Here is a 57,671-nt window from a genome sequence, read left to right on the forward strand (position 1 = left end):
GAATACGGATCGTGCGGGCCTGATCCGCGATCGAGCGCGTTATTGCCTGACGAATCCACCAGGTCGCATAAGTCGAGAACTTATAGCCGCGGCGGTATTCAAACTTGTCCACCGCCTTCATCAGGCCGATATTACCTTCCTGAATAAGATCAAGGAATTGCAAGCCACGGTTCGTGTATTTTTTGGCGATCGAGATCACCAGACGCAAGTTGGCTTCGACCATTTCTTTCTTGGCCTGCCGCGCCTCTTTCTCGCCCTTCTGAACCTGCTGCACGATGCGGCGGAATTCAGGGATATCCAGACCGACATACTGGCCGACTTGAGCCATATCGTTGCGCAGCTCCTCAACCTTCGCGGTCGAGCGTTCGATGAACATCTGCCAACCCCGACCCGGTTTCTCGGCCATCTCGGTCAGCCAGTTCGGATCCAGTTCGCGGCCACGGTAGGCATCGATGAACTCACGACGGTTAATGCGGGCCTGGTCGGCCAGTTTTACCATCGAGCTGTCCAGAGACATGACACGGCGGTTGATGCCGTAAAGCTGGTCGATCAGAGCTTCGATCCGGTTATTGTGCAGGTGCAAACCATTCACCAGCTCAACAATCTCGGCACGCAGTTTCTGATAGGTTTCTTCATCTTTTTCGCTGAACGTACCGTCTTCGTTCAAAGTGGCCGAAATCCGGCTGTCCTGCATTTCCGACAGCATCGAGAAGTCGGTCGAGATGCGCTCCAGCGTGGTCAGAACCTGATCTTTCAGCGCGGCTTCCATCGCGGCCAGCGACATGTTGGCCTGATCGTCATCGTCATCATCGTCGTCGCTGGCGATCGGGTTGCCGTCTGCGTCCAGTTCCGGCCCGGTGTCCTTGGCAGGCTTCGCCGCCTGAACCGCCGATGTGTCCACGACAGGCTCTTCTACATCTCCGTCTTCATCCATCTGGTTGCCGAACGTGGCCTCCAGATCGATAACGTCACGTAGCAGAATGTCTTCTGACAGCAATTCGTCATGCCAGATGGTGATCGCCTGGAAGGTCAGCGGACTTTCGCATAGCCCGGCGATCATGGTGTTGCGACCGGCCTCGATCCGCTTGGCGATGGCAATCTCGCCCTCACGGCTCAGCAACTCTACCGACCCCATCTCGCGCAGGTACATCCGGACGGGGTCATCGGTGCGATCCAGCTTTTCGGTCGCACCACTCGACAGCGCGACCTCACGGTTGCTTTCGGTCGTGGTCAGCTCGGTTGAGCCTTTGTTTTCTTCTTCTTCGGCCTCTTCATCTTCGATGATGTTGATGCCCATTTCGGACAGCATCGACATTACATCTTCGATCTGTTCCGAACTGACCTGATCAGGCGGCAGAACCTGATTTAGCTGGTCATAAGTGATGTAGCCCTTCTCGCGGGCCTCAGCGATCATTTTCTTGACCGCTGCCTGGCTCATGTCCAGCGAGATTTCCTGTTCCTGCTCGTCTGATTTGCGATCTTCGGACGTGTCTTTGGCGGCCATTCAATGCTCCTGCAGGGATGGGTGATTCGTTTGAACCGAATCATTAGCGCGTAGAAGTGATTCGGCCACCCGTTTACCTGTTTTTCTTTTCCAGTGCCTTACGAAAACACCAATTTACCGGCGTTTTCGTTCAAAATTGATACCTGACATGATTGCCTGAAACGCGTCTTTCTCGTCGCGGTTGATTCGCGCGCCGTTATCGGCGACGTCGAAAACGGCCCTGTCTTCATTCTGGCTACGGCTTGTGCGGTTACGCTCTTCGGCGGCCTGAGCCAGCCGATATGTCAGCGCCTCATCGGCCAGATCGGACAGTTCCTCCGCAGCTTCAGCAATCTCGGCATCCAACCCCCGGAGCGCTTTGATCTTTGCGAGTTCCTCGGCCAGTGTCATCTCGGCCTTTTCGACGTCGCCCGGTTTATACACACAGGGGATGACTGCGACATGGCGAAGGGCTAGCAGGTTTTCAAGGGCTGTCGGCCCCAAACTTTCAGCAATGTGGTCTTTTAGGTTGTCGGGATCATCAATCGCGTGGCGCAAGATGGCTTGGCGCAGGGCTGCATGATCGGGATCGCGGCACTCCATTTCTTCCAACTGGTGTTCGAATTGGATAACCACTTGGGGGTTCAGCGCTGCGATGGCCAGAATGGCCGCTTCACGCAACTGAATCTCGGCATTTTCGGATGAGGCCAAAAACGAAGACCGCGCGCCTACCGTCGCCGGTTGCTTCTGCGGCTGCCATTTCCCACGAGGTTGCCACGGTCGATTTTGCGGCTGTCGCTGCGGACGGAACAACTGCCAACGCAGATCCTTGATTTCCTGCCCGTAATGCGAACGGATCGAGGGGTCACGGATAAGCTTGATCTTGTCCCGCAGCACCTTGTCGAGCGCTGCCTTACGTTCGGGACTGTCGAACACCTTGCCTTCGGTCTCACGCTGCCACAGCAGTTTGACCATCGGAATGGCACCATCCAACACAGCCTGAACGGCGCCTGCCCCTTCGGCGCGCAGCAGATCGTCCGGATCCTTGCCTTCTGGCATGAGCGCAAAACGCAATGACTTTCCGGCCTCCAACAATGGCAAAGCCAGATCAACGGCCCGCATGGCTGCTCGCAACCCCGCTGTGTCACCATCCAGAGCTATGATTGGCTCGTCCGAGATGCGCCACAACAGTTGCAACTGGTTTTCGGTGATCGCTGTTCCCAAGGGTGCAACGGACGCGCCAAATCCAGCCTCAGCCAGCGCGATCACGTCCATATAGCCTTCGGCCACGATTAGAGGCCGCCCCTTCCCTGCCGCCTGACGTGCAGGGCCGTGATTATAAAGACTGCGTCCCTTGTCGAACAATTCAGTCTCAGGAGAGTTCAGGTATTTGGCATTGTCATTTGGGTCCATCGCCCGACCGCCAAAGGCTATACAGCGGCCACGCGGATCTCGGATCGGGTACATGATCCGGTTACGGAATGTATCATAGGGCTTTTTGCCCTTGTTCGAGGGCTTGGCCAGCCCTGCCCCGAGGATCAGGTCCTCGGCTACGTTCTTGCCACGCAAATGATCCCACAGCGCCTGCCAGCCATCAGGGGCAAAACCGATTTCCCACCGCTCCAGCGCCTGCGCATCCAGTCCCCGCCGCGCCAGATAATCACGCGCCGCCGCTCCTGCCCCAGTCTTGAGCTGCAGCCGAAAGAACTGCGCTGCCTGCTCCATTACCTCGGCCAGTTGCGAGCGGCGATCTTGTTTTTCTTGCGCCTTGGGGTCGCGCGCAGGCATCGGCATACCAGCCTCGCGCGCCAGAATCTCAACAGCTTCGATGAACGAGACATTCTCGGTTTCTTTCACAAAGCTGATCGCGTCGCCTTTGGCATGGCAGCCGAAACAGTAATAGAACCCCTTCTGGTCATCTACGTGGAATGAGGCCGTCTTTTCATGATGAAACGGGCACGGAGCCCACATGTCACCTTTGCCTTGGTTGGACTTCCGCTGATCCCACATGACCTTGCGACCGACGACCTGAGACAGACTCAGCCGGGTGCGCAGCTCATCAAGGAAACCGGGGGGCAGTGACATTGGTTAAACCTGCCAGAAATGAAAACGCGCGCCAAGGGGAAGGCGCGCGGTTGTCCACAGAGAAATGCTGACCTGTGGATTATTGCTGTAAGCACAGCTCCAACCAGGCCGCTCCCAAATCCTTTTTGCGCACGTCGCGCATCTTTTGCTCGTACACCCACGGTGTGATCAAAGGGATGGCAGCGTTGTAGTTTTCAGGCCATGCCGGGCTTGTATCAGCAACCGCCTGCGGTACGTCTCGCTCCTTGACCCGGTCCAAACGTGCTTTTTGGATCGCCGCAACAACTTCGGCCTGATACTGGCAACTTTGTTCTTTGGTTTCTTCAGCAGCCAGTGGTGTGGCTAGCAGAAGAATGGCCGCAAAGGCGGTACGTAACATGGGGGACTCCCGGAATCATTTCTTTCGCAGAAGATTAGCGGGCAAAAGCGACGCCTGCTATCACCCTTTTCGACCAACACGACCAACAATTGTCGCATGGCAAAAGGGGCGATCAGAAATTGGTCCGACCGCCCCTAGAGGATCAAAGCCCCTTGGCGCGATAACTTTTCGAGACGCGATCAATGGCGACGATATAGGCTGCGGTTCGCAAGTCCTCGACATCTTCGCGGCTGTGCCATACCTCGCGCATTGACTGGTAAGCGATGCGCATCGTGTCATCGAGGCCAGATCGAACCAGTTCCAGCTCATCCGCCCCCTTGAGGTACTTGGCCTTAAAGTCAGGTGACATCGACCAAGCATCGCCCAAATAACGGTCCAGCCGCTCAAGTTCGCTGACGATCAGCTCGTGCCGGGATTCTTCCTGACGTCGCTGCATCCGGCCAAAGCGGATATGGCTGAGGTTCTTGACCCACTCAAAGTAAGACACCGTCACACCACCAGCATTCGCATACATGTCCGGGATGATCACAGTGCCTTTCTTGCGCAAGATTTGATCCGCACCCGCCGTCACCGGACCGTTCGCGGCCTCAATGATCAAAGGTGCCTTAATCCGCTCTGCGTTGGTCAGGTTGATGACACCTTCAAGCGCCGCCGGAACCAGAATATCGCACTCGGCCTCAAGAACTTCCGCCCCTTCTACCGAATGCGTGGCATCCGGATAGCCTTTGACGCCGCCATGTTTCACGATCCATTGGCGAACCGATTCAACGTCGATCCCGTCAGGGTTATAAAGCGCGCCATCCCATTCGATGATGCCGACAATCTTGGAGCCATCCTCTTCGCTCAGGAACTTCGCGGCATGATAGCCAACGTTGCCGAGGCCCTGAACGACGACCCGCTTACCGTCCAGCTTGCCCGACAAGCCCGCCTTCTGCACGTCCTCGGGGTGACGGAAAAACTCACGCAGAGCGTATTGAATACCGCGCCCGGTTGCCTCAACCCGCCCGGCGATCCCGCCCGCATTCAGCGGCTTACCAGTCACACACGCGCGCGAGTTGATATCCGTCGTATTCATCCGCGCGTATTGATCCGCAATCCAGGCCATCTCACGCTCACCTGTGCCCATATCCGGCGCGGGTACGTTCTGAGATGGGTTGATCAGGTCTCGCTTGGCCAATTCATATGCAAAGCGGCGGGTAATCTGTTCCAGCTCATGCTCTTCATATTTCCGGGGATCAATGCACAACCCACCCTTGGAACCGCCAAATGGTGTTTCAACCAGCGCACACTTGTAAGTCATCAGCGCTGCCAGCGCCTCGACCTCATCCTGGTTCACAGCCAGAGCGTAGCGGATACCGCCCTTTACCGGCTCCATATGCTCAGAGTGAACCGAACGATACCCGGTGAAGGTGTGGATCTCTCCTCTCAGACGCACGCCAAATCTCACTGTGTACGTGGCGTTACAAACACGGATTTTCTCCTCCAGCCCCGGAGGCAAGTCCATCAGGGATGCCGCCCTGTTGAACATGAGGTCTACACTCTCGCGAAAGCTGGGTTCTTTAATGGCCGTCATTTAATCCTCCGTACCAACGAACGACATGCGTTCCGACAGTTTGTCGCACCCAATGGCTAGACGATCAATAATTAAGCAGAAATAAAACCAAAAAATGCTGAGAATTTTTCCACAACATTCCCCGAGTCGCCAAATCCAAGCTGCCTGTCCAAATTGTCCGGCATGCAATGACAGAAGCAATCAAAGCCCACGAATTATCACGCAATTGACAGCAAACCAGTCAACTCGGTGACATTTTCGCCCAATTCCCGCCACGTTTCGGCGTTAATTTCTGATAGTTCATTTTTTCCTTGGCGGTTTCGCTAACTGCCCAGAGAGGTCCGCAAGATGATTAAGCGCGCAATTCGCGGTGGCGTTGGAGTTTTTCGTCAAAAGACGCCATTTGCGCGCCGGTTCGCAAAGGACGAGGACGGCGCCGTATTCACACTTTTTGTGCTGCTTGGTTTCATCGTAATCCTCGCGACCACCGGCATTGGCGTCGACATGATGAATCATGAACGCGACCGTGCCAGTCTGCAAGCTGCGCTGGATCGCGCAGTCCTTGCGGCTGCGGACCTTGAACAGGAGCTTCCACCGGCTCAGGTGGTTGCGGATTATCTGGAAAAATCAAACGTGAGGGGCTCGCTCGTCGCTGACCCTGTTGTTGAAATTGGGCTTGGCTCCAGAAGAGTAACAGCAGAGGCCTTAGTGGTTGTCCCAACCCACTTCATGCGGTTTTCCGGTGTGGATACGCTAAACGCCATCGCAACCAGTTCGGCGGAAGAATCCGTCGAATCCGTTGAGATTTCGATGATCCTGGACATGTCAGGTTCGATGAGGTGGCCATCCGCAGAGGACGGGAAAACCAAGATTCAAGTTCTCAGAGACGCCGCCAAACGGTTTGTGACCTTGATGTACGAACAGAATGACGCAAGTGACGTTTCGATCTCGATCGTTCCATATGCAACGCAGGTAAACGCTGGCGCAGCGATCCTGGATCAGTTCCCCAACGTCTCATCTGAGCACCACTATTCTCATTGTGTCAATTTCCCAGCGAGCCAATTTTCAAAGGCAGCTTTGAGCCCCGATGATACTCTCGACAGAACTGCGCATTTTGATATTTGGTCAGTAAGCAGAAACCCGATCCGTTTTCCTGTCTGCCCCACCCGCGCAGGCAGTGAGATTACTGCAGTCACCGACAATGTGGCACAGCTGCAAGACGCGATTGACGCATTAACCCCCGATGGAAACACTTCGATTGATACAGGGGTAAAGTGGGGTGCTGCTTTGCTGGACCCGCAATTCCGGCCAATTATTGAGACATTGGCAACCGACGACACAGTACCAGCCGATAAGGTCGTGCCTGCAAAATTCAAAGAACGCCCACTGAACTATGACGGCGACGTACTGAAGGTCATGATCGTCATGACTGACGGTCAAAACACCGAGCAGTTCAGGCTGAGGGACAGGTACCGCTCTGGTAATTCGGGCGTTTGGTACAATCCGGACTTCAACTCGACAGGTGAATTCAGCGCTCTGAGGTCCACTGATCCAGACGAGTTCTCGTGGACCTTTCAAAACACAGACGGCAATTCACACCCGTATGGAGAGCTACGCTCAGAACCGGGAACGGCAACCCAACTGACCTTCCCCGAATTGTTCAATTTGACGTCGCTTAGATGGAACGCCCGTTTCAATTATGATTTGCCTCGCGACCGTGAGAACCAGTGGGTATCAAGTACTTACAATACAATTGACAGAAGTGTGAAAAACGAACGGACGCAAAGTATTTGCAGCGCCGTCAAAGATAGCGGTGTTGTTGTCTTTGGTATCGCCTTCGAAGCGCCGGTTGTAGGACTTGAAACCATCCGAGGCTGCGCAAGCACGCCGCAAAGCCACGTTTACGCGGTTAATTCCGATGGATCTCTGGGGGGAAATAACTTGTCTCTGGAAGAGGCATTTGAATCGATCGCGGCGTCGATCAAGACTCTGAGGCTGACACAATGACCTTGAAAAATCTGAAAAAACTGTTTCGGTTCAAGAAGTCCGAGGAAGGATCACTGACGGTTGAATTCGTCATCATCTTCCCTCTGTTTTTGTTCTTGATCCTCAGCGCGGTTGAATATTCGCTGGTCACGATCAAGCAGGCGATGCTGGAGCGTGCCGTGGACATCACCGTTCGAGATATTCGCCTTAGCACTGGCGAAACCATGACCCATGACAGCATTAAAGACGCGATTTGTGCGAATGCGACGATCATTGACGATTGCAGCAATAACCTGCTTTTGGAGATGATCGAGCAAAGCGCATATACTGGTGTGAACCTTCCCATCGAGCCAACCTGCGTAGATAGGTCAGAAGAAGTTCAGCCCGTCACCACATTCGAAAACGGCCCACCAAATGCGCTTATGATCCTTCGCGCCTGCGCAAAGGTAGATCCCATCTTTCCATCATCGAACATGGGTCGCGCGCTAGTCGGTGACGATGAGTTGATCGCCTTGACCGCAACGACTGCCTTCGTTCAGGAGCCTTAAAATGTCTCTACTCACTAATATCCGCCAATTTCTTGGGTCAACAGCACGGGGCGAAAAAGGGGCTCTTTCCCTCGAAGCTATTCTGGTGCTTCCCTTTTTCATATGGACGATCACCCTAGCCTATACGTACTTTGACGGGTTCCGCCAAAGTGCGGCCAATGTGAAAGCGGCCTACACAGTAAGCGACTTGATCTCGCGGGAAGCTGTAGGGATCACCGATACATATGTTGCTTCGATGCACCTGTTGATGCAACGGATGGCAAATAATAACTCAGAAATGAGAATGCGTATCTCTTTGGTCAAGTACCACGAGGAAGATGAAAAACACACGCTTGAGTGGACATCGGACTGTGGGTTCGGTAGCAGCTGGTCCAACGGTACCGTTGGGCAATTGGCGGAACGCTTACCACCAATGGCTGACCAGAACACACTGATTATTGTCGAAACATCAAATGACTACGATCCAGTGTTGAAAACCGGTTGGATTGAAGACAACTTCACTTTTGACAACTTCGTCTTCACACGACCACGTTTCGTCACCGACCTTGCCGGCCCGGATTCCTCTACCCCCTGTCAGGAAACGTTAGCGCAGACAGCACCTCTGACATAAGTTTGGTTTCGGCGGCTGTGGTCATGCCGCCGACGCCCACCCGGCGGCCAAGCCGCCACCACAGCCCCGGTGCCCAACTGTTTTCACCACTTTCCTTGGTCTTCAGCAGAAATCCATTTGATGGCTTGAATGCAAAGACCCCGCGATCAACAGCCTCGATATCCTCAACCTTCGCAATAAGCAGCCCTGCCCCCGTTCTGAGCTCGGTCTGGGTCAGCTCAATCGAGTCACTCGTTGCCTTCCACATTCGCTGCGCAAGCCAGAAGGCCGCGCCACCGACCGCCAGTAAAAAGACCTGCCACATGGGTTCAGGAGGTTGCGCGAAGGCAACAAACAATACCAGCATGCCAACGATGCTCAGCATCCCCACGCCCAGCCAACGTCTGGCAGGTGATGGCCGAATAGTGGCCAGTACATCTTGTTGCATGTGATCCCCTGATGTTTTCCATTGGGTTTAACGGCTTTAGTCTACAAATGACAGAGGGGCATATTTCCGCACATTCAGCGTTCTTTTCTGCTGATTGACGCAACCTGCACCATGCATACATGCTGCCTGTAGCTTCAGGAGATCAACATGTCTTTGCGACCGACCTTAGAGACGCGAAAAGCCGTACCTACAATGGAAGGCGCAGGCGTTAAACTGCACCGCGCATTCGGGTTTCAAGACCCGTCGGAACTCGATCCGTTCCTGTTGTTTGACGATTTCCGCAATGATCGCCCACAGGATTATCGAGCCGGGTTCCCCTGGCACCCCCATCGCGGGATCGAAACGATCACCTATGTGCTGGCAGGCACCGTCGAGCATTCAGATTCTCTGGGCAATAGCGGAACTTTGGGCGCTGGCGATGTACAATGGATGACCGCCGGGTCCGGCATTTTGCACCAAGAGATGCCGACCGGAAATCAACTGGGCCAAATGCATGGCTTCCAACTGTGGGGCAACCTGCCCTCGGCTCAGAAGATGACCGCGCCACGCTATCAGGATGTGAAAAGCACCGAAATCCCAGAAATAACTGATGATGACGGCACCACCGTTCGCGTGATAGTAGGTGAGTTCTGGGGCAAAACCGGCCCCGTCGACGGTATTGCCGCCGACCCACAATATCTGGACATCCAAATCCCGGCAGGCGTCAGAAAAACCTTTCGGATCGACACCTACCGCCGCGCCTTTGCCTATGTTTTTGAAGGTCAGGCTGCTTTTGCGGACGCTTCGCAACCCACTGGTGTTTTACTGGAAAAGGAAGTGGCCGGAGAGGAGGTCAATATCCGCGATTTGTCGGGCAATCGGACGCTCATCCGATTTGGTACCGGGGATGAGGTCACGGTTCAGGCAGGCCCCGAAGGCGTACGCTTTCTATTGATCTCGGGCGCACCGATTGCCGAACCTGTAGCTTGGCACGGTCCCATCGTCATGAACACCCAGGCTGAGCTAGAGCAGGCCTTTCGTGAACTGCGCAATGGCACCTTCATCAACCCGGCGCATTAGGCGGACACCGATTTGCGTACCATGTCCCAATAGATCCGCTCGACCTCATCCAGCGATAAACGCCCGCCCGCACGATACCAAGTCATCACGCCGTTCAGCATAGCAATGACTGCCAGGGTGGCGATCTTGGTATCCGTGATATCAAACAGACCAGCCTCCTGCCCTTGGCGCAGAATGGCCTCCAGCGCGTTTTCGTAGCTGCGGCGCAAGCCTTCGATGTCAGCGAAATTCTCGGGTGTCAGATTGCGCAGTTCCATATAGGCAATGAACACTTCGTCCGGGCGTTCCAAATGGAAGCGAATATGGAACCCAACAAACTGGCGCAAAGCCTCTGACGCGTCCGCATGTCGGCCCAATTCGCCATAAGCCGACAAGAGATCCTGCATATGTTCATTCATCAAACGAAACAGCAGACTCTGCTTATCTGGCGTGTAGTTGTACAGCGCCCCGGCCTGCACCCCGACCTCAGCCGCGATCTGGCGCATCGACACCGCCGCATAACCATGGCGGGCAAACAAGCCCAGCGCCGCCTTACGGATACGTGGACCAGTGATATCGGAATGTGAACCTTGAGTACGTGCCATCCTCCAACAGTATCTGAACGCATGTTCAAATAGAACCCCGCTTGAACCAAAGCTTCAAAATGTGCATCACAGATACAGTCGACCTTGAAAGTGTTTCGCATGAAATCCCTGCCTTTGCTGATCCTGATACTCGCCTGTGCCGGGTGCGCCGATTTTCCGGAACTGGAAGGGCGCGAGCTGCCGGAGCTCAAATCAGCCCGCTACCCCACCCTTATCCCCCTGCAGGAAAATCTGGGCCCACCGGCCGATCCGCTGAACGAGGCCGCCGAGGTCGAAGAAGAACTGCTCGCGCGGCGTGAAGAGCTGGAGAAAAGGTCACAAGAGTTGCAGAACGCTGAAATCAACTGAGTGACCGCGATTCCCGGCACGTCTCCGACCGCGACGCATTGCACCCTAGCGCCGAACCCGCTAAGGCAGCGCTGAACGGGCGGTAGGCCCGATACCACGGAAATTTCGAGCAGAAAGGAACCCACGGGATGACACAGGCGCTGCGGCTGGGAATTGCGGGCTTGGGAACAGTTGGCGTGGGTGTCGTGAAGATCATCCGCCGCCATGGTGATATGTTGGAAGCACGCACTGGACGACCGGTTGAAATCGTCGCTGTCTCGGCACGGGATGCGAACAAGGACCGTGGCGTGAACCTGTCGGGCTATGCTTGGGAAGCTGACCCTGTCGAGCTGGCCAAACGCGATGATATCGACGTATTTGTCGAGCTGGTCGGGGGCGAAAATGGCCCGGCGAAAGCCTCTGTCGAGGCGGCGCTTGCCACCGGCAAGGATGTCGTCACCGCAAACAAGGCCCTTCTGGCGATCCACGGTCAAGAGCTGGCAGAAAAGGCCGAAGCCGCAGGCCGGGTGATCCGGTTCGAAGCCGCTGTCGCTGGCGGTATCCCGGTCATCAAGTCCCTGACCGAAGGGTTGGCCGGGAACGAAATCACCCGTGTCATGGGCGTGATGAACGGCACCTGCAACTATATCCTCACCCGCATGCAATCGCAGCAAAAGGGCTATAACGCTCTTTTCGAAGAGTGCGCCCAACTGGGATACCTAGAGGCCGACCCGAACCTTGACGTGGGCGGGATCGACGCGGCGCATAAACTGGCGCTGCTTTCCTCAATCGCGTTTGGCACCAAGCCGAATTTTGATGGCATTCAGATCGAAGGTATCCAACAGATCAGCCTGGATGACATTCATCAGGCCGACGACATGGGATACCGCATCAAGCTGCTGGGTGTTGCACAACGGTCGGCCCGCGGTTTGGAACAGCGCATGCAGCCATGCCTGGTGCCCAGCAGCTCGCCTTTGGGCCAGCTAGAGGGCGGCACCAACATGGTCGTTATCGAGGGCGACGCGGTCGAGCAGGTTGTTCTGCGTGGCCCCGGTGCCGGTGAAGGCCCGACCGCCAGCGCCGTGATGGGCGACGTTTGCGATCTGGCACGTGGCTTGCAAATCCCGACCTTCGGCCGCCCGGCGACCTCATTGCAGGATGCGAAACCGGCTGTGACTGGCTTGCCTGCCCCGTACTATTTGCGTCTCGCACTGTTCGACAAACCCGGCGCGCTGGCCAAAGTGGCCGCCATTCTGGGCGATGCAGGTGTTTCGATCGACCGCATGCGTCAATATGGTCACACCGAAAGCACCGCGCCAGTTCTGATCGTCACTCACAAGACCACGCGCGCCACGCTGGACGTTGCCCTGAACAAATTTAGGGAAACCGACGTAGTGGCTGGTGAACCCGTCGCATTGCGGATTGAAGAGGTTTGACCCTTGCGGCCTGCATGAAACGCAGGCTATGCCGATTAGAACGCCGATACTGACCTGAGGATAGTGAAAATGAGTGCTGCCAAAGTAGATTTCAACGACCGACTACTGTCTCTGGGCCTTGCACGGGTCGCAGAACAGGCCGCACTGGCTTCGGCCTCTCTGGTCGGACGCGGAGATGAGAAAGCCGCAGACCAGGCGGCGGTAAACGCGATGCGCGAACAATTGAACCTGCTGGACATTGCGGGCGTCGTGGTCATCGGTGAAGGTGAGCGTGATGAAGCCCCAATGCTGTATATCGGCGAGGAGGTCGGTACTGGCCAAGGCCCCGGTGTAGACATCGCGCTGGACCCGCTGGAAGGCACCACGCTGACCGCCAAGGACATGCCCAATGCGCTGACCGTGATCGCCATGGGCCCTCGTGGCTCGATGCTGCATGCGCCTGATGTTTACATGGACAAATTGGCTATCGGTCCGGGCTTCCCCGAAGGTGTTGTCAATCTGGACATGAGCCCGCGTGAGCGCGTCGAAGCGCTGGCCAAGGCCAAGGGGTGTGAACCCGCCGACATCACCGTCTGCATTCTGGAACGCCCGCGTCACGAAGCAATGATTGCCGAAGTGCGCGAAACCGGTGCCTCGATCCGCCTGATCACCGACGGTGACGTGGCCGGCGTCATGCACTGCGCCGAAAGCGAAGAAACCGGCATCGACATGTATATGGGTCAAGGCGGCGCGCCCGAGGGTGTTCTGGCCGCTGCTGCGCTGAAGTGCATGGGTGGTCAGATCTTTGGTCGCCTGCTGTTCCGCAACGATGACGAACGTGGCCGTGCCGCCAAGGCAGGCATCACCGATCTGGACCGCGTGTATGCACGCGACGAGATGGTCACCGCTGACGTGATCTTTGCCGCAACCGGTGTGACCGGTGGTTCGCTGCTGCCGCGTATCAAGCGCGAGCCGGGTTGGGTAGAGACCACCACACTGCTGATGCGATCAAAGACCGGTTCGGTGCGCCGTATGTCGTACCGCACGCCGATGTGGCCGCATAACGAAGCATAGCGGCTTGCGCCACTGCCTTCGGCGAGAGTATTTATCAAAAGATGAAGAGGCCGGGTCCGAGGGGGTCCGGCCTTGGCATATGAGAGGCACGGTATGAGTTTTTTAGAGGTTGAGCAGTCACTTACAGGACGCCGTTGGGTCGGGCCAACTGCCGAGATTGAGCGTGCAACCGAAATGCTGGTGCAGCAAGCCGGCCTGCCCCGTGCAGTATGTCAGGTGTTGGCTCGGCGCGGTGTGTCACCGATGGAAGCATCAAGTTTTCTGGACCCCAAGCTAAAAGAGCTGCTGCCTGACCCGCGAACATTGAAAGACATGGAAAAAGCTGCAGTGCGGTTTCTGATGGCCGTTCGAAACAGGCAGCGCATTGCCGTGTTTGCCGATTATGATGTCGATGGCGGCAGTTCGGCGGCCCTGCTGCTGGTTTGGCTGCGTCAGATGGGGCTGCAGGCAACGCTGTATGTGCCGGACAGGATTGACGAGGGCTACGGCCCCAACGTCCCCGCAATGCAGGAACTGGCCGCCAAGCATGACCTGATCATCTGCGTCGATTGTGGCACGTTGAGTCACGAGGCTATCGCGGCCGCCAAGGGTGCGGATGTTATCGTGCTGGATCACCACTTGGGCAGTGAGGCCCTGCCCGCCTGCGCTGCGGTTGTGAACCCGAACCGGCAGGATGAAAGTGGCGATTTGGGCTATCTCTGTGCTGCCGGAGTGGTTTTCCTGATGCTTGTCGAAGCTGGTCGCCAATTGCGTGAGGCGGGCGCGAAGGGGCCGGATTTGGTTAGCCTGTTGGATCTGGTGGCGCTTGCGACGGTTGCGGATGTGGCCCCCTTGATCGGCGCGAACCGAGCTTTGGTACGTCAGGGTTTGAAGGTCATGGCGCAGCGGCAAAGGCCGGGTCTCGTGGCATTGTCGGATGTGGCACGCATGGATTCGGCGCCGAACAGCTATCATCTCGGGTTCCTTCTCGGTCCACGGGTGAATGCCGGCGGGCGAATTGGTCAGGCCGATCTGGGCGCGCGTTTGCTTAGCACGGATTCGATAACCGAGGCCGAAGCCTTATCGCAACGACTGGATGAATTGAACACCGAGCGCCGCGATATCGAGAATGCGGTGCGTGCTGCTGCTCTGGAACAGGCCGAGGAGCGTGGTTTGGATGCGCCCTTGGTCTGGGCTGCGGGCGATGGCTGGCATCCTGGTGTGGTTGGCATTGTTGCTTCGCGCCTGAAGGAAAGCGCGAACCGTCCGGCGATTGTCATCGGTTTCGATGGCGAGGAAGGCAAAGGCTCGGGCCGGTCGATTTCCGGCGTCGATCTAGGTGCGTCGATCCAACGGCTTGCCGCCGAAGGGCTTCTTGTCAAAGGCGGGGGGCACAAGATGGCAGCGGGCCTGACCGTGATGCGTGACAAATTGGAACCGGCGATGATGCGGCTCAGCGAGTTGCTGGCAAAACAGGGCGCGGGCAAAGGTGGACCGGCCGACCTGAAACTGGACGGGGCCCTGATGCCAGGGGCGGCCACGATTGATTTGATCGAACAGATCGAAAAGGCAGGCCCGTTCGGAGCCAGCGCCCCTGCCCCGCGATACGCACTGCCTGACCTGCAGGTCCGATTTGCCAAGCGTGTTGGTGAATCCCATTTGAAACTGTCTCTGGCCGACGGCGTTGGTGGTGGCCTCGACGCTATTGCCTTTGGTGCATTTGATAGCCCCATGGGTGAAAAGCTGTCCAATCACGGTGGCGCGCGCTTCCATTTCGCGGGGCGGCTAGAAGTCAATACTTGGGGTGGACGGCAGAGCGTGCAGCTCAGGCTTGAGGATGCGGCAGACGCCAATTGAAGCCAACTTCCGGCTTGGGAAAAAACTTTCACATCCTTGCATTTTTCGGCTTGCGGGGGTCCCGGTGAAACCGTAAAAGGCCCCCCACAAGCCAGCGTGGCCCGTTCGTCTATCGGTTAGGACGCCAGGTTTTCAACCTGGAAAGAGGGGTTCGATTCCCCTACGGGCTACCAATTGTGCTTGTTTGGACTAAATGGCCCGTTCGTCTATCGGTTAGGACGCCAGGTTTTCAACCTGGAAAGAGGGGTTCGATTCCCCTACGGGCTGCCACAGTCTAATTCCAGCGAAACTTTAGCCTGATTGTATAGCGAAGATTTCCAACACTTGGACATCTTTTTCAGCTCCTAAAACACTTGATTTAAGAACGTCTACGCTCAATACCCCCTTAGAAACAATAAAGTCTCTTCTAGGGGTACACGCAATGGAACACAGATCCCTTGCAGAGATGCTGTCCAGGGCCAAGTCGGCAAAAAGTGATTTCGATAGACTAACCGTTTTCGACGTGGGCGCAAACGTTGGTCAGTCATTTCGGCTTTTTCGAAAATTTCTGCCTGACGCCACTATCCATTGTTTCGAACCGGTGCCAAAAACATTCTCACGGTTGCAAGAGGCCGTGAGTGACGACGAGTTGGCTTTTGCACATCAACTGGGTCTGGCCTCGAATGTCGGGCATGTAAGGTTCACTTCCAACCTCAACACCGGAAACCACCAGGTGTTGGAAGGGGAGCAACTGTCAAAGGATGAGATCGAAGTCGAAGTTGCGACTGGCGATAGCATCTGCGGGGATCTGGGCATCGAATTCATCGACTATTTGAAGATTGACGCCGAGGGCTACGACTTAGACGTTCTACTAGGTTTTTCAGACATGTTGCGAAAAGGCCGGGTCGCCTATCTGCAGGTGGAGTGTTCGACAAATCTGGACAACCGTTTTCATGTTCATCTGGAACGGTTCATACATTTTTTGCACCCGTTCAATTATCGGCTGTCTGATCTTATCGAGCCAGTCCGCAGGGTTAACAGCACCAATCAAGCTCTGAATGGTATTTGGTATTGTAACGCAGTTTTCGCACGAGAGGTTGAGAATCCTGCGCTGCGACGCGACGGTGTAAATTAACTGTAACTCCGATTGCCAAATCGAAAGCTGCGACCTTGTTAGAAACCGAACCCGTCACGGCAAAGCAAACAACTCTACCCCCACGTTGAATTGAACCATGGCATAACTTCTGCGGCACAATGCATGTCATTCATCGCTCTGGTCGGGCACCTCCCGAACCTTATTTTCAAGGCATCTATTCGCGTGCTGCACCCAGATTGAAGTTTAAATTAAGTGGACCTTCGAACAAAACGACAAAGCCACATAGAAAAATGTTTACTGTTTTCAGCATCCACTGATGCGAAATGGACCGCTGCACCACCCTGTTAAACACTTATGCAGAAGTAGAACGGGTTGCGGTTGGTATCTTGACGCGGCAGTGCAAACCACCAAGGGACGCTGACTTCCCCAATTCAAGACTTGCGCCGTAGGCGTTCAACAAATCGACAGCAATTGCCAATCCCAACCCACTGCCGCTGACTGAAGTATCCAAGCGACCACCAGAGCGGAGTGCTTCGCGCTGAGCATCTTCTGGAATTCCGGGGCCGTCATCTTCGACACTAACCTCGATACAGTCTTTCTTACGGGATAAGCTTAAACGTACAGTTCTGCGGCACCATTTGACCGCGTTATCCAGCAGATTCCCAAGAACCTCTTCAACATCCTGCGCATCCATACGCACCCAAATCTCGGGGCTTTCGATAACTTCCAGATGTTTGCCCTGCTCCTCGGTCATTGCCTTGAACAGACGCGCCAACCTTCTGACAGAGTTGGACAAGTTCGTGCGAGAGTGCGTCAATTCCGCAGTGTTCATAGCCCTCATGCGTGCAAGCGAGCGCCCGAGCTGAGCGTCAATCCGACCCAATGCCTCCTGCGCGATTTCAGTTTTCGCACCATCTTCTGAAAGTGTTCTTAACTCGTTTCTAAGAATAGCCGTAGGCGTCTTTAGGGCATGCGCTAGATCAGCCGCCTGTCGGCGTGAACCGGACACAATATCCCGATTGCGGCTCAAAAGCTGATTCAAGTCACCGACCAGCGGCGCCACTTCATCCGGATAATCATCCGGCTTTAGATCATCGTCAGTGTCCCAGCGATGCGCTACATCCGACCGCAGTTTTCTAAGTGGCCTAAGAATAACAGAGGTAAGCAACAAAGCACTTGCGACACAGATCAAGCCAACAACCGCAAATACCGGCAAAAGACTGCGCTGAGCTGCCCGCCTCTCATTAATCAACTGAGCTCGGCTTTCGGCGACACTAACGCCCCAAACGGTTCCGTCTTCATAAGATATTTCTTGGTAAACACTGCGCAGAACCTCACCCTCGGGTCCGGATGTGTTCCATATTTCTGCGCCTTCGCGCACGCCGAGCGGCTCATCTAAAGTTTCGTCGAACAGTGAAGCCGAGGTGAATACTTCTCCGTCGGCATTGGTAACTTGCCAATATCGGCCGGAATACGGAGTGCTGTAATTGGGGTCGAACATGAGATCGCGCAAAGCTTCGGGGTTTTGCGTCGTGACACTCAGCCCGACCACGAGCTGAGTATGCCGATCTCTAAGTGCAGTGTCGAACCGCTGTGACACCCGGGCATCGATGTACGAAAATACTGCCAATGTACCAACACCAACTGACAGGGCCCCGGCGGCAATCCCTCCGACCAAAGCCCGTTGTCGAAGTGATAACATCAGACAGTATCAATCATATATCCACGACCACGAACCGTAGTAATGAGGTCGTGCCTGAGTTTCTTGCGCAACCGGTTTATAAACACCGCAATGGTATTGGAATCCCGATCACCATCGTACTCATAGATATGCTCGGAAAGTTCGGTTCTTGGGATCATACGACCGGCGTTGTGCGCAAGATAGGTGAGCACAGCAATTTCCTGAGCGGTCAGGTTGACCGGAACCCCGTCTGCGGTCACACGCCCGTTGCGCGTATCGAGAACTACGTTGCCCATTTCGATTACCGGGTTCAACTGCCCGCTCTGACGGCGCAAGATTGCGCGGACACGTGCAGCCAATTCGGGCAAATGGAATGGCTTGGTCATATAGTCATCCGCCCCAGCATCCAAACCATCGACCCGTTCGCTCCAACCATCCCGAGCGGTCAGGATCAGCACAGGGGTTTTAATTCCCGCATTGCGCCACTCGCGCAATACGGAAGTGCCATCGCGTTGCGGTAGGCCGAGATCCAATATGATCATGTCGTAGGATTCGGTCGTTCCCATATGCAGGGCGTCGACACCGTTGTTGACAATATCAACCACACGGCCTTCGGCGTTTAACAGTTTTTTAACCTGGCCGCATAGGTGCGGTTCATCTTCTGCGAGTAAAATTCTCATATCTTATGTCTATAGGTACCCGAATGATATTTTAACAATTATTTTTTGCCGCCACCTTTTCCGTTGCCATTTCCACCACCGCCGTTGCCATTTCCACCACCGCCGTTGCCGTTTCCACCGCCACCGTTGCCGTTTCCACCGCCACCGTTGCCGTTTCCACCGCCACCGTTGCCGTTGCCGCCGCCGCTGTTGCCGTTGCCGTTGCCGCCGCTGTTGCCGTTGCCGTTGCCGCCTTTATTGCCTCCGCCTCTACCGTTGTTACCGCGATTTCCGTTTGTGCCCTGATTGTTACTGTTATTGGCTTTCGCTTGTGATGCAGCATTGGCAGAGTTACCCGGCGAAGCCTTCGCTGCATTGGATATCTGACGTCCTATATTCGAGCGGTTAGATACAACAACCCCAGTTTGTGCATTCACAATGACACTTATTATCTTTCCGTTAGGTTTCTTGACCAAGATTCGATAATAAACTGTGTCAGTCTGAAACGCGCGCGCATCTACTGGAGTACCGCCAAAATACTTTTTGACACCCTCGATAACTCTATTGAGTCGAATAGCGTTCCCCGAGGTCGTCGCCTTGCGCAACTCGGCCTGCTTCATTTCACGCACAACAGCATGCCCTTCTTCAGCCTGAAGAAGAGAGACGAGAACAACTAGGCATGTGATGACTAAGAGTTTCTTCATCAGCAGCACTCATTATCGCGTAAGAGTCCTTTAAATCTAGCAAATTCCGCATTAACCCAAGATGAACATTAGATCGGTTCTACTCCGGAAACAATGACCTAAAAATGGGGTCGACACCCTCTATTTTCGACACAACATAGCGCCCCGAAATTCCACCGAAACAATCCGGCAGATGCTGTATGCAGTGATCGATTAGAATCGGCCTCGCAAACCGAATCGGTTAGCCTTTTGAAGGGCCTTAGCATTGCCGCCGAAAACCGACATCTTCGCGGCACTCACATTCTCCGCCACAGCGGCGCGAAAGACGACGAGCAGACGTCATTGACAACGCCGCGCCCGGATCCCGTTCTGGTAGAAACGAAATGTTCGCAACTCGGCGCTTCCCCTTGGAAAATTGCTTCGTGAAATTTGGAAGACATAAGAACCCAACGGTCAGCCCGACACAGTCAACCCACCCAACCACAGAGATCGAAGACACATGTTAGCAAGTGCCTTTCCGCGACTCTGACATTCAAATGTTCAAAACAATACAGCTGTTGTCCAACAAGCCTACTTCCAAGGGGTAAACAACTGCGGTTTTTCGGGATAGAACGTCGTGCTGCAGTGCGGCAGGTGACAAACTTACCGTCAGCCGCCCTTCTTCGCCTCTACAAATCGTTTATCTCTTACAATGTTTAACAAAGCGGTTTCGACAGGAGGGAAGCGGTCAGAACTGGATTTAGGGGCACACGACACTTCACTGGAGCAAGAAGCCTCGGAGGGCTTCAAAACCTCGCGTACTCGCTGTGCAAGAACATACGTGCCAGTGGTCTGCTTCACCACGCTACTCCCCTTCATCGGATCAGAACGCTCAAACACTCACACAACACCATAGGTTGAGTATGCGTCAAGGCCCATGAACGCCCGAGGAACGGTATGTTCACTTAAAATTTATCCTGACCCGCTTGTACCAGGGACAATTGCGCAATTTTCTTCCAGTGCAATTTAACCCGCACGCACCACTTTAGAGCGAACGAAGTCGTCCTCGGCATCCGCCTTACGGTTCAGCTGATGCAGCAGCTCCACTTGATTGGATACACTTGTCTTGGCAAAGATCGAACTAAGGTGCGAGCGCACTGTGGTTGGGCAGACAGAAAGCGACTGGGCTATTTTCTTCACTGTCATCCCTTCCTTTAACATAGCGCATATCCGGAACTCGGACCGGCTTAGTTCCGCCGGGTTTTGCGGATCAAGGATCGGTACAAATTGTTCGCTCTGGACCATTCTCAGACGTTGGTTCCGTCCCTGCTCCAACCTGGCCGAGATGATACCAGGGACACGCCTGCTCCAAGCGGACGCCAATGTAGAAGCCATTAGCTCCAGCAAGTCCAGTTCGTATTCTCTGGGTTTCTTCAGATAGTGCAACTCAAGATAATCGATGTGATCTGGCTTAACCTCAAGGGGTACAACAACCACCTCTCCTATGGCGTCCAGCTTGGACCGCGGGAAAAGGGAAATTGGTGCCGTATCATCTTTTGAATCTGACGTCTTCCAGATGGACCCTGACTTTGCCGTTGCCGTCCAGTTTCCCAACACTAAATCCGCTTGTGTTTGAGGCTGGGTAGGAAATGCCTTTCCCACTTGCCGACAGCAACGTGCAATATAATTAAATCTTTTTTCGAGCTTTGAAGTTCGAACAATTATTGCAGCATCGGCAAATGCCAATTGAATCAGCTGATCAACAACTTTGGAAATGGAATTATTACCACTTAAGGCATGAGACCACTCAAGAACGAAATTCAAGCTATCTCGCGCGCCAGCGCTGTTTGTAAAACTAACACTCATTACTCTGTTCACCGACCCGACCTAAACAACACAGTCGGGCTCCTTACTGTAGCCCCCACCACAGACACAAACCTGCTTGGTTTATGTCGCATCAGCAACTGGTTTTGCGACCGCCACTATAAGCGCACAAACAAATCGAGAAAATTTTTACCCGATTATCTTGCTGTTTTTCCTGGCTTTTCTTGGCCCGCTGAGCATCCAAGCCCCCCAATGTCGCGTTCCAATCACTGATTCCGTTTCCTCAGGATACACCATCGAACCATACACAATTCAACATAATTTTGCCCGATTGTTTCTTAATGTGTTGATTCGGCACAAAATAAACACGCCGTTAATCTAAGGTTTAATTTTATACCTTAAAGCGGGATTGGTATCTTATGAATACATTCTTAAGTTGTATTTCTCCTAGCTTTATCGGAAGGCGACTGGAATTTCTTCATCTAATTTGATTCGGGAGCTGACGACGAATGCGTGGCTCACGTTGCGATAGTTCGTAACGTCGGTGTAAATTTAACCTTTCGGGGGAAACATGACAAAATTCCTGAACAAATTCCTAAAAGAAGAAAGCGGTGCGGCAATTGTTGAATACGGCCTCGCCCTGCTGGTTGTTGGTTCGATCGCCGTTGGCGCATTCTCGTTCCTTGGCACTACAACAGCTAACAACGTGCTAAACGCTTGTAACGCTCTGGATGCGAACAACCCCTGTGATCCCGCTGAATGATACCTAAGCGGCAGCGTTTAACGTCGGTGTTAGTTTAACCTTTAGGGGGAAATATGGCTAAGTTCGTGAAAATGTTCGTAAAGGAAGAAAGCGGTGCGGCAATCGTTGAATATGGCCTTGCCTTACTGGTTGTGGCGTCGATTGCCATTACTGCATTCACGTTCCTTGGCGATGAAACCGACGAAAACGTGACCCAAGCTTGTTCAGCTTTCGGTAGCGCCAACTGCTAACTGACTTGCTGAAAAAGAACTGGGTTTTTTCATACAAACACAATTCTGCGCCGTCACACCAGTTTGGTGGTGGCGCAGAATACACCGCCGGGATTTTCGAAAAACGGCAACACCGATATTTCGAATTTTTTGTGCGTAACTTTTGGAGACAGCGATGCGTATTAGACCAATTATAACCACGTTTTTCGGGATCGCGATTGCTTCTGGTTCCGTGTTCCTGGCGAAGGACTACATTCAAATTAACCCATCTGAGCCTGCACCAACAGCATCAAATGCTGATTTGGTCGAGATCTACATCGCGCAGTCGGAAATCCAATTTGGCCAGGTCATAGAAAAGCATCATGTCACAGTTCATCCGTGGCCTCGTGAGGCGCTGCCTCCGGGTGCATTCACGCAGTTGGATGTGCTTGTTCCTTCAGAGCGGCGGCAGTTGCGTCGCGCCAAAGCAAGTTTCTATCCCGGCGAACCCATGCTGCAAACGAAGGTTTCAAACTACGGCGAAAAAGTAACGCTGGTTCAGAAGCTGGGTGAAAACACTCGCGCTATGGCTATCAAAGTTAACGCGGTTACTGCGGTTGGTGGTTTTGTGACCCCTGGTGACTGGGTGGACATTGTCCTGACGCAAGGCTCAGGTGGTGAATTAAGTGCTGTGACAGTCTTGCAAAAAATCCGTGTGATTGGTGTAGACCAACAGTCCGCAGAAAACAGCGACCAACCGGGTGTTGCCCGCACGATTACGGTAGAAGTTACCCCCCAGCAGGGCCAACGACTGGCTCTGGCACAAAAAGCAGGTACGCTCAGCCTGACCCTCAGAACACTGGAAGGTGTCGAAGACGAGCCGATGGAAATGGTTCGCCTGCGCGACCTGTTGCAAGAGGAAGGACCGGCCGAGAAGGTCGAGGCACAACCTACTGTCAGAGTGACTCGCGGCACCTCATCCACGGTTCAGGTCATACGGAGAGACCGCCGTGACATCGAAGAAGACGCTGATGCTGAACCTGCCGCCGAGGCAGAGTCGAGCAACCAGTCGGATGCTGAGGTTACCCCTGCAATCGTGACACCAGAAACCCAAGCCAACACACGTGAGATCGACGTCAGCCAAAGCGCCAACCAGTAGGACAAAGCCATGTTTCCGAAAGCAATCATATCACGCATTGCAAAGGATGAACGCGGCACAATAGTGGTCCTTTGGGGAACAGCGTTTGTCGCATTCCTTGGCTTCTTTGCAATCACAATGGATGTCGGCCGGTTAAGCTCGACCCATGCAGAACTTCAATCCTTCGCGGACAATGTCGCCATGGCTGCCGCTGCAGAGTTGGACGGGCAACCCGATGCGCTTACCCGCTCGGCTAATGCGGCCGCAAACTTGATCAGCCGCAAGCAAACCTTTGCCGACGGATCTAAAACGCTTTCCGGATCAACAGACTTCACGCTGACCTTTTACTCCGCCTTGCCGGATTCAGACCTGGATCCGCTTGTGGATGACACGACTGACCCGCGCCAAGCCAAGTTTGCGCATGTGTCTCTGACCCCAAAATCGTTGAGCATGAATCTGGCATCCGCTGTAAACAAAATGGTTGGCGGCAACGGAATTTCACCGATCGATGTCACTGCCGAAGCCGTAGCTGGATATGCGAAAGCGGCTTGCGACATCACGCCGCTGATGTTCTGCCTGCCTAACGACTGGGAGAACAAGTTGAACGTCGGCGATCAAATCCTGCTTCGCAGCGGCGGCGGTGGCAGCGGCGGCACTGGCGCTGCCTGGGGGCCAGGGAATTTCGGCTTTGTCGACTTGGCAGAGTATGAAGATGCCGAGGGCGCGTGTGAGAATGAAGGTGGCAACCAACTTGCATGCCTGATTGCAGCGCAAGAGGCCATTACACAGTGCGTCCTTACCAACGGCTTTACGACTGAACCCGGACAGAAGGAAGGCATCACCAGCGCCGCATTCAATACGCGCTTTGATATCTTCCAATCCGTCCTTAATGGAGACCGCAACAAAGAAATTTATGCACCTGCTCCCAACGTCATCAAAGGGAAAAAGGGTACGGGCGGCAACGCTTGTATCCAAGGTGGTACAGAGGACACGGGCGCCATAGCTCTTGGCCAGGACCTGTGCATGGCTGCGGGCACTTGCGACACAGGCAACGACCGTTTCGGTGACGGTGTATGGGATCGCCAAGCATATCTGGACGCAAATCACGGAGGTGTAGACACACATCTAAACGCGATGACCGTGCCGGCAGGCGTCAAGCCCAATTCTCGCTACGAGATGTACTTGCAGGAAATCGAGTATGCAACATCCGCGAGCAACCCACTTGCTCCTTCCATTCTGGATCCGGTCAATTTGGACCCCAATTTTCCACCGGAAACCGGTCGCCCAATTTGCTCTAACAAAATGTCAAGCAAACCCGAACGACGCGTGGTAAACGCTGCGGGTGTCGATTGCTCGAAAACCGTAATTAAGGGCAAAACTGAGAACGTACCCGTAACAAAGTTCGTCTCTGTCTTTCTGACCGAACCTGTTGGCGAGGATGGTTCATCGCCCCCCAACTTTAACATTTATGGCGAGGTCGTAGGCTTTCCGGATGTCGAAGGCGTCGGCAGCGGTGGTGCTGGGTTCGGCGGCATCTTCCGCGACGTTGTTCAACTGTATCGGTAAGGGAGGAGCTTGATCATGACTATACGCCTTCCCTCCCCTCTCAAACGCTTAGCAAAGAGTGATGACGGTGCGATCCTGGTGGAATTTGGTCTGATCCTGCCGCTCATGCTGCTCATGTTGGCGATGACGTTGGAAACCGCGCGCATTATGTGGTCTTACCAAGCGGTCATTGCAGGTGTCCGGGATGCCAGCCGCTATATGTCCCGCGTAACACCATCGGATATCTGCAGCTCTGGTGGGTCTGTCACCGGCCTCACAACGACTTTGAAAGGCATTGTCGAGAACGACCGGGATGACAACGGGCTTTTCCCGCCCAGCATAACTGTCAATTCGGTAACACCCAGCCTGACCTGCGTTACTGGCACCTACCGTGTCAGCCCCGCCCCCGTCGGGCAAGTCAACGCCAATATCACTATTCAATTACCGATGGGCCGAGTTCTAGCTTTATTCGGTGATGAAATATCTTCGATCACGACGAACGTTTCTGACACAACTCGGATTATCGGACAATGAAACGTGCACAACATATCCGCGCGCAATTACGCCATCTAAGAGTGAAACTGATGCGGAGTGAGGACGCCGGAGTTCTTGTCGAGTTCGGCATCGTCGTTTCCTTGTTTTTGTTCCTTTTCATGTCATTGCTGGATTTCGGACGCCTTTCATTCAGTGTGGTAAACGCGCAAAAAGCCGCACAGATGGCTGCCCGTATTGCCGTCGTTCGTCCAGCTGCATGTAACTATGCAGACAAAACCCCCCTTCCGCTAATTCATCAGCGCGGTAGTGACACATCACTCCGTTTTGGCGCGGCATGCGACGCCGCAACCGGCGTATGCGATGATCCAGGCGATCTCGTTTGTGTAGGCGGTGTGGAGAACCTCGCTACTGATCAAGATCCCATCGGAACTTCAGATGAGATCTGGGGTCGTATCAGCCCACTTTTGCCACCGGGCGCGACGATAGCCAACCTGCAGATCACTTACGAATTTGATGAAGAACTGGGTTTTCTGGGCGGCCCTTACACCCCGATGGTCACAGTCGAACTGGATCTTGCCGATTTTGAGTTCGTGTCACCGCTGGGTGCTTTGGCAAACGCTGCGGGCGCGACGAACAGCACACTTCCAAATGCAGGAGAGACGTTGGGCTATTCCAGTTTCAGTGTCTCGCTGCCTGCTGAAGACCTTGCATTAGGAGAATCAGGATGACGGAAAAGAACGTTTCCACATTGAAATCACACTCGGTCATGCTTGTTTCCGAGAACGAGGACATAGCCCAGATTGTGGCTGACGTCTTTCCTGCCGGTGAAGACAATTTGATCACCGAGAATGCTAGTTCATTTCAAGCCTTGAATGGCACCGCCCTTCAACTGGCCTTCAAGCATGACTTGGTGATATTTGAAATCGACCCGGATGATGCGGGCGAAGTAGCAGCCATCAAAGACGTGTTAGAGCATCGCGATGACTCAACGCTGTTCGTGGCCCTGACGCAGAACGACCTTACGATTACCAAGGCGCGTGAGTTGCGCAAGATCGGCATTGACGAAGTTCTGCCTCTATCAATCGATAGCGAAGGATTGAAAGCTGCCGTCAGTGAAAAAATCAGCGCCCGCAATACGCCACAGACGGCATTTCAGAATACGGCGGCCACGCTGGGTAAGGTCATACCAATTGCCAAAGCACGCGGCGGTGCCGGTGCATCAACCGTTGCCGTGAACCTTGCGTGTTCGCTTGCTGGCGGCAAAGGTTCGATGTTCCGAAAAGCCAAAAAAAGCCGCGTCGCACTTTTGGATTTTGATCTTCAGTTCGGAAACTCGAATGTGTTTCTGGATCTGGAAGACAACGGTGGGTTTATGCAGCTCATTGAAAACGCTGAAAAACCTGATGATCGCTTCCTCTCGTCGATCCTGCAAGAACATGCCATGGGTGTAGATGTTCTGTGTGCGCCGGCCCCGATGGTACCACTTCATTCGATGCGCCCTGAAATCGTTGAAGGCATGCTCGACCTGCTTCAACAGCGGTACGACTATATTGTGATCGACCTGCCCTGCGCAATTGTCGAATGGGTCGAGCCCATTTTCAAGCGCGCCGCGCAGCTGGCGCTGGTCACCGACACTACAGTGCCCAGCGTGCGCCAGGCGCGGCGTTTGATTGATTTCTATCGGGAAGCAAACATGACCCTGCCGGTCGAGATTGTCGTCAGCCGTGAACGCAACACACTGATGCGCCCCTCTCATGTCCGTGAAGCCGAAAAGGTTTTGGAAACAAAGCTGAGACATTGGCTGCCGGACAATCCGAAAGTCGCCCGTAATTCTGTGGATCTTGGTCGACCGATCGTGGACATAAAACCGCAATCGGATCTTGGCAAAGCCTTGGGAAAACTGGCCGCTGCTGTTTCGGCTGAAGTTCAGCCTGTCGCCGTAAAGAGTACATAAAAGGAGATCACCGTGTTCAACGAATTCAGATCACGCAAGGCTACTTCCAAGTCAAATGTGCTGACATTGGAACGGCCAATCGAAACGCCCAAAAAGGCGAAGGTGACTTCCGAACCTGTGGACGTTGACCTGCAAGCCCATTTGGAACTGAAAAGCCGCTTGCACAGTGAACTTCTTGACCGCCTGAACTTGTCCGTAATCGACAAGGTTGAGCGATCGGAACTGAAGCGGCAGATTGCATCCTTGGTCACCGGAATGGTCGAGGCTGAACGCCTGCATATGCGGGCCGAGGATTTTACCGCGCTTGTAGACGAACTCATTCACGAAGTTCTTGGCCTGGGGCCGTTAGAGCCGCTGCTGGAAGATCCAACCATCAACGATATTCTGGTAAACTCCTATGATCAGATTTACGTCGAACGATTTGGCCTGCTTGAGGAAACGACAGCCCGTTTTCGTGATGAGCGCCATCTGCTTCGTATCATCGACAAAATCGTCAGCAAAGTCGGCAGACGCATCGACGAATCCCAGCCTTGGGTTGATGCCCGACTGGAAGACGGCAGCCGTGTAAACGCGATTATCCGGCCTTGTTCTGTAGATGGACCCGCTCTGTCGATCCGGAAATTCTCTCGTAATCCTTTGACAATAAAGAGACTTGTTGAACAAGAGAGTATGAATGAACAAGCCGCACAGCTTCTCGAGGCACTCGTCGAAGCGCGTTTGAACATTCTTATCTCGGGTGGTACCGGCTCGGGCAAAACGACGATGCTGAATGCCGTTTCATCATATATCGATGGCAAGCAGCGCATTGTCACCATCGAAGACGCCGCCGAACTTCAACTTCAGCAAAGACACGTTGTTCGCCTTGAAACCCGCCCGCCGAACGCTGAGGGACAAGGTACCATCACTCAACGCGATCTGGTACGCAACGCCCTGAGGATGCGCCCGGACCGTATCATCGTCGGCGAAGTTCGTGGCTCTGAGTGCTTTGACATGCTTCAGGCAATGAACACCGGTCACGATGGATCAATGACCACTGTTCACGCGAATTCGGCCCGCGACGCGCTAAGCCGGGTTGAACAGATGGTCACGATGCTTGGTGCCGATTTGCCGGTCAGAACCATTCGGTCACAGATCGCTTCGGCCATTCATATTGTGCTGCAACTGAGCCGCCTCAGCGATGGTACCCGTCGCGTCATCAGCATTTCCGAAATTACCGGAATGGAAGACGAAACGATAACCATGCAGGACATCTTTGTATTCAAGCGCCGGGGCAAGTCCGAAAGCGGAGAAATTCTTGGCGAGTTCATACCTACTGGCATTCGTCCGAAATGCTTTGACCAATTGGTTGCAGCAGGTGTGGATGTCGATACCAATATGTTTATACGTGGGGCGATGTAATCATGATTGACTTGCAGCCAAACACCATAAACATCTTAATCTATATCTCTCTATTCATCGGCATTCTGCTGGCCTACGAAGGCTTGCAGCAGCTGTTCCTGCGCCGGGAAAGCCTGACTGAAACACGAAACCGGCGTATGAAAATGATGCAAGGCGGTGCATCGACTGAAGAAGTTCTTCAATTGTTGCGTGACCCCGCAATGACGAATCCAGGAGAGAACCCTGGCCCATCCGCTCGCTTGCGGCGTCTGATCATTCAGGCCGGTTTGACGATAAGCCCGGTTTGGATCGTGTTTGCAGCCGTGTTGCTGGCGTTTGGCAGCTTTGTCTTCGCGACACGCTATGTTTCACCGGAGATTGCTTTGGCAATTGGTGCCGTGTGCGGCATCGTCGTGCCGATATTCACATTGATCGCTCTGAAGCAGGACCGAACGCAAAAGCTGACCAAGCAGTTGCCGGACGCTCTGGATTTAATGGCGCGAGGGCTAAAAGTTGGGCATCCCGTCGCAGTGACCGTCGGCAATGTTGCTAGGGACATGCCTGATCCCATTGGTTCGGAATTTGGCATCATTCAGGACCAGATCAACTATGGTGATGACGTGGCAACTGCCTTTCAGGATTTTGCAAAGCGCGTTGGCACCGAAGATGCATACTATCTGGCGGTGAGCATTGGTATTCAGCACGGTACCGGCGGCAATCTGGCCCGAGTTCTGAATATTCTGTCGCAGGTCATAAGAGACCGTCACACCATGCAGAAGAAAATCAAGGCCGTTTCTGCCGAAGGTAGGTTGAGCGGGCTTATTCTCACGTGCCTGCCAATATTGATCTTTCTCTCGATCCATCTTTCCACTCCAAGATTTTATGGCGAAGTCCAGGACGATCCAACGTTTCCGTATTTTGTGGGCGCCATTGTCGGCTTGACGGTCCTTCAAGGGCTAATTCTTAGACGACTTGTTAATTTCAAGTTCTAACAGGGAGAAGAGACATGGAAGCTATACAAGATATCCTGAACGACCCGAACCTTCCCCTGCAGTATCTCTTGATGGGCGGCATAGCCATAAGTGTATTCTTCGTGGTGGTTGGAGTGTCAGGCATGGCCACCAGCGACGATACGGCCGCGCGCCGTATGCGTGTTGGAGCAGTCTCAGGCGGGCATGGAGCGGACTTTGACCTCCTGCAAGGAGATAACAGTGACCCGCACGGGCTTCTAAAAGCCTTTGTTCCATCATCCAAGCGTGAGAGGTCTCGCGTTGGTCGGCTTTTGAAACAGGCCGGTGTTCAGCGAAAAAATGCTGTTCGCACCTTTTATTTATTCCGCATTATCATGGGATTAGTGCTTCCTACTGCGTTTGTAATAGCCATGGCGTTGCCTCTTGAACTACAGATTCAATTGGGCGTAGCTAGCGCGCTGCAAGGCGTCACGTGGATCAATGCGCTGCAAATTGTGACTGCATTGATGGTTATTGGTTTTTATGGCCCAGCGCTCTGGTTGCGGCGACGGGTAAGAAAACGTCGCGTGGCTATTGAACATAGCCTCCCGAACGCACTTGATCTGATGCAAGTAGCGATCGAAGCAGGATTGGGCTTTGATGCCGCAATGGTTCGCGTATCTCATGAATTGGCGCAAGCTGCGCCGGCATTGTCGCAAGAGTTCACCATTCTGCAGTTGGAACTGCAGGCAGGTAAGGAACGTCAGGCTGCTTTTCTGGATATGGCCGATCGCGTCGGCGTAGAAGAAATGCATTCATTTGTTAACGCGCTGCTGCAATCCAACCAGTACGGAACCAGCGTTTCCACCGCGCTGCGCAGATTTGCGACTGATATGCGTATAGATCGCGAACTTCGCGCGCAAGAAAAGGCCAACCGCCTGCCCGTACAAATGTCCGCTGTTATGGCTTTGTGCATGATGCCTGTGTTGTTGCTAATTTGCCTGACGCCAATGGTGATCCGCTGGATCAACATATTTGGATGACACCTGACAAAGCGATCGCAATAATCGGCATAATGACATAGGAACACTTGCAACCCTAAAGGGTCAATTTTTGTGATCTTGGAAGCTTAGAACAGAGCCGCTTTCATCTGTTGCATTGGCATCGGCTGCACAGCGGCGGTTAGGCTACACCCAAACGCTGACCGGTCCCCTGCCCCCAGGCAAGCTAAGTTCGTCTGACGAAGGACATTGGCATGGTGTTCGCGTCTAAAACCGTTAGAATATGGGCTTAAGAATTGATGGCGCTTCAGCGCTGGTTTCTACTCTAAGCAAGTGTAAGGGATCTTTTAGGTTTCGAAGTACCAGCGACAACCCTAAACGCGATTCCGCCGCTAATCAGGTGAACCTAGTAGCGCTCTTGAACAACAGACAAGCCTACCGAAAAGTATGCGCGTCGGTTCCGAAAATCTCCGCTCAAGTCACATCGCCCCGCGATGATCCTCAACCAAATTTTGCCGCTTGGCTGCGCTGCAAGTCGGCTAATTCGACCGCCTTGTCTATCAAAAACAGCGCTTCCATTTTGGTGGTGGCTTCCAGAGCAACTTCTTCTCCAACATGGAAAATCAATGTGCTACCCAACAAAACGCCGTCCGTAATTTCCGGCCCCTGCGTCAGTAACCGCTCTGCACTGACCCCATCTTCGTTGTCGAAGACGAACAGGAACACGCCATTCCCCCAATACGTCGCGACCTTGCGCCCTTGCTTAGTGGCACGGAGGAGCGCAGCACCTGCTGACGCCATGGATTCCCGAAACTCACTGGTCGAACTGGATTTGTAGATCTGCTCTACGTCGATCACTTTGACCGCCAATATTTTTGCCGCTGCTGCGTGCATAGTTGAAAGCTGAATGACGTAATTCTCAAATTCAGCCAAGCCAATGCATCCAGGCAAGTCACCGAAATATTGAGGTTCGGTTAGGCGAACATCCGGATACACTTCCGACTCGGGCCAATCATCCTCATCCGCCTCAAGCACCTCGATTGCAGCTCTTCGTTCTGCTGCCATCCGGTACGCATCTGAAAGCCTTTGCTTTAAATCGGAGAATTCGAACGGCTTTGTAACATAATCCGTGGCACCGGCTTCGAAAGCCTCGTCAATATACTGTTTCTGCACCATGGCAGTTACCATGATAATAGGCGTGTACATATATCCAGGAATCTTACGGGCTTCCTCGCAAAGAGTTATCCCGTTCATATTCGGCATCTGCACATCCAACAGCAGACAGTCGAAAACCTCCGAAGGGTTTGACAGGATTTCAAGTGCGTCACTTCCACTACGGGCGGTGACAACATCTTTGTACCCAAATGCAGCAAGAACGCTATTCAGCAGTTCCAGGATGCTGGGATCGTCGTCTACGGCAAGAATACGCATAACTATTCACCAACCTTTTTATACCGAACCAATCGCTGGGCATTGCAGACCATAGGCAACGACTGGCTGGTACATAAAACTCTCAGGACTGCACCATGATGCCGGAGAAACGCGGCAAAAGCTTGACCCAAGATGGGCCTCGTTATGTCTGCGCATCATTATTTATTTGCGCAGCACAGCCTCAGCAACTGCACTCCCAACTCTAGTGGTTACTCAATCATGAGATGCAAAATCGCTTCGCTAGATGCTGCACCGAGTTGCACAGTTGATTGCAAGCTCTCGACGGCAAGATCGCTTTCAGGTCCTTAAGCAGGCTCGACATTGAAACTGAACCTTAACAGCATCTTGGCGGAAATCAGTAGAGTGAAAGCCCAGTATTGATGAAATCAGGGGCACAACAAGATTAAGGGCGAGTTTCCTTGTTGCAGTCAATTGATCCGAGGGATGTGAATTAGACACACTCGCCCGATAATTCCATTTTGCACTTCATTAGGTTGTAGACTTCCGGTACTGAATCTTGTCATAAGTGTGCCGAAATTATGGGCAGAATATGGACCGACCACTCAGGTATGAGCAGGCATACCCAGCGCCGGATATTTTTCCGGACCTGAGTCCTGCCAACGATACACAGGCCGCGCCAAATACTTCGGCGCAACGCAAACTTTTTGCGATCAAGCGCGGTTTGCCAACGCCAAGAGGCGAACTTGGTGGCGTTCGTGCAACCACAATGAGTTTTCGCAACATCCACGAGCACGGTACGTTGCTTGCAAAGTACCTGGAAACGCGCAAATCCATCTTTATTGACAGGCTCAAATGGCAAGTCGGTGAAACTGATGGCATGGAGTTCGACCAATACGATACTCCGGCGTGTCAATGGGTTGTTCTTCATGAATTCGGTGAAGTGCTCGGCGGGGTTCGCCTCCTCCCCAGTACGGCGCAATGTGGTATTTACAGTTACATGTTGCGGGATGCGCAAAAAGGTATCCTGACCGGATTGCCAACTGATATTCTGTTTTTCGAAGCGCCGGTAAAACCGACCGTATGGGAAGCGACCCGTTTTTTTGTGACCGAAGGTGTCTCATCGTCACGCAGGCTCTTGGTTCAACAGGAACTGTTTCACCAAATGACCATTGCAGCAAAAAATGGTGGGGCGTCCACCATACTGGGAATTGTCCCCGCTGTCTGGGCACGGTGGTCGAGACGGCTCGGTGTTTATGCCACACCGGTCGGAGCCAAATTTTCTATAGATGGTACCGCAAGTCAGTCAGTCCTGTTCAACATTGACAGGTAACACTGGTAAAATACGCGCCGCTTGATTGCTCGAAAGCAACGGGCGCTTTTGAGGTTACCAAAACGGTTTTATCCAAGATACCTGGTCTCCAAAAGTTTTCGGGTAAGTTCAGCCCCCCCCTAGAACGCTCAGGCCATAAACCTCCCGCTCCGTACTACAGAGGCCATTTTTAAAGCCTCTATTTATAGATCAATAAATCTACTGAAGCCTATCTACGGCCTTATCCAATCGCTGTTATCTGGCCCGAAGGGAACGGCATTTGAAACCGAGAAGTTGGCGCAAAAACGACAAATGCCAAAATAAGGTCAAGAAAATACCGCGTTTCACGTAGATTTTCTGCTGTTTTGCCGCTGTTTCGTCCCACTCGCTTACTAATCTGGGCACGTTAAGCAGAGTAACAGCGGTTCACAAGTTATGAAACATTCCACTCTCGGCAATGATCGGTTCCAAAAAAAGCTTGAGATCCAGGCACTAAGGCAAGTGACGCTTAACGTGTTGGTCGTCGATGACGAACCAAGCATACTTGTGCTGCTCCAATCAGCACTTCCCGAGCTTGAAAACTGCAAAGTTTCTACCGCCGCCTCAGCTGAAGCAGCACTTAAAATAGTAGAAACGGCGGAAACTCCGTTTGATTGTCTGCTTGTGGACATTCAGATGCCCGGAACCAGCGGCATTGAATTACTTAGACAACTTCGCAGAACACCGGAATATCTGGAAACGCCGGTAATCATGTTAACTGCGATGACGGATCAAAAGTACATCGAAGAGGCATTCTTGGAAGGTGCCTTTGACTACATCACCAAGCCCTTTGACTTTTTCGAGCTACGCAGCCGCATGAACGCGGCCCACCTATTGATGATGGAGCGGATTAAAGCGCAAACGTCATCGGCATCGCTAAAAAACCTCCGCGAAGAACTGGATTTCAATAAGCAGTTCAGTTTTGACGACCCATTGTCGATCGAAGGGCTGGAAAGATGCCTGCGCTATGTCGAGTTCGATAACTACGTCGATCAGTTGTCGAGAGGGCGCCGCTTTGATTCCTGGGTGACGGCAGTCAAACTCCAGAATGCCGAATATCACTTTGACATAAGTGACTTTGGCACATTTCGGCATGTGATTTCTGGCATTGGAAAATGCATAGAAAAGACTTCGATGCGCGCAGAAGGAATTTTTTCTTACCGTGGAAGCGGTATGTTCCTCATTATCACGCATGGATACGGTCGCACGAACCGCCTTCCAACCGAAGAAGTGCTCAACCGAAAACTGAGGATGGTTTTAAGCAGCCGTTCTTCATCGGCGCATCTTAAGACAGTGATGAGTTCGCCGGTATCAATGCGTTCATTCTCGAAATCGGGTGCGCTTACTGCCTTGAACCAGGCATGTGAAAAAGCAAACAGCCGAGAGAACGCGCTTGGAAAAGGTTCAATGATAGGATCACATATGCAGCCACGAACAACCCCAGCGCCCGAAAAGAAAGCAACGGGTAGATTGTTCGAGACTGTTCTGCGGGAACTCTATGGCGAGAACACTTACCTAGACAGGAGCTAGACCTGTCAAATGTGGCCAGGGACGCGCGGCAGTTCTCCGTCCTAAAGATTTAGGAAACTCGCTCGGCTTCAAGAATGAGAGGGCCACTGGTGCGCATGGTAAATGTCAAAACCGGCTCCGGTATCTGCGCCTTGCCCAAGGTAAAATTCACGCGACGTAGTACAGAGGCCATCAAAACCATGATTTCCGTTTCTGCGTATTGCGCGCCAATGCAAATTCTAGGCCCATCACCGAACGGAATATACTGACCACGCGGAAGGCTGGCACCCAGGAACCGTTCAGGTCGATATTCGTTAGGTTCTTCCCATAATCTTTCGTTTCTATGCAACGAGTAGACCGGGAAAAACAGGGCATCTCCCTTTTCAATCGAGACATCTTTGATTTTGACGCTTTCGGATGCATCCCTGGCAAAAAAGGCAGCTGAGGGGTAAAGGCGCAATGTTTCCTTAACGTGAGCTCGAAGCAAAGGCATAGCCTCAAGATCAGAATACTCCACCAGCCCTTCTGAGCGTGCCGCCAGTATTTCCTCGCGAATTTTGTGCTGCATTTCAGGATTCAATGCGAGCAAGTAGTAGCCCCAGGCCAGAGCATTGGCCGAGGTTTCGTGACCCGCGACGACAAAGGTCAAAAGATTGTCGACGGTCGTTTCCTCGTCTTCGAAATCCGTCTTCAACGCCTCGATCATAAAATCAAGAAAATCGCGGGGTTCGCTCCGATTTTCGGACCGACGTTGTTCGATAACTTGTCGCGCAAGTTCACGCATCGTAGTGACCGGAGCCCGACTGCTTAGCCACTTCTTGCGTGGCAACCACTTTGGCAAACCCATCAAGTCGAACAGCGAAATATCTGAAATGTATTTAAAATATGCGATCAGCCCGACGCGAATTTGTTCTGCGCTGACCTCTTCATTACCGGAAAAGATTACACGGGAAATATTCGCCAACGTTGATGCAGGCGCAATTTGAGCAACATCGACAGGGCCTTCGTTTTCCGCCAGAGAGTCTGCAACCTCGTTCCCCGTCTCTGCAAAGTATCGGGCAAGGGTCGGCAGGTTCCTGGCTGCAAACAACGGTGAATACCGCCGTCTTTGCTGACGCCACTTTTCGCCTTCGGAAAGTATCAGACCATTACCCACCGCTGATCCGATAATATCTTTTGTAAACTTAGCCTTGGGGAAGGCACGGCCCTGCCCGACCAACAATTCGGTGATTATCTCTGGATCGCAGAAATAGTGTATGTTCAATGGGCCGCGAACATAGGTCTCACGCAGGGTCTCGGCCGGTATGACTTCAAGCATATTCCGGCCAGCCGACCTTGCAAACTGAAGCAGTGTCACTGGTTTCTCTGCAAGCCTCGCCGCAACCGGAGTGACGTCGAACTGCTTCATTTTCGTCATTCCAAACGCAGTCAAATCGCGGTTCCTTCAAGTGCCTCATCCTGCCTTGACACCAATCTAGGTGGGAAAGCACCATATTTGCAATGAAATCATAGGCTTTTGACCTCAATGTAGGCACATACGCAACAATCACGTCACCTGTGCCCAAGCTAGAAACCTATCCAAAACTCAACAATTTGGAGATGAGCCTGACAATTATCGCCAAACTGTGAACCCAATTCCGACCAACTACGTCCTCATTGTTTCGTTATGACAGTTCCAAGGGTGCGAAATATGAAGACTTTAGGATGACGGCCATCGATCCAGTGCAATTGGACCAGTCTACCGGGGAACCGGAAAACCGGCTTCTGCAGAATATCAAGGATTACACTGCCATGAGCTTCGCGCTCTTGTGGCAGCGACAAGCTATTTTTCTGGCGACGACCATTCTGACCGGGTTCTTTTTCAACCCCATCAACGCTTTATTGTTCTACGGAACGATACTTATTTGCGAAGCGCAGGACTTGATGCTCGCAAAACGCGTGCCGCGCCTCAGGCCAGACCAACACAAAGCAATTGCAATGATGGTCACCTGGATATTGCTGAATACGATCCTCAGCTCGATTGCGATCTGCTTATATACTGTTTCGGTCGCCTTCTCGCAGCCGACCGGGGGCCATTTTACCCCCCTGTTCTTCTTGTTCGCAGCCGCCTTGTTCGCTGCCATGAACAACCATCAGTTCGTCTGGGCGATGATTGTCCGCCTGTCGCTGTATGGTGTTTCGTTCATGGTGATTGTCGTGAAGGACATTTGGGTCGAACGTCCTGGCCTTTCATCTGACCTTTGGTTGCAATTTTTCACAGTCGTTTTTGTGATGTACTTCTTAATCGACTGTTCTTTGGTCTTTTTAAAACTCTACCGAAGAAACTTGGAGCAACTTGAAAAGCTGAAAGAAGAGCATGAGAGAACAAAGGCTGCGTACATCGCCAAGTCCCAGTTCATTTCGACCGTTAGCCATGAGTTACGCACACCCTTAACGTCGATCAAGGGATCGCTTGATCTGATAAATACCGGCGCCTTAGGCGAAATTCCTGAGCCGATGCAAAACATCATTCATTTGGCGACCAAGAACAGCGAACGCCTCGCCTCATTAATTAACGACGTGCTCGATATTCAAAAAATGGAAGCCGGCGAAATGAGGTACCAAGAGGGCAAGATTGATGTTCACGACCTGGTTCGAGAAGCGATTTCACACAATCTGGGATATGTATGCGCGCACAATGTGGAAATTGTCGAGGACATACGTGGCAATGACAAAGTGTATATCAGGGGCGACGCATCGCGGCTGCTGCAAGTACTGGCGAACATGATTTCCAACGCAGCGAAATTTTCTTTTGACGGTGGCAAAGTCACCGTTGGCTGTAGGACACGAGGGGCAAAGATACGTATCTTTGTAAAAGACCAAGGCATTGGGATTCCTAAAAATTGCCGGGACAAGGTCTTTGACCGCTTCTCCCAAATTGACTCATCTGATGAACGCCACGCTGGGGGCACCGGGCTTGGGATGCATATTTCCAAGGAAATCATCGAGCACTTTGACGGCAATATCGACTATAAGAGTGTACTGGGCAAAGGTACTGTATTCTTCATTGATCTACCGATCCTAACTGCCGTCTCGACCGGCAATAAAGGCCGGTCTCGTACGTTGAATTTTGGCGCAACCCAACAAAGCAGCCCTCCTGCTGCTCAAGCCATCGCCAACAAGACCGGAATTCACCCCGGCTAACCTTGCTTGTTGAATTCCAGATAGCTGCCTGCCGGTGCTCTTATTCGTCTGCGCGATTGTAAAAACATTAAGGTCTTCTTGACCTGTTTTCTGGCGGGAGTTCGCATTACGCACTCAATATCTCACGGCACAAGCTTCTCTTCTCTACAGCACCGCGCCTGTAAAGATTCTGCAGGTTGAAATCTCGCCAACAAGCACCGCCTGAAAAAGCTGAGGATTCGTGAACAGTGGGGCATGCTTGAGATTACTGTTCCTCGAAAACCGTCCAAAATATGTAGAATTAGCAGCAGATTCCTGCAATTCACATTCGGTTAATGTGGGGATTAATAAAGTTGTTCTTGTAGTGATGTAACGAGTTGAACATGGTTAAACAAAGCAAAAGGGAGCTGTTCCCGCCGTTGAATCGTACCGAGGTCGCAGTTCAAGACCCGAGCGAGAATGGCTCCCTCAAATTCTCTATCGAGGCTGCTTGGTCCTTGGGCACCTTGGCTTTTTGCTTTCTGTTAATAGCCCTTTGCCTTCTGAAAGCATCTGTTGCCAGCTACGTGTCAATCCTCATGTAAATGCAGGCCAGCGCGTTTCGAAACTGCGCGTTTCTGTCTTCGAGAAAACACAGCGTAGACGGCTTCGCGGAAAATACCGCGTGACGAGACATCCTCATTCTTCAAAGAACAGCCTTGCAATCTTGCCCCTTGGCATAGTCACCTTAGAGGTGACCGTTGGAGGGAATCGATGAAGCCAAGTGCTTTCGTTGTTGGTGTTTGTTGCACTCTGCTTCTGGCCGCTTGCGCTCCTAGAACTCGCACGTATGAAAAAACCGTGTCGGTCTCCCTGCCCGCAAATTCACACACGGCTCTTGGACAAGCGGCCAACCGTCTAGGGGACCCCAAGGATGGACGGTCAGGTGTAAGACTGATCAGTGATGGCGAACAAGCTCTCGTCTCAAGACTCTTATTGGCCGCTGCTGCCGAGCAAACGATAGACGCGCAATACTATCTTCTGCACAACGACCCCACGGGCCACCTTTTTGCGGCCAGCCTTCTACGGGCGGCGGATCGTGGTGTACGAGTCCGCCTACTTCTGGATGACATGGACACGTCCAGTTATGACGCAATGACAGCCGCACTGGATTATCATGAAAACATCGAAATCAGGCTGTTCAATCCCTTCTGGCGGGATCAAAGCCTCGTCATTGCGGGGCTGACAGATTTCAAACGCATCAACCGCAGAATGCACAACAAATCCATGACTGCGGATAACGTGTTTACGATTGTGGGTGGACGGAACATCGGCGCAGAATATTTTCTGGCGCGAAAAGAAATGAACTATGCTGATTTGGATGTTCTGGCCGCCGGCCCCGTCGTAAATGAGGTATCGCAAAGTTTTGACTCGTATTGGAATAGTGAGTTTGCCGTTCCCGCCCGAGTAGTCGTTGGCGAACCCGAGACGTTCAGCTTGAGCGACGCGCGCGACAGGCTAAACGACTTGGTGGAAGAAGCGAAAAAAACGCAATACGGCACTGCTTTGAAGAAGACCGCCCAAGAGAACTTTACTGATGGTGCGCTTTCATTGGATTGGGTGCCAGCAAAACTCTACGCGGATCCACCTTCCAAAGCAGCAGGGCTTGAGAATTCAGGCCCGATACTGGCATCGCAACTGCTTCCGTATTTCGAAAATGCCGACAGCGAAGTGAATATCGTTTCGGCGTATTTCGTGCCGCGCAACAAAGGTGTGAAATGGTTGACCGAATTGGAAAGTCGCGGCGTCGACGTGAAGGTTGTGACAAACTCACTGGCTTCTAATGACGTTGCCCCGGTCTACGCGCATTACGCCAAGAAACGACGGGCATTGCTACGCGGTGGAGTCGAGCTTTACGAGTTGCGGCCGGACGCCTATCAAGTGCAACGTCGCGGTATCAACTGGGCTCAATCCCAGTCCGGCCTGCATTCGAAAGCGTTTGCTGTGGATGATCGATATCTGTTCGTCGGGTCGTTCAACTGGGATCCACGTTCCGTCAACATCAATACAGAAATGGGCATCCTGATCGACTCGCCGGCACTAACTGTTAACACCATGGGCGCCCTGGACGAGGCGCTACCAGCATACACCTATCACGTGACACTTGAGGACGAGGGCCAGCTTAAATGGACGACCCTAAGCGAGGATGGCAAAATCCTTGAATATGATGCAGAGCCGACTGGCACGACCTGGGATCACATAGTCGCTGGCTTTCTGAGTATTCTACCAATCGGCTCTCAGCTTTAGAGTGCTTTGATAAGCCCGCGCGACTTGCGGAATTGCATCTAAACCTTGGTACGCCAAAGGCGGAAAGGAATTTGATCGTGAAGTATTACAAACTCTACGTCGACGCCGCTGGTGAAAGTCACTGGGACGATATCGAGGTCAAAGTCGAAGAGCGGAGTTTCGCCCCTCCCGCCCAAGCCATCGAGATTTCGGAACCGGAAAAAGTCGAACGGGTCATGTTCCTGAGGCTTCGTTCTGGTTGGGACGAACCAATCCACCCAACACCAGTCGCTCAGAGGCTGATTTGCCTTGCAGGCACGGTGCACGTAACCGCAAGCGATGGAGAATTTCGAACGATCAGCCGGGGCGACGTATGGCATATGGAAGACAAGTTCGGAAAAGGCCATCACACAAAGGTCACAAGCGAAGATGATTTTGAGGCCGTCATCATTCAATACGAGTGATTTTGGAGTATTCCGCGACTTCATTCGCGCAAAGCGTCACCCTGAACAACCCTTCTTCTGAAAGCATCGTTACCGCACGACAATTTCGCGCTATAATAGCTACGTCACGTTGGCGCCGGTAAGGCTTCTTTTTTGTCAACTGGCATAGGGGGGATTGCTTTGAAACAACGCCTCTCGGCAATTTTGGCCGCCGATATGGTCGGGTACTCGCGCTTGATGGAAGTGGACGAGTTGGGTGTTTTGTCGCGTCAAAAGAAATACCGACGCGAACTGATTGATCCCGAAATCACACGCCGTCGCGGGAATATCGTCAAAACCACCGGAGATGGCATGTTGGCCACATTCGAGTCCGTACAGGACGCGGTTCAGTGTGCCGTCAAAATCCAACAGGTGATGAGTCTGAATGAAACAGAGTTAGACGATGATCAGAGAATTCGGTTTCGCGTCGGCATTAATCTGGGCGACGTGATTTTCGACGAAGGCGATATTTTCGGGGATGGTGTGAACGTGGCCGCGCGGCTTGAAGGGTTGGCGGAACCTGGTGGCGTATGCGTATCGGACATCGTGCATCAGGCAATTCAGGACCGGATCGACGCCCCATTCCGCGACATGGGCGGGCAACGTGTAAAAAACATCAGCCGCCCCATTCGTGTCTGGCACTGGTCACCTAAGGCAGCACCTGCGCGCGAGGTTCCGGAGATTTCGCTGCAGCAACGCGTAAAGTTCTGCAATTCGGCAGATGGCACCAATCTCGCGTGGGCCTCGACCGGAGAGGGCGTGCCGATATTGAAAGCCCCCAATTGGCTCAACCACATTGAACATGAGTGGACCAGCCCGGTCTGGGGTGACTTCCTGTCCGAGATGTCCAAACTCTGCCAGTTGGTTCGGTTTGATCAGCGTGGCAACGGGCTATCTGACTGGGATGTTGATGACATTTCAGAAGACCGGATGATCGAAGACATGGTCGCGGTGGCCGACGCGTCCGGGCTTGAGAGTTTTGGCTTGCTGGGTATTAGCCAGGGGTCTGCATTCTCAATTCGATTTGCAGCAAGATATCCGGAACGGGTGAAGTTTCTCGTTCTTCTTGGTGGCTTTTTACGAGGCCGCATGATGCGAGAAGACGCAGAAGCAGAACAATTCTACCAAGCCGCCCGCGCTATGGTGTCTTCTGGCTGGGGGTCACCCAACCCTGTTTACCGGCATTTCTTTACATCCAGTTACATGCCGGACGCGACTCCCGAGGAAGGTGCCAGCTTTGACGAAATGCAGCGTATTTCCGCAAGCCCGGAAATCGCTTTGCGTATTTTGGAAATGAACGCCTACATAGACGCCAGCGCAGACGCACAAAGCCTGAAGACTCCGACTCTGGTTCTGCATTCAAGGGGCGACATGGCGGCGCCTATAAGTGAAGGGCGTAAGACGGCTCGGGCAATCCCTACTGCCGAATTTATTGAACTCCCCGGAGCAAACCACTGCATGATACGCGGTCATCCAGGGTTTGATGAATTCTTTCAGGAAATTGAACCATTTCTGAAGGAAAACTCAGATTGACGCATTGCTTAGCAGAAAGAAGCACAGACTAGCCAGCTCGGAAGCCAACCAGTCTCTTGCCTTGCGTTAACTCAAGCTCTTCCAGAACAATCTGAGAGACCAAATGAGAGGTTAGCAAACCCCTTAGCCGGTTTAGCGAATAACGTGTACCGAGCACCTTGCGTGATGAACGACCCTGTTTGCAGTAGAGCCGAGGAATATATCTTCAAAGCCGGGTTTGTGCGAAGCCAAAACAATGCAATCAATGTCGTTCTCATTTGCGAAATCGACAATAGCCCGACCGGCATGCCCCGAAATCAGCCTCGCCCTTGCACCAGGGATTTCCTCGGCACACTGATGCAAGTTTTCCTGGATTTCATGTCGCGTATTTTCGAGAACTTCGTTTGGTATCTGGGATGCCGCATATACGGGGATCGGCTCGTGGACGTGTAATATCGTGAAAACCGCATCAGTATCGGCCAGCAAGCGCGCTGCTTCAAAAGATGACTGCGCTTCGTGGTCTTTACTCAGAGCAACCGGAATCAGGATGTTTTTGTACATGTGCACTCCCCTTTTCTGCCACTAATTTCCTTGGTGACAACGCCATTCGCCAAAGCCTCAAACCGGTTCAGATTTTGAGGATTTACCCATTTTCTTCGCGGTGGAAGCAACGTCATCAACAGTTTTCTCGACTGCCTCAGCCTCGGTTTCGGCAACATAAGCCGCGCAACGGGCCACCGTTTCGAACCATTCTTGAGCATCCGCAACCAGCCGTTCGGCCGAATGACGCTGCCATTCTGCCATACTCTGCAGGGCTTTCGTCGGGTCGGATGGGTTCGCGGACGACGCACTGCGCGCTGCTTGCAAGGCGCTGCGAACGGCTTCGTGGCGGCGTTCGAACCAATGCTGAGCAAAGACCTCAGTTTCCGCCAGCATTTTTTCCTGCGCATCCCAGAACTGTTCTATCTGAGCGCCGAATGCCGAGTTGCCTAAGGCAGGCGGCTGCATTTGTTTGAAAACGTCAACAAGATTTGTTGGGTAACCTGGATTGGAGTTCTTGTTTGGCATCGAATGGCCCTCCGCATTTCCTGAATGACTTATCTTACCAAAGGCACAAGAAACGCACCTTAATGCAGATCAACCCCCCTTGTTTTTATGCCTTTCCGGCAGGAAATCGCAGCGGTTTATTCAATCTTTAGCGCACCCATTCCCACAGGATTGGCGCCCGATCAACTAGGCCCGGCTGGACATGTTGATTGACATAGATCATAGCGTCTGAGAACCTCACATTGTAAAATGTGAATGTTTAAGAGTGATCTACGTTTGTCGACCTGTCCCCAATCGAACACGACGGCAAACGGAATTTTAAAGGCGTGGAAGTTCCACCAAGGGGCTCGGCAAGAGTGATGGCGAGCCCCTTTTTTTAGATGAGCGGCATCTAAGTGGGCATTCGCGTTGAAGCACTGGACGTTCTGCTTTGTAGCAGAGGGGTAAATCCCGACGATCCGACAACCGGCAAGCAAGCACAAGACATAACGATTGGCCATGTTTGCGGTACTAAACCGGAAACCCTTCGATGAGAAAAAACATGAATGCTGTTGAACCTCAACAAAAACTCCGAAGGGCGCTCACAACTCCGCTGCTCACACTTTACGGCTTGGGTGTTACGGTTGGAGCAGGAATTTACGTACTGGTTGGTGCGACGGCAAACATAGCAGGCCCGTATGCTGCATTTTCATTTGTTGTCGCTGCGCTAGTGGTATCTTTGACCGCGCTTTCATACGCGGAGCTCGCTACTCGTTATCCCGTCAGCGCAGGTGAGGCAGCCTATGTCCAAGCGGGGTTTCAACGAAACTGGATGGCAGTATTGGTCGGCCTTGCCGTCGCTGCGTCTGGGGTTATTTCCGCTTCTGCAGTCGCGATTGGTGCGGCGTCATATCTGCACGCTTTGACCGGTGTTGGCATTTCTGTTTTGACCATCAGCGTTGTGCTTCTCATGGTGCTCATCGCGATCTGGGGTATAACTGAGTCCGTGGTCGTCGCGGCAGTCATTACGGTCATCGAGATCGCGGGCCTTCTCTTTGTGATCAGTTGGGGCATGTCGATTGAGGAGCCACAGGGATACGCGCTCTCTTCAATGATGCCTTCCTTGGATATCGACGTGTGGAGGGGCATCTTCGCCGCTTCGCTCCTCGCATTTTTTGCATTCGTCGGCTTTGAGGATATGGCAAATGTCGCAGAAGAGGTAAAAGATCCGGTCCGCACAATCCCAAAGGCGATATTGCTGACGCTCATTCTGGCAACGGTATTGTATCTTGGAACTTCAATGACGGTTCTGCTTGTCGTCCCGATTGATGTTCTTTCCGCCTCCGCGGCTCCGCTTTCATTGGTATTCTCAGAGGCGCCCGAGTTGATCAAACAGGGTTTTTCCGCAGTCGCCATTGTAGCGACGGTCAATGGTGTATTGATCCAGATGATCATGGCATCGCGGGTAATCTACGGCCTTGCTGACAGGGGCCACCTGCCAAAAACCCTGGCGACAGTGCCGCAAACGACCCAGACGCCAGTTGTTGCAACCCTGCTGGTCGTGGCGACAATTCTGTTTCTGACCCAAACTCTCCCAATCGGAATTCTAGCAGAACGTACGTCCCAGATCGTTCTGGGCGTCTTTGTACTGGTCAACGTTTCGCTAATCCTGTTGAAGATGAAGCCGAGCAAGTCAGAGGAGCACTTTCATGTACCTCTTTTCGTACCGATCCTTGGCGTGATCACCAGTACATTGCTTTTCGGGGCTGGATTTCTCTAAGAACATACAAGCGCAACAGGCTTTTACCGAGCGACTCTCGAACAGATGAACACTGACCGATCTTCCATAGGAACTCAGCTCTCGGCCTGGTGGCACAGAACTTTTGTGGATCTGGCTCAGCAGTTGCAGTGGTCATATTTACCACCTTTGATGGTCTACTTCGCAGCCGGCGTGTCCGGCCTGACATCGGTCGTTGGCGCCTTCTTTCTTAAAGACTACCTTGATTTATCAGCGTCTTTCATTGCGGGGCTAGCATTTTGGGCGGGTCTTCCCTGGATTCTCAAAATGCCGCTTGGCCATATTGTTGATCTGTTTTGGCGTTGGAAGTCCCTGCTGATCCTGCTTGGCGCGTCACTGATCACCCTATCCTTGCTTACAATGTACGGGCTTGTGACAGCGCCGCTGGAAATGGCCAGCGTCATGCCATTAGAAGACTGGTACGTAATCGCCCTGCTCCTTGCTCCTTCGGGCTATGCCATTCAGGATGTTGTAGCTGACGCCATGACGGTCGAAGCGGTGCCCAAGATCAATCAAGATGGTCGGCCGTTCTCGCCAGAAGAGACCCGTGCGCAGCACACTACGATGCAAACATTGGGCCGAGTTTCGATCATATCCGGGTTTGCAGCTGTTGCGGCGGTGAACATCTGGATTTTCTCCGGAACTGAAGATCTGCAAAAACCAGATCGCCTCGGGCTTTACGGCCAAGTTTACCTGATTGCCCTGATTATCCCCTTGCTCTCGGTCAGCGGAGTTGTGCTCCACACATTCATCCAGCGGCAGCGCATTCGACGAGGCCACTCACCTCACGCCCCGGAACAGGCCACCGAGGTCAATTGGCCCATTTTGTTAGGGGGGCTCGCGTTTGTAGTGCTTAGCATCGTGTTGGGCACCGCCGATTTCGAATATGCCCAAGAGACCATCTTTGCAGTGTCCCTTACTGTGATCATGTATCTCATGTCACGGCTGCTGAAAGAGTTAGAACCAGCGCAGGCGAAAGCCCTGATCGGAACGGCGATAATTATTTTTGTATTTCGCGCCACCCCTCTACCCGGTCCGGGCCTGACTTGGTTCGAAATTGATGAATTGGGATTTGATGAACAGTTCCTGGCGATCCTCGCTTTGTTGACATCCCTGCTGGCTTTGCTCGGATTAATTATTCTGAGGCCCTTTATGGCCAATCGCTCAATTGCGCAGGTTGTAGTGGTGCTGACAATTGCTGCGGGTTTCCTCGCCCTGCCCAATCTTGCCCTTTATTACGGTGTGCATGAGTGGACGGCTGCACATACTGGTGGCGTCGTCGATGCGAGATTTATTGCCATTCTCGATACCGCTGTCGAGTCACCACTCGGGCAGATAGCGATGGTTCCGATGTTGGCTTGGATTGCACGCAACGCCCCGGTTCACCTGAAAGCGACATTTTTTGCGGTGATGGCATCGTTCACCAACATGGCGTTGTCGGCCAGCAGTCTTGGCACCAAGTATCTGAACCAAACATTCATTGTAACGCGCGCGGTTACTAACCCGGAAACCGGTGTCGTCACCTCCACCGCTGATTACAGCCAACTTGGGTATCTGTTGATCGTGGTTGCCTTGATCTCTGTGGTCGTTCCGCTGACGGTGGTCTTCTGTGTGCAATGCTCTCGTTTCCAAACCAGCGAGTAATCACTGGCTTTTTGCCTCACCCAGTAAAGATTTGAGATGCGCAACCGGAACGCCGATATTTGAACCGCCGAATTCAGGCAATATCGCAGCGTTAATTGCAACCACCTCACCTTTGCGGTTCAACGCAGGCCCCCCACTCCCGCCGGATGTGGTCTCTGCGTCATATACGAGGGAACCCAGACTTGTTCGCGCCACAATACCCCGGCTGGCAAGCGGTTGAATTTTATTTTGCTCGGAAAGCCGGGACGCAATCGACCAGAAATTAATGGTTCCTTCTTCCTCAACCGTTTTCAGAAAGTCCCGCCCAGCCTGCGCGATCAGCGCCTTTAAACCCGTTGGGTATCCCAATAAGTATACTTCTTCGCCGACACGCGGCGCGGTTTCGGCCAGCGGAATTCCAAGCCCCTGCACCCGGCCCGGATCGACGGACAAAAGCGCCAAATCTGCCATCTCACTATACTGATCCAGATTGGCCTCTATTGGTTCGGAATGACCGGGCAGATAAGCCAACAGTCTCAGCATTTCCGCCTCCAGCCCTGCATTTTTAAGGGCTTTCTCCCTGTCTCCGGAAGTCCAGGGCAACGCGACATGACGATTGGTGGCCAACAAAGGAACCCCCTCAAGCAGAAAACCCGTTCCTGTGAACTGGAATTCAGCAGGTTCGCCTGCCGCGTCAGGCTCGATCCAAGGCTGCCCGAACGGAGTTTGAAGCGTTTCACCATTCGGCCCCAACACGTGCCGCAGCAGCTTCCCGCTTTCTATGTGACGCAATCCATATGCACCCTGGATAAAGGCAACAGACTGGGTTGAGGCCTTGATAATCCGTGTTGGTGCACCCGCTTGTTGTTCAAGCGTTCCAAGACGCTCTTCGGTCGACATGACCTGATTTTCAAACGCACTTCTGAGAGCGGCCAAATCTTCGGGCGTAAGCACGTCCTCTCGCGTCTGCGCCAGCATGACCGCAACCGCTTCGATCTTATGGGCTTCCTGTTCGATACTGTCCGCCAACCTTCTGTCGTTTTGATAAAGCAGGAACACAAGACCAGCGATGACAAGTAACGCAGCAAGGACAGTGATCCTGAAAAGGATAGTGGTCTGGGATGCAAGCCGGCGTCCGCTGTCACTCAGCGCACTGGACATCCTTCTGGCGAAAGGTCGGCGGCTCATCCGGGCGTAAGCGTAGGCGTCGCTCAGGATGTCTTCCACCGTATGATGTGCAGGAAACGAGTGATTGCACAGTCTGTACCGAGACATCGGACCTTTTTCGCCGAACTCAACCATATCGCCAAACCCAAGACGTATTGACGATACTTTTTGCCCATTAACCCATACGTTTCGCCCGGGTGCCGCAGATATCGTATAGCTGTCGTCGACCCACTGAAGGGTTGCGATATCGTTGTCATGTGGTGGCGTGTCGTCTTTAGGCCGAAGGCTCAGGCTCCTGTTGGCTCCGACTGAAACGGTCAAGGCGTTGTGGACAAGCCAGGTCACGTTTCCACGCGACGGGCCGGTCAGGCTCTCTAGATAGGCACGCACGTCTCTGTCACCGACGCCCGGTGGTGGTCTCACGCCATTATCATCCAGGTTTTGCATCTTCGACCCCGCTTCAAAGGCCACAAAGGTACTGTAACACGCGGCAACCCAAATCCCACTGTCCACCTTAGGTGCAACAATCGCTTAGACCACGACCTGAGCATGCCGTTTTGGTAGATTTGGCAGATATTGCCCAATCAAAAATTTACTGGGTCGCAACTCAAAGAGGGCCGGTCAATGACCAGCCGTCTGCGCCAATGGCCTACAAAACGAGAATGGATAGCGAAGCTTTTTACCTAGAGGACACCTTGATCTTGCGCAATCACAAGGGTCTTGATCGCATATTTTGCTCAGCCTAGCGTACCCCCAGGACCAATCAGGAGTGGCCTCCCTTTCGAACATTGGAGCAAAACCGAATGAAGTGGCCTTATCTAGCCCTGATTTATCTGACATTTAGCCTTGCTCCACTGGGATTATCCTGGTCCCTCGGTTGGCCGCCGCGACCGTTTCATCAAGAGCTCGCCTCCGGGCTTGGAATGCTCGGGTTTTCGATCATCTTAATGGAATTCCTGCTGTCGGGACGTTTCAGAGTCATTTCTTCCAGTGTTGGGATGGATGTCACCATGCGGATGCATCAGCTTATGGCGCGCACGGCGCTCGGGTTTGCGCTGCTGCACCCGCTGCTGTATCAGGGCACGCCCTCTGGCGGACACCGTCCGTGGGACGTATCGCGTCAGTTGACGATTACGACCGACTTTCCCGCGCTGGCCTCAGGCATAGCGGCCTATTTATTGCTATTCATTCTGATCGCATCTGCGATTGTCCGAAAAACCCTTGATTACAAATATGAAACCTGGCGCCTTATGCACGGCCTCGGAGCCTTGGTTCTTGCTTGCCTGCTGTTACATCACACAGTCTATGCCGGTCGATACGGTGGGCATCCGCAGCTGAATTATTTGTGGCTTACAATGACGAGCGTTGCGATCGGCACGCTACTTTATGTCTACCTTATCAAGCCTTTGCGTCAGGTGCAGAAGGCATGGCGTGTCGCATCTGTAACACGACTGACACCAAAACAATGGGAACTGCGGCTGACGCCAGATGGCCATCAAGGTTTTGCTTTTCAGGCCGGTCAATTCGCTTGGCTGAATGTCGGGCACAGCCCGTTTTCATTGCATGAAAATCCATTCTCAATCAGTTCGGCCCCAGCCGACGGCCCCGCAATTTCTTTCGTGATAAAAGAGCTGGGAGATTTCACATGTGAACTCGGGCAAGTCACTCCGGGCACCACGGCTTATCTAGACGGTCCGCACGGAAACCTGTCTGTCAACAACCGCGCGGAACGCGGCATCGTTCTGGTGGCGGGTGGTGTCGGCATCGCTCCGCTGCTGAGCATATTGCGACAAACCCGTATGAACACAGATCAACGCGACGTAAAATTGATCTATGGTAACCGTATAGAAGAGCAGATTGTTTATCGGGAAGAACTGTCCAAAGAAGATACGATTTTTGTTCTATCTGAACCGCCGGAAAATTGGTGCGGAGAAACAGGCCGGATTGACGGCCCATTGTTGGATCGCGTTTTGTCCTCGGAACAATTTGAAAGCTGGCTATTCGTAATCTGCGGACCCAATGCCATGATGGATACTGTCGAAAATCACCTTATTGCTCGGGGTTCAGCGTCACAGCGAATTTTGTCTGAAAGATTTGACTATGATTGATCCTTTCCGAAACATCCCCATGCGCCGTCGCGTCAGGCTAGTTTTTTGGGGCATAAACTTATCAATTTGCAGCACACTTTTGGCCTTTGCTCTAAGGTAACGCGACATCCCGTTGATCGTTGCGCCAAATTTGGAGGAACTTCCAAACACGCAGTACAGATTGTACGCGTAGCTCAATATTTTGACGAAGGAATGCTTCTTGGCCTTTCGGTCGGAAATACCGCACGGCTACAAAACACATAACCGCAGTCGCGGGAAAACCGCACATTTGATTGAGATCAAGGGCCTACACACTCAAACTCACCATACTCGGAACGCTATTCAGACCGATTTTTGGGAGGATCGGAATGACAGTGCTTATTGCATTCGCTACTGTTGAGGGCCAAACGGCCAAAATTGCAAATTTTATCAACGACATCACCACGGCAGCTGGATACACAGCAAACCTGATCAATACCGATGAATTAACCGGCCAAGTTTCACTGGACGGCATGGACCAAGTCATACTTTTGGCACCCGTCCACCAACGCCGACACCCGAAGTCATTTGAAGCTTTTGTAAGCTCGCACAAGGAGGCGTTGGCGGCAGTAAAATCTCTTGTGCTTTCTGTTAGCCTAAAGGCCGCTTTTGCATCAGGACAGGAAGAGGCCAGGGACTATCTGACTGAAATGTTGCTGCGAACGAATTTGAAACCAGACGCGTCCGCGCTGGTCGCCGGCGCAGTGCGGCCCGAAAGTTATGACTATTTTGACAAAGAGATCATTCAGCACGTTGTTCTATTAGGACAGAAAGTAAATCCCAAAGATGGCACACAAGAGTTTACCGATTGGGATGCACTACAATCCACAGTGATGGGGTTTTTGGACGGGAGCGACGTGACCAATACCGACCTTTCTCAGATAAGCCGGTAAAGCTGTCTAATTAGCCACCGCGTTGCCTGCGGTTAGATATTTCCACTGGCGAACAAATTTTTGGGGCAGCTTGCGAAATTCAGTGCCCAAACAAGACAGGAAAACTTACTTGTTCCAACATCGCCTGCGTGATTCCACCAAAAACGGACTCGCGTAAATATGAATGTCCGTAGGCGCCCATAATAATAAGGTCAGCGCCTACTTCTTTAGCACGCTCTTGAATACATTGCTGAATCGTAAGACCACCCCTAGGGAACTGAGACACGGTTACGCGACACCCATGATGACTGAGCCACGTGGCAATGTCGGCACCAGTGTCTTGGCCTTCTGGATCATGTGCCGAAGGCGGATCAATGCAAGCTATCACAACTTCCTTGGCTTCCAGGAAATAGTGCAAACCTAAGTGCGCAGCCCTAGATGCAGCGAAGCTTCCATCCCATGCGAAGAAAACACAGTCACGTTGAGCAAACGGATTTCCATTGATCATCAAGGCCGCCGGTGAATGAAACAACACTCCATGCCCAACCTCGCGAAATATTTCGGGGTCATTGCGCAATCCCGCGTCTAGGAAGGCAACATCACAGGTGTACGACTGCCGCGCTGCCAGATGCTTTAAATCCGCACCCGAGCCAATGGAAACTTTCACGTTTGCCGATACGGCCTTGCTTGCCAGCAGTGCCTCAACTTCAGTGGCGCGGGATTCTAGTACGGCCCTCTTTTCTTCTAATTGATCTAGCCAATTGGCCGGCAGTCCTGCATCAAAGAACTTACTGGTTCCATACTTGAAGTATGGCAGGTTAGGTAACGAAGCGAGGAGGATGCAGTTCAAATGGCCTTCATGACTTTGAGCGGCCTCAGCGCAATCCAATATCGATTTATCACTGGTGTCTGCGCCAATGAAATAATTAGAACTCCTACGTTTCATACCTGATCTCCGATCAAAACACTCCAGCGGTTAAGAAGCTGACCAAGATAACATCTTTGCAGCCCTGTGGAGTTCGGCAATGATCCCGATCATTGTGCGGCATCCCGTGTTCGAAATATGCGAGCAGCAGAGCACCTAGCGCGCCAGAACTATCACACAATCATATCTCGAACACTTGGATACTATTGGCGCAACGCCATCGGTCGTTCTTCCTATTTTGGTAACATGAAGAACTCTTCCAGTACTATTTTGCCCTCAGCTACCGAATAAACTGCGATTTCGCGAAGGGTCATGTGTTGCCCTGTTTCCTTCTGCTTCACCTCAGCTTTGAACCGCACTGCGAAACGGTTGGGGGGGTGAACATAGGGGCCGTCCACGTCGAGTTCCAGAATTTCGTGCGAAGCAAGCCAATCTTCTCTTTTCCCCTTGATAGCGTCCCGGCTCTTGGTAATGCGAAATTGTCGAACCGGAGGCACAACGGCCTCAATTGACTGCGCGTTTTCCGCGTACATTTCATCGACGTTTGCGAGACCTCTGCGATCACGCATTGCCTGAACGAATGCCTTTCCAGTTTCGATTAGTGCTTCCATGATAAACCCTCTGTTTGTACAGGCACATTACCTCTTTTTCGCTTTGCCATTATTGACAAGGATCAATGAGCTTAACCGACCGGATAAAGTGGAGTGGCCCTCTTGAGGAGTCGCCATCTGGGTTAAATTTGCCCGCAAATTCGGAGGATCAGCGATGGCAGGCAACTCAGAGAATCCTGAAGAGATGGTGCTGTCACACAAACTCGAACCAGTCTTAACCTGCATAATACGGATTTTTCAAAACTTTTCGAATAGTGCTGTCGCATTTTTGCGGGTGGTTCGCCCAATTCACTCGGCGCATATTTTGGAGCACACGGCATTTCTTCAGGAGCATACATGAGCACCAAGTATTTCGCACCACACGGTGGACATCCCGGGCAGGAACAACTGCTGACTGATCGGGCCGTTTTTACCGAAGCTTATGCCGTGATCCCAAAGGGTACGATGCGGGATATTGTGACCAGTTTCCTGCCGTTTTGGGAAAACACACGACTGTGGGTAATCTCCCGTCCTTTGAGCGGCTTTGCCGAAACCTTTTCGCAATACATCATGGAAGTTCAGCCCGGCGGTGGCTCTGACCGGCCCGAAACCGATCCCGAAGCCGAAGGCGTTTTGTTTGTGGTCGAAGGCACTGCCACCTTAGTCGCCGAGGGCATAACCTATGAACTGACGCCCGGAGGTTACGCCTACCTGCCCCCAGAAAGTGATTGGACCCTGCGAAATCAAGGGGAAGAAATCCTGCGCTTCCATTGGATTCGAAAGGCTTATGAAGCCGTCGAAGGCCTTGATAGCCCTGACATACTTATCCTCAACGAAAATGAGATCGCACCAACACCTATGCCCGGGACAGACGGAAAGTGGGCCACAACGCGATTTGTCGACCCAAGCGATTTGCGACACGACATGCACGTTACCGTGGTGACTTTTGAACCCGGCGCAGTCATCCCCTTTCTTGAAACCCATGTCATGGAGCATGGTCTCTATGTTCTGGAAGGAAAGGCGGTCTACCGACTGAACAATGACTGGGTAGAGGTGGAAGCCGGTGACTATATGTGGCTAAGGGCGTTCTGCCCCCAGGCTTGCTATGCAGGTGGTCCGGGCAAGTTCCGTTACCTGCTTTATAAGGATGTAAACCGACATATGGCACTGCGACCGTGACCCACCGCTTATGAGCAACATAAGCGTCTCAGGGCGGCGGCGGAATAACGCGCCCGCCGATGGCCAGTGTTAGCTGATGAGCCGCCTCGATAACGGGGCGGCTTAGCCGTTCAATTTCACCCTCGCTGACCCGACTTGTCGGCCCGGACACTGATATCCCTGCAACCGCTTCTCTGTTGATGTCGAAAACCGGTGCCGCAATACAACGCATGCCCGCGTTCTTTTCTTCATTGTCCACTGAGAAACCCTGCGCCCTGACAGCTGCAAGGTCCTCTTTCAACGCCGCCGGAGTGGTAATCGACCTTTCTGTAAACGTCTGTAGCTGCACGTTGGCCAATAGTCTGTCCAACCTGTCCTCGTCCATAAAGGCCAGCAGCGCTTTCCCAATCCCCGATGCGTGCATTGGTGACAGCGTACCGGGTGGAAAAAATGCACGGATGCTAGCATGCGTTTCCACTTGGCTCAGGAACAGAACCGAACCTTCTTTCTCCACCCCCAGATTTGCGGTCTCGCCAGTAGCCTCCATGAGTTTTCGCATCACTGGTCTTGCCCGGTCCACAAGGCTGGTGCGACGCAGGAAGCGTGAGCCAATCACGAACGCGCGGGAACCGATGTGCCAGACTTGTTCCTCGTGATCAAATTCCACAAGCCCCCTGCCCTCCAGCGTCACGAGAATACGATAGACCGTTGCCGGTGACTGGCCCATTTCATCGGACAGCGCGGTTAACGCCTTGCCTTGCGCCTCGCTCAAATACTCAAAAACTTCCATCGCCCGGTCGAGAGATTTGATCGTGTTTTGCGCTGTCTTATCGTCCCATCCCCGAGGTCGTCCACGGGCTTTTCGGCGGATTTCGGGAGCATTATCTTGAGAATCCATAAAAACCCTCTGATCATTCGTGAAAGATTAATTCATCATATGAAAAATGTAAGCATTTGACAACTATAACCTAAATCCGACCGAACGCATTTTGAAAGTCATTTTCAAAAATATATCGGTCGGAACGACGGGAACTTATTGTGTGACCAACGACGGAAGGAGACCATCCATGAGCTTTCAAAATCCCGTTTTCATCCCGGGCCCGACCAACATTCCTGAAAGCCTGCGCAAGGCCTGCGACATGCCCACGATCGACCATCGTTCGCCGCTGTTCGGGCAAATTCTGCATCCTGCGCGCGCGGGTGTGCAGAAAATTCTGAAAAGCGACAGTGCCGAAGTCTTCATCTTCCCTTCGACCGGAACCGGCGGTTGGGAAACGGCTTTGACCAACACTCTGTCCGCCGGTGACAAGGTTCTGGCGGCACGCAATGGCATGTTCAGCCACCGTTGGATCGACATGTGCCAGCGCCACGGTCTGAATGTTGAAATCGTCGAGACCCCTTGGGGCGAAGGGATACCGACCGACCGTTACGAAGAGATTCTAACTGCCGACACGAACCACGAAATCAAAGTGGTTCTTGCCACGCATAACGAAACGGCAACTGGCGTGAAGTCGGATATTGCCGCCGTGCGCAAGGCTTTGAATGCGGCCCGGCACCCAGCTATGCTGTTCGTTGATGGCGTATCTTCTATCGCGTCGATGGATTTCCGCTTTGATGAATGGGGAGTCGACGTTGCCGTCACGGGCTCGCAAAAAGGGTTCATGCTGACAGCTGGCCTTGCCATCGTTGGCTTCAGCCAGAAGGCGATGGAGGCGACCAAAACCGGCACCCTGCCTCGTACCTTCTTTGACGTACATGACATGGCCAAGGGCTACGCCAATAACGCTTATCCTTACACGCCTGCAGTTGGCTTGATGAACGGCCTCAACCAGGCCTGCGACATGCTGCTGAATGAAGGTCTGGAAAACGTCTTTGCCCGCCATCACCGCATTGCCGAAGGCGTTCGCGCTGCCGTGGGAGCGTGGGGGCTGGAGCTTTGCGCGACCAACCCGTCGGTGTATTCTGACACCGTAAGCGCGATCCGTACGCCGAACGGTTTCAACGCCACGGATATCGTTACCCATGCTGCCGACAAATACGGCGTTGCCTTCGGCGTTGGCCTTGGTGAAGTCGCCGGCAAGGTATTCCGCATCGGACACTTGGGCAGCCTGACGGATGTCATGGCCCTTTCCGGGATCGCCACCGCTGAAATGTGCATGGCAGATCTGGGTCTGAACATCGAACTGGGCTCGGGCGTAGCGGCTGCGCAGGAATACTATCGCGGTCATCCCGCGGCCGTTCAAAAGGACGCCGCATGATGAAGGATTGCAACATGTACATCCCTACTTATGAGGACATGCTCGCGGCTCATACCCGGATCGAGCCCTATATCCGCCGCACGCCGGTACGGACATCCGACTATCTCAACGAACTGACCGGTGCGCAGCTGTTCTTCAAATGCGAGAACTTTCAGGAACCGGGCGCCTTCAAGGTACGAGGCGCCACCAACGCGGTGTTCGGGCTTGATGATGAGCAAGCAAAAAAAGGCGTCGCAACCCATTCCTCGGGCAACCATGCGTCGTGCCTGTCCTATGCGGCTATGAAGCGGGGCATTCCCTGCAATGTTGTGATGCCGCGCACGGCACCGCAGGCGAAAAAAGACACAGTTCGCCGCTATGGTGGGAAGATCACGGAATGTGAACCCTCCACTTCGTCTCGCGAGGCGACCTTTGCCGAGGTTCAGGCGGCCACGGGTGGGGACTTTGTACACCCCTACAATGATCCGCGCGTGATCGCCGGACAGGGCACATGCTCACGCGAGTTCATTGAACAGACCGACGGCCTGGATGCTGTTGTTGCGCCCATCGGCGGTGGCGGCATGGTATCCGGCACCTGCCTGACCTTGTCTACCTTGGCACCGGAAACAGCGATCATCGCGGCAGAGCCTGAACAGGCTGATGATGCCTATCGCAGCTTCAAGGCTGGCCACATCATTGCGGATGACGCACCGAAAACGATTGCCGACGGGCTGCTGGTGCCGCTGAAGGGCCTCACCTGGCACTTCGTGTCCAACCACGTCTCTGAAATCTACACAGCTTCAGAGCAAGAGATCATCGACGCGATGAAACTGACGTGGAAGCACCTGCGGATCGTAATGGAGCCATCCTCGGCCGTGCCGTTGGCAACAGTTCTAAAGAACCCGGACACATTCAAAGGCAAGCGTGTCGGCCTGATCATAACTGGAGGCAATGTCGATCTGGACAAGCTGCCCTGGCTGAACACGTGACATCAATCCCGACATAGGAATACGGAAATGAAAGATATGACCAATCTCGACAATTTCGAAGTAGGCTATGACATTCCGGCCAAGCCCGGAATGGATGAAGTAGATATCCAAACCCCTAGCCTTGTGCTGGATCTCGACGCGCTTGAGCGTAACATCAAGAAGATGGGCGACTATGCCAAGGCGCATGGCATGCGTCACCGCGTGCATGGAAAGATGCACAAGTCTGTGGACGTGGCCAAGCTACAGGAGAAAATCGGCGGCGCTGTAGGTGTCTGCTGTCAGAAAGTTTCTGAGGCGGAAGTTTTCGTTCGCGGCGGCATCAAGGACGTTCTGGTTTCGAACCAAGTGCGAGACCCTGCCAAAATCGATCGTCTTGCCAGCCTGCCAAAGCTGGGCAGCCGCATCATCGTTTGTGTTGATGATCTGGATAATGTTGCAGATCTTTCGGGTGCGGCTGTCGATCACGGGACACAGTTGGAGGTCTTCGTTGAAATCGACTGCGGTGCAGGACGTTGCGGCGTGACCACGACACCGGCCGTGATCGAGATTGCCAAAGCTGTAGAGGCCGCCGACAACCTGAAATTCACCGGCATCCAAGCCTATCAAGGCGCGATGCAGCACCTCGACAGCTACGAGGCACGCAAGGAAAAGCTAGATACCGCGATCGCGATGGTGAAAGACGCCGTTGAGGGCCTGAAAGCCGAAGGCATCGAATGCGAGCTGGTCTCGGGCGGTGGCACCGGTTCCTACTATTTCGAGTCCAACTCGGGCGTATACAATGAGCTGCAGTGCGGGTCCTACGCCTTCATGGAT

At 53.1% G+C, this 57,671-nt stretch carries 51 protein-coding genes and 2 tRNA genes (2 of these 53 only partly in view); 35 read left to right on the plus strand and 18 right to left on the minus strand.

Annotated elements, in window-relative coordinates; all coding sequences use genetic code 11:
• From rpoD to GOW93_RS03110, 4 genes are all read right to left on the minus strand, one after another.
• A protein-coding gene (gene rpoD / locus GOW93_RS03095) for an RNA polymerase sigma factor RpoD (protein WP_170381588.1) crosses the window boundary here: on the minus strand, window positions 1-1,504 show its 5' portion. It extends 485 nt beyond the left edge of the window; only the first 1,504 of its 1,989 coding nucleotides appear in the window; its start codon is at window positions 1,502-1,504; its stop codon lies beyond the left edge, outside the window.
• Window positions 1,505-1,618: 114 nt separating this feature from the next.
• On the minus strand, window positions 1,619-3,568 hold the full coding sequence (gene dnaG / locus GOW93_RS03100; RefSeq protein ID WP_170381589.1) for a DNA primase: 1,950 nt from the start codon (window positions 3,566-3,568) through the stop codon (window positions 1,619-1,621).
• 79 nt (window positions 3,569-3,647) lie between these two features.
• Entirely contained in the window at window positions 3,648-3,947 is a 300-nt protein-coding gene (locus GOW93_RS03105; RefSeq protein ID WP_170381590.1) for a hypothetical protein, read from the minus strand.
• Between the two features lie 142 nt (window positions 3,948-4,089).
• Window positions 4,090-5,520 carry a Glu/Leu/Phe/Val family dehydrogenase gene (locus GOW93_RS03110; RefSeq protein ID WP_170381591.1) on the minus strand — a complete coding sequence of 477 codons (1,431 nt, stop codon included), beginning with the start codon at window positions 5,518-5,520 and terminating at the stop codon, window positions 4,090-4,092.
• A gap of 327 nt (window positions 5,521-5,847) precedes the next feature.
• On the opposite strand from GOW93_RS03110, the gene GOW93_RS03115 reads away from it, so the two are divergent.
• The 3 genes from GOW93_RS03115 to GOW93_RS03125 are packed head-to-tail and all read left to right on the plus strand — an operon-like array spanning window position 5,848 to window position 8,643.
• A complete protein-coding gene (locus tag GOW93_RS03115) occupies window positions 5,848-7,506 on the plus strand; it encodes a TadE/TadG family type IV pilus assembly protein (protein ID WP_170381592.1) in 1,659 nt (552 codons plus the stop codon).
• Window positions 7,503-8,033, plus strand: coding sequence for a TadE/TadG family type IV pilus assembly protein (locus tag GOW93_RS03120; RefSeq protein ID WP_170381593.1), 531 nt, complete (start codon window positions 7,503-7,505; stop codon window positions 8,031-8,033). Before GOW93_RS03115 ends, GOW93_RS03120 begins: the two co-directional genes overlap by 4 nt.
• Window position 8,034: 1 nt before the next feature.
• Window positions 8,035-8,643 (plus strand): TadE/TadG family type IV pilus assembly protein, encoded by a 609-nt coding sequence (locus GOW93_RS03125; protein ID WP_170381594.1) that lies wholly within the window; start codon window positions 8,035-8,037, stop codon window positions 8,641-8,643.
• On the opposite strand, the gene GOW93_RS03130 is transcribed toward GOW93_RS03125, so the two are convergent.
• Entirely contained in the window at window positions 8,597-9,070 is a 474-nt protein-coding gene (locus tag GOW93_RS03130) for a hypothetical protein (protein ID WP_170381595.1), read from the minus strand. The genes GOW93_RS03125 and GOW93_RS03130 overlap by 47 nt on opposite strands.
• Window positions 9,071-9,217: 147 nt before the next feature.
• On the opposite strand from GOW93_RS03130, the gene GOW93_RS03135 reads away from it, so the two are divergent.
• Window positions 9,218-10,129, plus strand: a complete 912-nt coding sequence (locus GOW93_RS03135; protein WP_170381596.1) for a pirin family protein — start codon at window positions 9,218-9,220, stop codon at window positions 10,127-10,129.
• Here the strand turns inward: GOW93_RS03135 and GOW93_RS03140 are convergent.
• Window positions 10,126-10,713, minus strand: coding sequence for a TetR/AcrR family transcriptional regulator (locus GOW93_RS03140; protein ID WP_170381597.1), 588 nt, complete (start codon window positions 10,711-10,713; stop codon window positions 10,126-10,128). The genes GOW93_RS03135 and GOW93_RS03140 overlap by 4 nt on opposite strands.
• 99 nt (window positions 10,714-10,812) lie before the next feature.
• Here GOW93_RS03140 and GOW93_RS03145 point away from each other — a divergent pair, with 99 nt between their 5' ends.
• The 7 genes from GOW93_RS03145 to GOW93_RS03175 all read left to right on the plus strand — a co-directional run bounded on the left by GOW93_RS03145 (window position 10,813) and on the right by GOW93_RS03175 (window position 16,479).
• On the plus strand, window positions 10,813-11,061 hold the full coding sequence (locus GOW93_RS03145; RefSeq protein ID WP_170381598.1) for a hypothetical protein: 249 nt from the start codon (window positions 10,813-10,815) through the stop codon (window positions 11,059-11,061).
• Between the two features lie 128 nt (window positions 11,062-11,189).
• A complete protein-coding gene (locus tag GOW93_RS03150) occupies window positions 11,190-12,476 on the plus strand; it encodes a homoserine dehydrogenase (RefSeq protein WP_170381599.1) in 1,287 nt (428 codons plus the stop codon).
• A gap of 69 nt (window positions 12,477-12,545) precedes the next feature.
• Window positions 12,546-13,529: a class II fructose-bisphosphatase gene (glpX, locus tag GOW93_RS03155; RefSeq protein ID WP_170381600.1), complete on the plus strand. Its 984-nt coding sequence runs from the start codon at window positions 12,546-12,548 to the stop codon at window positions 13,527-13,529.
• Between the two features lie 93 nt (window positions 13,530-13,622).
• The gene (recJ, locus tag GOW93_RS03160; RefSeq protein WP_170381601.1) at window positions 13,623-15,365 is read left to right on the plus strand and encodes a single-stranded-DNA-specific exonuclease RecJ; all 1,743 of its coding nucleotides are present in this window, start codon (window positions 13,623-13,625) and stop codon (window positions 15,363-15,365) included.
• 98 nt (window positions 15,366-15,463) lie between these two features.
• A tRNA-Glu gene (locus tag GOW93_RS03165) sits at window positions 15,464-15,538 on the plus strand.
• Between the two features lie 22 nt (window positions 15,539-15,560).
• A tRNA-Glu gene (locus GOW93_RS03170) sits at window positions 15,561-15,635 on the plus strand.
• Window positions 15,636-15,786: 151 nt separating this feature from the next.
• Window positions 15,787-16,479, plus strand: a complete 693-nt coding sequence (locus GOW93_RS03175) for an FkbM family methyltransferase (RefSeq protein ID WP_170381602.1) — start codon at window positions 15,787-15,789, stop codon at window positions 16,477-16,479.
• Between the two features lie 313 nt (window positions 16,480-16,792).
• Here GOW93_RS03175 and GOW93_RS03180 read toward each other — a convergent pair whose 3' ends face one another.
• The 4 genes from GOW93_RS03180 to GOW93_RS03195 form a co-directional block, all read right to left on the minus strand.
• On the minus strand, window positions 16,793-18,142 hold the full coding sequence (locus tag GOW93_RS03180; RefSeq protein ID WP_170381603.1) for an ATP-binding protein: 1,350 nt from the start codon (window positions 18,140-18,142) through the stop codon (window positions 16,793-16,795).
• The gene (locus GOW93_RS03185; protein WP_170381604.1) at window positions 18,142-18,801 is read right to left on the minus strand and encodes a response regulator transcription factor; all 660 of its coding nucleotides are present in this window, start codon (window positions 18,799-18,801) and stop codon (window positions 18,142-18,144) included. The genes GOW93_RS03180 and GOW93_RS03185 overlap by 1 nt, the downstream gene beginning before the upstream one ends.
• A 38-nt stretch (window positions 18,802-18,839) precedes the next feature.
• Window positions 18,840-19,484 carry a PepSY domain-containing protein gene (locus tag GOW93_RS03190; RefSeq protein WP_170381021.1) on the minus strand — a complete coding sequence of 215 codons (645 nt, stop codon included), beginning with the start codon at window positions 19,482-19,484 and terminating at the stop codon, window positions 18,840-18,842.
• Window positions 19,485-20,468: 984 nt separating this feature from the next.
• A complete protein-coding gene (locus GOW93_RS03195; protein ID WP_170381605.1) occupies window positions 20,469-21,308 on the minus strand; it encodes a helix-turn-helix domain-containing protein in 840 nt (279 codons plus the stop codon).
• Window positions 21,309-21,837: 529 nt separating this feature from the next.
• Between GOW93_RS03195 and GOW93_RS20650 the strand changes: the two genes are divergently transcribed.
• The 10 genes from GOW93_RS20650 to GOW93_RS03245 all read left to right on the plus strand — a co-directional run bounded on the left by GOW93_RS20650 (window position 21,838) and on the right by GOW93_RS03245 (window position 30,719).
• On the plus strand, window positions 21,838-22,029 hold the full coding sequence (locus GOW93_RS20650; protein WP_174818970.1) for a Flp family type IVb pilin: 192 nt from the start codon (window positions 21,838-21,840) through the stop codon (window positions 22,027-22,029).
• Window positions 22,030-22,082: 53 nt separating this feature from the next.
• A complete protein-coding gene (locus GOW93_RS03205) occupies window positions 22,083-22,259 on the plus strand; it encodes a Flp family type IVb pilin (RefSeq protein WP_170381606.1) in 177 nt (58 codons plus the stop codon).
• 154 nt (window positions 22,260-22,413) lie between these two features.
• Window positions 22,414-23,376 (plus strand): Flp pilus assembly protein CpaB, encoded by a 963-nt coding sequence (gene cpaB, locus GOW93_RS03210; RefSeq protein ID WP_170381607.1) that lies wholly within the window; start codon window positions 22,414-22,416, stop codon window positions 23,374-23,376.
• 9 nt (window positions 23,377-23,385) lie between these two features.
• A complete protein-coding gene (locus GOW93_RS03215; RefSeq protein WP_170381608.1) occupies window positions 23,386-24,921 on the plus strand; it encodes a pilus assembly protein TadG-related protein in 1,536 nt (511 codons plus the stop codon).
• Between the two features lie 15 nt (window positions 24,922-24,936).
• The gene (locus GOW93_RS03220; RefSeq protein ID WP_170381609.1) at window positions 24,937-25,434 is read left to right on the plus strand and encodes a TadE/TadG family type IV pilus assembly protein; all 498 of its coding nucleotides are present in this window, start codon (window positions 24,937-24,939) and stop codon (window positions 25,432-25,434) included.
• The gene (locus GOW93_RS03225) at window positions 25,431-26,123 is read left to right on the plus strand and encodes a TadE/TadG family type IV pilus assembly protein (protein WP_170381610.1); all 693 of its coding nucleotides are present in this window, start codon (window positions 25,431-25,433) and stop codon (window positions 26,121-26,123) included. Before GOW93_RS03220 ends, GOW93_RS03225 begins: the two co-directional genes overlap by 4 nt.
• Window positions 26,120-27,349 (plus strand): AAA family ATPase, encoded by a 1,230-nt coding sequence (locus GOW93_RS03230; RefSeq protein WP_170381611.1) that lies wholly within the window; start codon window positions 26,120-26,122, stop codon window positions 27,347-27,349. The genes GOW93_RS03225 and GOW93_RS03230 overlap by 4 nt, the downstream gene beginning before the upstream one ends.
• 12 nt (window positions 27,350-27,361) lie before the next feature.
• On the plus strand, window positions 27,362-28,747 hold the full coding sequence (locus GOW93_RS03235; protein WP_170381612.1) for a CpaF family protein: 1,386 nt from the start codon (window positions 27,362-27,364) through the stop codon (window positions 28,745-28,747).
• Window positions 28,748-28,749: 2 nt separating this feature from the next.
• Window positions 28,750-29,718, plus strand: a complete 969-nt coding sequence (locus tag GOW93_RS03240; protein ID WP_170381613.1) for a type II secretion system F family protein — start codon at window positions 28,750-28,752, stop codon at window positions 29,716-29,718.
• Window positions 29,719-29,732: 14 nt separating this feature from the next.
• Window positions 29,733-30,719 (plus strand): type II secretion system F family protein, encoded by a 987-nt coding sequence (locus tag GOW93_RS03245; RefSeq protein ID WP_170381614.1) that lies wholly within the window; start codon window positions 29,733-29,735, stop codon window positions 30,717-30,719.
• A 459-nt stretch (window positions 30,720-31,178) separates the two neighbouring features.
• On the opposite strand, the gene GOW93_RS03250 is transcribed toward GOW93_RS03245, so the two are convergent.
• A complete protein-coding gene (locus GOW93_RS03250; RefSeq protein ID WP_170381615.1) occupies window positions 31,179-32,108 on the minus strand; it encodes a response regulator in 930 nt (309 codons plus the stop codon).
• 550 nt (window positions 32,109-32,658) lie between these two features.
• Here GOW93_RS03250 and GOW93_RS03255 point away from each other — a divergent pair.
• Window positions 32,659-33,399 (plus strand): acyl-homoserine-lactone synthase, encoded by a 741-nt coding sequence (locus GOW93_RS03255; protein ID WP_254443437.1) that lies wholly within the window; start codon window positions 32,659-32,661, stop codon window positions 33,397-33,399.
• A 414-nt stretch (window positions 33,400-33,813) separates the two neighbouring features.
• Window positions 33,814-34,947: a response regulator gene (locus GOW93_RS03260; RefSeq protein ID WP_170381616.1), complete on the plus strand. Its 1,134-nt coding sequence runs from the start codon at window positions 33,814-33,816 to the stop codon at window positions 34,945-34,947.
• 49 nt (window positions 34,948-34,996) lie between these two features.
• On the opposite strand, the gene GOW93_RS03265 is transcribed toward GOW93_RS03260, so the two are convergent.
• A complete protein-coding gene (locus GOW93_RS03265; RefSeq protein WP_254443438.1) occupies window positions 34,997-36,334 on the minus strand; it encodes a cytochrome P450 in 1,338 nt (445 codons plus the stop codon).
• A 296-nt stretch (window positions 36,335-36,630) separates the two neighbouring features.
• On the opposite strand from GOW93_RS03265, the gene GOW93_RS03270 reads away from it, so the two are divergent.
• The 4 genes from GOW93_RS03270 to GOW93_RS03285 all read left to right on the plus strand — a co-directional run bounded on the left by GOW93_RS03270 (window position 36,631) and on the right by GOW93_RS03285 (window position 42,368).
• The gene (locus GOW93_RS03270) at window positions 36,631-38,109 is read left to right on the plus strand and encodes a sensor histidine kinase (protein WP_170381618.1); all 1,479 of its coding nucleotides are present in this window, start codon (window positions 36,631-36,633) and stop codon (window positions 38,107-38,109) included.
• An 819-nt stretch (window positions 38,110-38,928) separates the two neighbouring features.
• Entirely contained in the window at window positions 38,929-40,374 is a 1,446-nt protein-coding gene (locus GOW93_RS03275; RefSeq protein WP_368039630.1) for a phospholipase D family protein, read from the plus strand.
• A gap of 77 nt (window positions 40,375-40,451) precedes the next feature.
• Window positions 40,452-40,817, plus strand: coding sequence for a cupin (locus GOW93_RS03280; RefSeq protein WP_170381620.1), 366 nt, complete (start codon window positions 40,452-40,454; stop codon window positions 40,815-40,817).
• Between the two features lie 159 nt (window positions 40,818-40,976).
• Window positions 40,977-42,368: an alpha/beta fold hydrolase gene (locus GOW93_RS03285; protein WP_170381621.1), complete on the plus strand. Its 1,392-nt coding sequence runs from the start codon at window positions 40,977-40,979 to the stop codon at window positions 42,366-42,368.
• 132 nt (window positions 42,369-42,500) lie between these two features.
• On the opposite strand, the gene GOW93_RS03290 is transcribed toward GOW93_RS03285, so the two are convergent.
• Together GOW93_RS03290 and GOW93_RS03295 are read right to left on the minus strand one after the other, a co-directional pair.
• Window positions 42,501-42,908: a universal stress protein gene (locus GOW93_RS03290; RefSeq protein WP_170381622.1), complete on the minus strand. Its 408-nt coding sequence runs from the start codon at window positions 42,906-42,908 to the stop codon at window positions 42,501-42,503.
• A 57-nt stretch (window positions 42,909-42,965) separates the two neighbouring features.
• On the minus strand, window positions 42,966-43,415 hold the full coding sequence (locus GOW93_RS03295; RefSeq protein WP_170381623.1) for a phasin family protein: 450 nt from the start codon (window positions 43,413-43,415) through the stop codon (window positions 42,966-42,968).
• Between the two features lie 520 nt (window positions 43,416-43,935).
• On the opposite strand from GOW93_RS03295, the gene GOW93_RS03300 reads away from it, so the two are divergent.
• Both GOW93_RS03300 and GOW93_RS03305 read left to right on the plus strand, forming a co-directional pair.
• A complete protein-coding gene (locus tag GOW93_RS03300; protein WP_170381624.1) occupies window positions 43,936-45,153 on the plus strand; it encodes an APC family permease in 1,218 nt (405 codons plus the stop codon).
• Between the two features lie 45 nt (window positions 45,154-45,198).
• The gene (locus GOW93_RS03305; RefSeq protein ID WP_170381625.1) at window positions 45,199-46,815 is read left to right on the plus strand and encodes a hypothetical protein; all 1,617 of its coding nucleotides are present in this window, start codon (window positions 45,199-45,201) and stop codon (window positions 46,813-46,815) included.
• Here GOW93_RS03305 and GOW93_RS03310 read toward each other — a convergent pair whose 3' ends face one another.
• Window positions 46,816-48,408: a trypsin-like peptidase domain-containing protein gene (locus GOW93_RS03310; protein ID WP_170381626.1), complete on the minus strand. Its 1,593-nt coding sequence runs from the start codon at window positions 48,406-48,408 to the stop codon at window positions 46,816-46,818. It lies immediately after the preceding gene.
• Window positions 48,409-48,884: 476 nt separating this feature from the next.
• Between GOW93_RS03310 and GOW93_RS03315 the strand changes: the two genes are divergently transcribed.
• Together GOW93_RS03315 and GOW93_RS03320 are read left to right on the plus strand one after the other, a co-directional pair.
• Window positions 48,885-50,069: a ferredoxin reductase family protein gene (locus tag GOW93_RS03315; RefSeq protein WP_170381627.1), complete on the plus strand. Its 1,185-nt coding sequence runs from the start codon at window positions 48,885-48,887 to the stop codon at window positions 50,067-50,069.
• 347 nt (window positions 50,070-50,416) lie between these two features.
• A complete protein-coding gene (locus GOW93_RS03320; protein ID WP_170381628.1) occupies window positions 50,417-50,980 on the plus strand; it encodes a flavodoxin domain-containing protein in 564 nt (187 codons plus the stop codon).
• A gap of 79 nt (window positions 50,981-51,059) precedes the next feature.
• Here the strand turns inward: GOW93_RS03320 and GOW93_RS03325 are convergent, their stop codons facing one another.
• Window positions 51,060-51,905, minus strand: a complete 846-nt coding sequence (locus GOW93_RS03325) for a universal stress protein (RefSeq protein ID WP_170381629.1) — start codon at window positions 51,903-51,905, stop codon at window positions 51,060-51,062.
• Window positions 51,906-52,117: 212 nt separating this feature from the next.
• Window positions 52,118-52,495: a nuclear transport factor 2 family protein gene (locus GOW93_RS03330; RefSeq protein ID WP_170381630.1), complete on the minus strand. Its 378-nt coding sequence runs from the start codon at window positions 52,493-52,495 to the stop codon at window positions 52,118-52,120.
• A 336-nt stretch (window positions 52,496-52,831) separates the two neighbouring features.
• Here GOW93_RS03330 and GOW93_RS03335 point away from each other — a divergent pair, with 336 nt between their 5' ends.
• Window positions 52,832-53,653 (plus strand): bifunctional allantoicase/(S)-ureidoglycine aminohydrolase, encoded by an 822-nt coding sequence (locus GOW93_RS03335; RefSeq protein ID WP_170381631.1) that lies wholly within the window; start codon window positions 52,832-52,834, stop codon window positions 53,651-53,653.
• Window positions 53,654-53,681: 28 nt separating this feature from the next.
• Here the strand turns inward: GOW93_RS03335 and bhcR are convergent, their stop codons facing one another.
• Window positions 53,682-54,530 (minus strand): HTH-type transcriptional regulator BhcR, encoded by an 849-nt coding sequence (bhcR, locus tag GOW93_RS03340; protein ID WP_170381632.1) that lies wholly within the window; start codon window positions 54,528-54,530, stop codon window positions 53,682-53,684.
• A 169-nt stretch (window positions 54,531-54,699) separates the two neighbouring features.
• Here bhcR and bhcA point away from each other — a divergent pair, with 169 nt between their 5' ends.
• The 3 genes in view from bhcA to bhcC are tightly spaced (at most 27 nt apart) and all read left to right on the plus strand, a layout consistent with a single transcriptional unit that may run on beyond the window.
• Window positions 54,700-55,890: an L-aspartate--glyoxylate aminotransferase BhcA gene (bhcA, locus tag GOW93_RS03345; protein WP_170381633.1), complete on the plus strand. Its 1,191-nt coding sequence runs from the start codon at window positions 54,700-54,702 to the stop codon at window positions 55,888-55,890.
• Complete coding sequence (gene bhcB / locus GOW93_RS03350; RefSeq protein ID WP_170381807.1) at window positions 55,890-56,858, plus strand: beta-hydroxyaspartate dehydratase BhcB; 969 nt, start codon at window positions 55,890-55,892, stop codon at window positions 56,856-56,858. Before bhcA ends, bhcB begins: the two co-directional genes overlap by 1 nt.
• A gap of 27 nt (window positions 56,859-56,885) precedes the next feature.
• Window positions 56,886-57,671, plus strand: partial view of a 3-hydroxy-D-aspartate aldolase BhcC gene (gene bhcC, locus GOW93_RS03355; protein WP_170381634.1) — the 5' portion only. 378 nt of this gene lie beyond the right edge of the window; only the first 786 of its 1,164 coding nucleotides appear in the window; it begins with the start codon at window positions 56,886-56,888; its stop codon lies beyond the right edge, outside the window.

Origin of the sequence: Ruegeria atlantica, from assembly GCF_013032455.1 — a bacterium.
Taxonomy (GTDB): domain Bacteria; phylum Pseudomonadota; class Alphaproteobacteria; order Rhodobacterales; family Rhodobacteraceae; genus Ruegeria; species Ruegeria atlantica_B.

Excerpts from the sequence above, each read along its gene's own strand:
- GOW93_RS03245 (WP_170381614.1), top strand. The coding sequence starts at position 29,733 with ATGGAAGCTATACAAGATATCCTGAACGACCCGAACCTTCCCCTGCAG.
- GOW93_RS03240 (WP_170381613.1), top strand. The coding sequence starts at position 28,750 with ATGATTGACTTGCAGCCAAACACCATAAACATCTTAATCTATATCTCT.
- GOW93_RS03325 (WP_170381629.1), bottom strand. The coding sequence starts at position 51,905 with ATGAAACGTAGGAGTTCTAATTATTTCATTGGCGCAGACACCAGTGAT.
- bhcR (WP_170381632.1), bottom strand. The coding sequence starts at position 54,530 with ATGGATTCTCAAGATAATGCTCCCGAAATCCGCCGAAAAGCCCGTGGA.
- GOW93_RS03320 (WP_170381628.1), top strand. The coding sequence starts at position 50,417 with ATGACAGTGCTTATTGCATTCGCTACTGTTGAGGGCCAAACGGCCAAA.
- GOW93_RS03225 (WP_170381610.1), top strand. The coding sequence starts at position 25,431 with ATGAAACGTGCACAACATATCCGCGCGCAATTACGCCATCTAAGAGTG.
- GOW93_RS03145 (WP_170381598.1), top strand. The coding sequence starts at position 10,813 with ATGAAATCCCTGCCTTTGCTGATCCTGATACTCGCCTGTGCCGGGTGC.
- GOW93_RS03150 (WP_170381599.1), top strand. The coding sequence starts at position 11,190 with ATGACACAGGCGCTGCGGCTGGGAATTGCGGGCTTGGGAACAGTTGGC.
- cpaB (WP_170381607.1), top strand. The coding sequence starts at position 22,414 with ATGCGTATTAGACCAATTATAACCACGTTTTTCGGGATCGCGATTGCT.
- bhcB (WP_170381807.1), top strand. The coding sequence starts at position 55,890 with ATGAAGGATTGCAACATGTACATCCCTACTTATGAGGACATGCTCGCG.
- GOW93_RS03250 (WP_170381615.1), bottom strand. The coding sequence starts at position 32,108 with ATGCGTATTCTTGCCGTAGACGACGATCCCAGCATCCTGGAACTGCTG.
- GOW93_RS03115 (WP_170381592.1), top strand. The coding sequence starts at position 5,848 with ATGATTAAGCGCGCAATTCGCGGTGGCGTTGGAGTTTTTCGTCAAAAG.
- GOW93_RS03120 (WP_170381593.1), top strand. The coding sequence starts at position 7,503 with ATGACCTTGAAAAATCTGAAAAAACTGTTTCGGTTCAAGAAGTCCGAG.
- GOW93_RS03195 (WP_170381605.1), bottom strand. The coding sequence starts at position 21,308 with ATGAGTGTTAGTTTTACAAACAGCGCTGGCGCGCGAGATAGCTTGAAT.
- GOW93_RS03180 (WP_170381603.1), bottom strand. The coding sequence starts at position 18,142 with ATGTTATCACTTCGACAACGGGCTTTGGTCGGAGGGATTGCCGCCGGG.
- bhcA (WP_170381633.1), top strand. The coding sequence starts at position 54,700 with ATGAGCTTTCAAAATCCCGTTTTCATCCCGGGCCCGACCAACATTCCT.
- GOW93_RS03175 (WP_170381602.1), top strand. The coding sequence starts at position 15,787 with ATGGAACACAGATCCCTTGCAGAGATGCTGTCCAGGGCCAAGTCGGCA.
- GOW93_RS03125 (WP_170381594.1), top strand. The coding sequence starts at position 8,035 with ATGTCTCTACTCACTAATATCCGCCAATTTCTTGGGTCAACAGCACGG.
- GOW93_RS03185 (WP_170381604.1), bottom strand. The coding sequence starts at position 18,801 with ATGAGAATTTTACTCGCAGAAGATGAACCGCACCTATGCGGCCAGGTT.
- GOW93_RS03135 (WP_170381596.1), top strand. The coding sequence starts at position 9,218 with ATGTCTTTGCGACCGACCTTAGAGACGCGAAAAGCCGTACCTACAATG.
- GOW93_RS03260 (WP_170381616.1), top strand. The coding sequence starts at position 33,814 with ATGAAACATTCCACTCTCGGCAATGATCGGTTCCAAAAAAAGCTTGAG.
- dnaG (WP_170381589.1), bottom strand. The coding sequence starts at position 3,568 with ATGTCACTGCCCCCCGGTTTCCTTGATGAGCTGCGCACCCGGCTGAGT.
- GOW93_RS03215 (WP_170381608.1), top strand. The coding sequence starts at position 23,386 with ATGTTTCCGAAAGCAATCATATCACGCATTGCAAAGGATGAACGCGGC.
- recJ (WP_170381601.1), top strand. The coding sequence starts at position 13,623 with ATGAGTTTTTTAGAGGTTGAGCAGTCACTTACAGGACGCCGTTGGGTC.
- GOW93_RS03255 (WP_254443437.1), top strand. The coding sequence starts at position 32,659 with ATGGACCGACCACTCAGGTATGAGCAGGCATACCCAGCGCCGGATATT.
- glpX (WP_170381600.1), top strand. The coding sequence starts at position 12,546 with ATGAGTGCTGCCAAAGTAGATTTCAACGACCGACTACTGTCTCTGGGC.
- GOW93_RS03230 (WP_170381611.1), top strand. The coding sequence starts at position 26,120 with ATGACGGAAAAGAACGTTTCCACATTGAAATCACACTCGGTCATGCTT.
- GOW93_RS03335 (WP_170381631.1), top strand. The coding sequence starts at position 52,832 with ATGAGCACCAAGTATTTCGCACCACACGGTGGACATCCCGGGCAGGAA.
- GOW93_RS03270 (WP_170381618.1), top strand. The coding sequence starts at position 36,631 with ATGACGGCCATCGATCCAGTGCAATTGGACCAGTCTACCGGGGAACCG.
- GOW93_RS03315 (WP_170381627.1), top strand. The coding sequence starts at position 48,885 with ATGCTCGGGTTTTCGATCATCTTAATGGAATTCCTGCTGTCGGGACGT.
- GOW93_RS03205 (WP_170381606.1), top strand. The coding sequence starts at position 22,083 with ATGGCTAAGTTCGTGAAAATGTTCGTAAAGGAAGAAAGCGGTGCGGCA.
- GOW93_RS03305 (WP_170381625.1), top strand. The coding sequence starts at position 45,199 with ATGAACACTGACCGATCTTCCATAGGAACTCAGCTCTCGGCCTGGTGG.
- GOW93_RS03130 (WP_170381595.1), bottom strand. The coding sequence starts at position 9,070 with ATGCAACAAGATGTACTGGCCACTATTCGGCCATCACCTGCCAGACGT.
- GOW93_RS03265 (WP_254443438.1), bottom strand. The coding sequence starts at position 36,334 with ATGAAGCAGTTCGACGTCACTCCGGTTGCGGCGAGGCTTGCAGAGAAA.
- GOW93_RS03140 (WP_170381597.1), bottom strand. The coding sequence starts at position 10,713 with ATGGCACGTACTCAAGGTTCACATTCCGATATCACTGGTCCACGTATC.
- GOW93_RS03220 (WP_170381609.1), top strand. The coding sequence starts at position 24,937 with ATGACTATACGCCTTCCCTCCCCTCTCAAACGCTTAGCAAAGAGTGAT.
- GOW93_RS03300 (WP_170381624.1), top strand. The coding sequence starts at position 43,936 with ATGAATGCTGTTGAACCTCAACAAAAACTCCGAAGGGCGCTCACAACT.
- GOW93_RS03295 (WP_170381623.1), bottom strand. The coding sequence starts at position 43,415 with ATGCCAAACAAGAACTCCAATCCAGGTTACCCAACAAATCTTGTTGAC.
- GOW93_RS03190 (WP_170381021.1), bottom strand. The coding sequence starts at position 19,484 with ATGAAGAAACTCTTAGTCATCACATGCCTAGTTGTTCTCGTCTCTCTT.
- GOW93_RS03290 (WP_170381622.1), bottom strand. The coding sequence starts at position 42,908 with ATGTACAAAAACATCCTGATTCCGGTTGCTCTGAGTAAAGACCACGAA.
- GOW93_RS03330 (WP_170381630.1), bottom strand. The coding sequence starts at position 52,495 with ATGGAAGCACTAATCGAAACTGGAAAGGCATTCGTTCAGGCAATGCGT.
- GOW93_RS20650 (WP_174818970.1), top strand. The coding sequence starts at position 21,838 with ATGACAAAATTCCTGAACAAATTCCTAAAAGAAGAAAGCGGTGCGGCA.
- GOW93_RS03310 (WP_170381626.1), bottom strand. The coding sequence starts at position 48,408 with ATGCAAAACCTGGATGATAATGGCGTGAGACCACCACCGGGCGTCGGT.
- GOW93_RS03110 (WP_170381591.1), bottom strand. The coding sequence starts at position 5,520 with ATGACGGCCATTAAAGAACCCAGCTTTCGCGAGAGTGTAGACCTCATG.
- GOW93_RS03105 (WP_170381590.1), bottom strand. The coding sequence starts at position 3,947 with ATGTTACGTACCGCCTTTGCGGCCATTCTTCTGCTAGCCACACCACTG.